Here is a 54,969-nt window from a genome sequence, read left to right as displayed (position 1 = left end):
ACCATCGACGCGCCGGCCGACTGGCCCGACAGCGTCACCTTGTCAGGATCGCCGCCGAAATTGGCGATGTTGGCGTGGACCCAGTCGAGCGCGGCGAGTGCATCCGAGATCGCGAGATTGTCGGCTTCGCTCAGGCCATGGCGATGCAGTTGCAGGAAGCCGAGCGGGCCGAGCCGGTAGTTGATAGTGACGATGACGGCCGGGCCGTGCGCGGCGAGGAAGGTGCCGTCATAATCGGCGCCGCCACCAGTGACGAAGGCGCCGCCATGGATGAAGAACAGCACCGGCAGCGGGCGATCAGCGCCGACAGGCGTCCAGATGTTGAGGCTGAGACAGGATTCTTCCGGCTGATCGAGATGCCCCGGCTGCGGTGCATAAGGGCCGTAATCCGTGCAGCGGCACGGCTCGGTCCACGCAAGAGGCGGCGTCGCCTTGGCAAAGCGCCGCGCCATCGCGAACGGCACGCCCTTGAAGGCACGGACGTGCCCCTGCTCGGCCCCGATGACGGGACCGAGCGTGGTCGGAACGGCGTAGGTCAGCATCGATCCTTGTCCCGTCTTGCACTCACGCGCGCCGCTTGCCGAGATCGGCGATGTCGACCTTGTGGGTTTCGCGCGCGGTCGATGCGGCCGCGGCCGAGGCGACGCAACAGCCCGCGACGAAGATCGCCACTGGGATCCAGCCGTTCGGACCCTCGCCGACGAGGCTTGCGCTTACCAGCGGCGTGAAGCCGGCGGCGAGGAAGCCAAGCTGGGTGCCGATCGCCGTGCCGGAATAGCGCACCCGCGCTTCGAACATCTCGGCGTAGAACGACGGCCAGATCGCGTTGGGCGCGGAGTAGATGATGTAGAGGCCGATCGCGGCGGCGAAGATCGCGGTCGTGCTGCCCGTCGTCACCAGCATGAAGTAAGGGAACAGCAGCACGGCGCAACCGAGCACGCCGCCGATGAACACCGGCTTGCGGCCGATCTTGTCGGCGAGCAAGGCCCAGAGCGGCTGCGCGAACAGCGCCACGACATTGCCGAGCACGCCGGCCCACAGCATGGTCGGACGCGCGACGCCGAACTTGCTGGTGGCATAGCCGAGCGCGAACACCGCCGTGAGCGTGCTGACGGTCGCGATCAGCGCGCAAACGATCACGCGCAGCACGTCCGGCCAGTAGTCGCGCAGCAGCGCGACGACGGGGAAGCGCGCCACCTGCGCCTTGTCCTTGATGTCCTCGAACACTGGCGTTTCCGGCATGGTCCGGCGCACCAGATAAGCCACCAGCAGCACCAGCGCCGAGAGCAGGAACGGAATGCGCCAGCCCCAGCTCAGCAATTGGTCTTCCGGCATGCCGGCGACGGGAATGAACACCAGCGTTGCCAGGATCGCGCCGGCCTGGGTGCCGCTCAACGTCCAACTCGTGAAGAAGGCGCGGTTGGAATTGGCGGAATGCTCCAGCGTCAGCGAGTTCGCCCCGCTCTGCTCGCCGGCGGCCGACAGGCCCTGCAACAGGCGCAGCAGCGTCAGGATGATGGGCGCGGCATTGCCGATGGTCTTGGCATCAGGCAATAGGCCGATCGCCAGCGTCGAGAAGCCCATCACCACCAGCGTGAACAGCAGCACCGTCTTGCGGCCGATGCGGTCGCCGAAATGGCCGAGGATAACGGCGCCGACGGGGCGCGCGATATAGCCGATGCCGAACGACAGCAGCGCGAGCAGCGTCGCGGTGCCGGGATCGACATTGGCGAAGAACACTTTTGGAAAGATCAGCGCCGCCGCTGTGCCGTAAATGAAGAAGTCGTAGTATTCGAGCATGCTGCCGACGAAGCTGACCAGCGCGGCGCGCTTCGGCAGCTTGTTCTGTGTTGTCTCCGCGCTGGACGGCGCGTGCAGCGATGCAGTTGAGGTCAGGCTCATCAATCGTCCTCCCGTATGCGATGGCGACCGCAGCTCGCGTCATGCCCATCCGGCTTTCCGCAGGCTTTTGCTTCTGGTTGCCGCAACCTTGGTTTCGCCACATAATGTACGAACTAGTACGTTTATGCAAGCATCCTGGATCGTCGGATTGGGCGAAATTTGCCTTCACCTTCAAGGTGATCCATAGAACCGGCGGGAGAAATTGTGATGCTCAAGCGCAAGCCGCCCCCATCCAAGCGCACCAACGACCCCGAACGCACCAAGCGCGACATCCTCGAAGTGGCGATGGCCGAATTCGCCTCGGAGGGCTATTCCGGCGCCCGCGTCGACGCGATCGCCGCGCGGACCCGCACGTCCAAGCGGATGATCTATTATTATTTCGGCGGCAAGGAGCAGCTCTACCTCGCGGTGCTGGAAGAGGCCTATCGCAGCATCCGCGCGCTGGAAGACCAGCTCGATATCGAAAGCTGCGACGCGCGCGAAGGCCTGCGCCGGCTGATCGAGGCGACCTTCGACCACGACGAGCGCAATCCGAACTTCATCCGCCTCGTCTCAATCGAGAACATCCACCACGGCAAGCATCTGAAGCAGAATCTTCAACTGCGTGAGCTCAACGCCAGCGTGATCGCGACGCTCGACAGCATCCTCAAGCGCGGCCGCAGCGAGGGCGCGTTCCGCGACGACGTCGACGCCATCGATCTGCATCTGGCCATCTCCTCCTACTGCTTCTTCCGCGTCGCCAACCGGCATACGTTCGGGGCGCTGTTCGATCGCGACCTGAGCGAGCCGAAGGTGCTGGCGAGGAGCAGAAGCCAGATCGTGGAGATGATCCTGGCGTGGCTGGGGGCGAAGTGACGCTTTCGCCGGCCTGGTCGTAGAAGACGTTTGCACACAGCTATCTCAACATCGTCATTGCGAGCGCAGCGAAGCGATCCAGACTCCTTCCGCGAGGCTCAAGTCTGGATTGCTTCGCTACGCTCGCAATGACGGAGCAAGAAGCAACAGCATACTCCCTCCCCTCACCCCGCCTTCTTCTGCCGCGTACTCGCCGCGAGCACCAGCAGGAACGACGCCGCCGTCATCAGCGTCGAGATCGCGGCGATGGTCGGGTCGATCTCGTCGCGGAGCGCTGTGAACATGCGTTTGGTCAGCGGCTGATACTGGCCGCCGGAAATGAACAGCGCGACGATGGTCTCGTCCATGGCCGAGATGAATGCGAAGATGCTCCCCGCAATCACGCTCGACTTGATCTGCGGCAGCGTCACCGCAAAGAAGCTGCGCAACCGGTTCATACCCAGGCTGCGCGCCACCATCTCCTGCGCGGGATCGAAGCTTTGCAAGCCCGCGAGCACCGAGATGACGACGTAAGGCAAGCCCAGCATCACGTTGGCCAGCACGAGGCCGGGCATGGTCGCGACCAGGCCGACCTTGGCATAGACGAAGAAGATGCCGACCGCGGTAATGATGATGGGCACCACCAGCGGCAGCAGCAGCGCCATGTGGATCAGCCGCATGATGCGCAGTTTCGACTGGCTGATGGCATAGGCAGCGGCGACACCGCACGGCGCTGCGATCACCACGGTGAACAGCGCCACCGTCAGCGTCACCCGCGTCGCCTGCATCCAGGCCGGATTGGAAAAATACTGCTGGTACCAGCGCGTGGAGAACGAGGGCGGCGGGAAGGTCAAAAAGCGCGCACTGGAAAACGAGATCGGCGCGATGATCAGCACGGGCAGGATCAGATAGAGCAGCACCAGCGCGCTGATCACATAGAGGGCAATTCGAGCGGGCGAGACGCGCGTCATTTCTGCCCCAACACGCGATCGAGCGAAATGAAGCGGCTGACGACGAAGAAGATCGCGAGCACACTGAGGAGCAGCACCACCGCGACCGCGCTCGCGGCACCGAACTGGTTGTAGAGCTCGACATTGCGGCTCACCAGCATCGACACCATCACGGTGCGGCCGCCACCCAGCAGCTCCGGCGTGATGTAGAAGCCGAGGCAAAGCACGAACACCATGGTGCAGCCCGCGAGCACGCCCGGCAGCGACAGCGGCAGGAACACGCGAAAGAATGTCAGCGACGGGCTCGCGCCCAGGCTGGCGCCGGCCTGCATCAAGTCACCCGGGATCTTCTGCATGGTGGCGTAGAGCGGCAGCACCATGAACGGCAGCAGGATGTGCACGGTCGCGACCACCGTGCCAAAGGTGTTGTGCACCAGCGCCAGCGGCTCGGAGATCACATCGAGATAGCGCAGGAATTGATTGATCACGCCGGTGCGTTGGAGCAGCGCCAGCCAGGCATAGGCGCGCACCAGCACTGATGTCCAGAACGGCAGCACCACCAGCGACAGGATCAGGATGCTCCAGCCCTTCGGCACGGAATTGGCGAGGTAGGCGACGGGATAGCCGAGCAGCAGCGCGATCACGGTGACCGCGAGGCTGATCTCGAAGGTCAGCGCGAAGCTGCGCCAATAGATGTCCTCGGTGAAGACGCGGCGATAGTTCTCCACTGTAAAGCCGTCATGGTAGATCGACTGCCAGGCCAGCCAGCCGACCGGCAGCACGATCAGAGCCAGGATCACCAGCAGCGCCGGCGACACCAATGCCAGCATCAGGCCGTGCTCGCGGCGCTGATGCTTTTGGGAGGGATCTGGCACTGAAGTCGCCAAGGCTGGCCTCACTCACTTCTGCATGAACGACGCCCAGCGCTTTTCGGCGGCTTCGCCCGCCGGCGAGGACCACCAGGCGTAGGACATCAGCGCCTGTTTCGACGCATTCGCCGGCTCGCTCGGCAATTGCGCTGCGCGCTCGGGGTTGATCACTCCTGTCTCGAACGCCTTGGGATTGCCTGGGCCGTAATCGATGTTGAGCGGCAGATTGGCCTGGTGCACGGGATCGACGGCCTCATTGAGGAACTTTACGGCCGTGTGGAGATTCGGTGCGCCCTTGAGGATGCACAGCGAGGTGCTCTGCAGGATGCCCTGGTTGTAGGTGAAGGCAACCTTGGCGCCTTCCTTGGCGACGGCGCTGACGCGGCCGTTCCAGGCCATCTCCATGTCGACTTCGCCGTCATTGAGCAGCTGCGCCGACTGCGCGCCCGAGGTCCACCACACCGTGATATGCGGCTTGATTTCCTCGAGCTTCCTGAAGGCGCGGTCGACGTCGAGCGGATAGAGCTTGTCAGGCGCGACGCCGTCGGCCATCAGCGCCGCCTCCAACGTCGCGAAGGGATGGTTGCGCAGCGCGCGGCGTCCGGGGAATTTCTTCACGTCCCAGAAATCGGCCCAGCTGTTCGGGGCGTCCTTCGGGAAGGTCTTCTGGCTGTAGGACAGCACGCTGGAATAAAATTCGTAGGAGACCGAATAGGGACTGCGATAGGCTTCCGGCATCGCCGCACCGTTTGGAATCTTCGAGAAGTCGAGCTTCTCCATCAGCCCCTGCTCGCCGCCGCGCAGGCAGTTGCCGGTCGGGGTGTCGACGACGTCCCAGATCGGCTTGCCGCTGCCGACCTGGGTCTTGATCGCCGGCCAGGCGTCGGGGATCGAATCCTGGTTGATGGTGATGCCGAGCTTCTTGGCGGAGGGATCCAGGATCGCCACCGTCTGCGCCTGCTGATAGGCGCCGCCCTGCGAGACGAAGGTGATCTGCTCGGCGGCATCAGCCGAGGTGGTCAATCCCATTGCGCCCACCAGCGCACAGCCCAATCCAAAATTCCGTTTCGTCATCATCCTCGCCTCCTTCAAAGTGATTTCACCGACCGATCGCATCGAGAAACTGGTACCAGCCGGCGATCATGCGCACGGCGGGCTCGCGCAGCGGATAGAACGGAATGGGTTTCATGCGGCTGACGTCGAGCAGTCCGACATCGGGCCTCTCGCCGCGCACGAAGGCGGCGAGATAGCGGCCCATCAGGCTCGACATGGCAACGCCGGCGCCGTTGTAGCCGAGCGAGACCAGGGTGCGGTCGTCGATCGGGCCGGTATGCGGCACCGAGTCCAGCGTCATCGCGACAAGGCCCGACCATTTGTATTCGAGCGGGACATCGGCCAGATCGGGGAAGATGCCGACCATCGCCTTGCGCAGCGCGTCGAACGCGGTTTGCGAATCCTGCTTGCCGAAGGCGCCGCGGCCGCCGAAGATCACGCGATTGTCGACCATCCGGAACCAGCGCATCATGCGCTTGGTCTCGGTGTAGGTGCGCCCCGTCGGCATCAGTTTGCCCGCGAGATTGCGCGGCAGTTTTTCCGTCGCAATGAGGGCGCTGCGGAACGGGATCAGCGTGCGCTGGAGTTGCGCGGTGGCGCCGGTGAGATCGGAATAGCTGTTGGTGGCGATGATCGCCTGCCTGGCGCGCACCGCACCTTGCGGCGTCTCTGCGACGACACCGTCGCCCTCGCGCCGGAGCTTTACGACCGGCGATTCCTGGAAGATCGGCACGCCGCGGCGCGCGACGCCGTCGGCGAGGCCGCGCAGATAATTCAGCGGATGGACGCCGCCCGAGCCGGGATTGAGCACGCCGCCGACGAAAATGTCGGAGCCGGTCTCCTCGCGCACGCCGCGCTTGTCGAGGATACGGACCTCGGCCGAGCCCATTTCGCGCGTCATCCAGTTGGCTTCGTCGATGGCAGCCTTCAGTGTCGTTTCGTTGTGCGCCGCCTTGACCTGGCCGGTGCGGCTCAGGTTCGCACCGGTGATGCCGAACTCGGAGACAAGCTCCTCGACCATGTCGGTGGATTCATGCGCGATCTCGTACATGCGCCTCGCCATGGCGCGGCCATAAGCGGCATCGATCTCGCGAAACGAGAGACGAAACTTTGCGGTGATCACGCCGCCATTGCGCCCGCTCGCGCCCCAGCCCGGCCTGTTGGCCTCGAGCACGACAGGCGCCAGCCCGCTCTTGGCGATGTGGTGCGCGGCGGACAGGCCGGTATAGCCTGCGCCAATGATCACCACATCCGCCTGTCGCTCGCCGGAGAGCACCGGAAAGGCGCGCGCCGGCTCCGCCGTGGCTTCCCACAGCGAGTTGGCCGATGGCAGTGCGCGCCAGTCCCGTGTCATGCCGGCACCCGTCCCTTAAGCCGGGCCGATGGCCGCGTCGGCCAGCGCCTTCAGGGTCGGGTAATGGAAGTCCGGCTTGGTCAGCGTCTCCACCGCCGGCGTGCCGCCGAAACCTGCGATGCCCTGGCGGCGTTCGATCCAGCACACCTTGTAGCCGAGTTTTCGCGCGATCCCGATGTCGTGATACTGGCTCTGCGCGACGTGCAGGATGTCGGACTGCTTGTAGCCGAAGGCGGATTGCCGGCCCTTGTTGTAGGCAAAGAACTCCGGATTCGGCTTTGCCACGCCGGTGTCGTCGGCGCAGACGGTGTCGTCGAAGGGATTGCCGAGCGCATGGGCGTAACAGGAGAGCGCGACGCGGTCGGCATTTGTCATCGCCACCAGGCGAAACCTCGTGCGCAGCCGCTTCAGCGCCTCGACGGAATCGGAGAACGGGCCCCAGCGCAGCACCGAGAGCTGGAACACGTCGCAGGATGCGTCGTCGGCAGGCAAACCGAGCTCGGTGGCGAGATGGCGATAGACGTGGAACATCACCTCGCTGGAGCGCTCGTAATGCTTGTCGCGGCCGCGCTTGTAGGGCTCGAAAATCTGTTCGTCGCTGAGCTCGGCCGCCTTCCTGCCTCCGATCCTGCGCACCGCTTCGAGCACGCCGGTTTCGAAATCGATCAAGGTGCCGACGACGTCGAAGGTGAGAACCTTGAAATTGCTGAACGCGGCTTGGGTCGACATGTGCTTCTTCTCTCAGGTTGCAACAGGGCTTCAGTCCACCCGGGGCACGACGATGGTGTCCTCGGGGTGGAGGGTGACGGTGAGGCTGCCGCCGAGCGGCGGGATACGCAGGTAAGCTTGATGATAGGAAGGCTGGCGCAGGCTGAGCGCGACGCCGCCTTCGAGCGCCAGGAAGATGCGCAGGCTCTCGCCCTGATAGACGATGTCGGTGACCGTGCCGGTCAGCCGGTTGCAGGCGGCATCCTGCGCGCCGTCGTCGATCAAGAGCTTCTCGCTGTGCACGGCGAGCATCAGCGCATCGCTGTCAGGAATGGCGCGGGCGCTGCGCAGCAGCGCGTTGCCGAGCGCGACACTGCAGGCATCGACGCGCCGCACCGGCAGCATCGTCGCCTCGCCGATGAAGCTGGCGACGAAGGCATCGGCCGGGTGGTCGTGCAGGCGCGCGGGCGCGTCGATCTGGATTAGTCTGCCATCCTTCATCACGGCGACGCGGTCGCTCATGGTCAGGGCCTCGCGCTGGTCATGGGTGACGTAGATGATGGTCGCGCCGATGCGCCTGTGCAGTGCGCGCAGCTCGATCTGCATGGTCTCGCGCAACTGCTTGTCGAGCGCCGAGAGCGGCTCGTCCATCAGGATCAGCCGCGGCTCGAAGATCATGGCGCGCGCCAGCGCCACGCGCTGGCGCTGCCCGCCGGAGAGCTGCGCGATGCCGCGCGCCTCGTAGCCGGCAAGGCCGACCATGCTGAGCGCTGCGCGCACCCTGTCAGGCCAGCTCGCCTTCGGCAGGCGGCGTGCGCGCAAGGGAAAGGCGACGTTCTCGCCGACGCTCATATGCGGGAACAGCGCGTAGTTCTGGAACACCACGCCGATGTCGCGCTTGTGCGGCGGCATGTAGGTGACGTCGCGGCCGCCGAACAGGATGGTGCCAGAGGTCGGCAGGATGAAGCCGCCCAAAATTCCGAGCAGCGTGGTCTTGCCGGAGCCGGAAGGACCGAGCAGCGAGACGAACTCGCCGGCGCCGACATTGAGGGACACATCGTCGAGGGCGCGAACGGCGCCATACGCCTTGCTCGCGGACCTGATCTCGACGCTTTCCGCTCGTTTGTCCAACGATCGACCTCGCGCAATCCCGCCATGACGTGCCTGACTGCACGCCATAAGCCTGCTTTATAGACAGGGATTTGCAGCATTCAGAGGCGCGGCGTGCACCGCACCAAATCTTCGCTCGCAGGCCCCTGTCTTTAGGCTGTCATGTCAATGACACCAGACTTGCGAAAATCCGGCAATTGCCAAATTCTCACGCGCCTCATAACATGGGGTTATGCCAGAGCTCCGCCGCATGCTGCCCTCCAGCAACGCCCTGTTCGTCTTCGACGCAGCGGCGCGCAATGGCAGCTTCACGGCCGCCGCCGCCGAATTGAACGTGACGCAGCCGGCGGTGAGCCGCATGCTCGGGCAATTCGAGGAGCATCTCGGCGTGCGGCTGTTCGACCGCAAAGCCGGCCGCGCGGTGCTCACCGAGGAAGGCGAGCTGCTCTATCGCCGCGTGCTCGAGGGCTTTCGCAGCATCGAGACCGGGCTCACCGAGATCGAGCGGCGCCGCAAGGGCACCGAGACGGTGACGCTGTCGGTCTCCTCCGCCTTCACCACGCATTGGCTGATGCCGCGCATCGACAAGCTGCAGAAGCAGTTTCCGCAGGTCGATCTGCGCTTCCAGCTCATCTCCGGCGCGCTGCGCGGGCCGGTGGAGAATGTCGATCTCGGCATGCGCTTTCGTGATCGCGAGGAGCCATCGTCCGGCGGCACGCTGGTGATGAAGGAAGTGATGCTGCCGATGTGCAGCCCGACCTATCTCGACGCGACCGATCCCGCCGAGGGCAACACCATCATTCGCCTCGCCGAGACGCCGGGCGACTGGGCCGCGGATTACGCCTCGCTGCTCACCGGCCGCCGCGGCGCCGCCAAGGGCTTGAGCTTCACCGACTATGCCGTCGTGGTGCAGGCCGCCCTGCTCGGCCAGGGCATCGCGCTCGGCTGGCTCACGGTTGCCTCGCATTGGCTTTTGACCGGCGCATTGGTGCCGGCGTCCGACCGGCTCACCACCACGCGCCGCATTTGCGAATTCCTGCCGCCGCGCAACCGGCCGATGCGCCCGATCGCCGCCGAGATCCGCGACTGGATCATCGCCCAGATGCACAGCGAGATCGCCGCGATCGACAAGCTCTATCCCAAGCTCGGCGCCATGGCGGCTTGCTATTGAGAGCAACCGGCTGATGATCCCCGCAGCTCGAGGCGCTGCTCGGCCAGCGCCGTGCAGAATTCGACGAGCTCCCGCGCCGGCTCCAGGATGTCCGTGTGCGGATATTCCTTCCAGCAGATCGGGAGGTCGGCATTGTCGACCATCGCGTTGCTGAGATGGGTGTGCGGATCGAGCGGGCCGCCGACCATCGTATCCGGTCCGACGAGGCTTCCGAGAGATGACTGGCATGCTGGCTGCCGCGGGCCAGCCTTTGACCCATAGCGATCCTCATGGGTTGCAAACGTCGATAATACAGGTGAATTCTACCTGCGACTTCGATATGTTGCAGTTGCTGCCAGGTTGAGGGGGAAGTCCAGCCATGGCGACGTCAAATGCCGCCGGCTATTCGAGCAGAGTGAACGAGTATGTCTCCGGGCGTCCCGATTATCCGGTGGCCTTGCTCTCTGACCTGCCGCAGTCCGACACGATCATCGAGCTTGGCGCTGGCACCGGGAAATTCACTGAGCTGTTGGCACTGGGCGGAAAGCACATTCTGGCGGTGGAACCGATCGCTGAGATGGCCGCGCGTATTGCGGTTGATCGTCTGGCGGCAGTTGAAGTCCTTATCGGTAGTGCCGAGAGCATTCCGGCGCCTGATAGAGTTGCGGGTCTGGTTTGTTGCGCTACCGCCTTTCATTGGTTCGACTATGAAAAGGCGACACGGGAGATTTTTAGAGTTCTGAAGCCGAACGGCGCTCTCGCTTTGATCTGGAATGTGCGGGACGAGCGCGTACCCTGGGTCGCGGCGTTTTCCAGGATCATGGATGGGTATGCGGGCGATACACCGCGGCAGTCTACCGGCAAATGGCGCGTGATCTTCGACGATGCCCGCTTCCGCCACCTGGTGAGTAAAAGCTATCCATTCAGTCAATCTATGCCGCCCAGCGGAATTCTGCACCGCGCCCTGTCGACCAGCTTCATCGCTGCCTTGTCGAGTGAGGAACAAGACCGCGTTCGCACCGCAGTTGATCGCATCATCCAAAATGATCCCGCGCTGATCGGGCACGATATTGTCGCGTTCCCTTACGTAACGGAGCTGCACCTGTTCGTAAAACAGGGCTGACCGGCAATACTCGGGTTCGTCGGTCGTATCCCATCACTTGCTGCGGTGCATGAAGTCTGGTTATGGCCCATAGCGTTTGGGGGGTAGGCCGGACACGACCGCGGTCACAGCCGGTCTATGCGAATGAACGCTAACGGAAGTCGATGGGTCGCCCAATTTGGCCATCCACGGTCGGTAGGTGTCGTGGCCAATCGCCGGATCGATGCCTCGCGGGTCAATATCCCGGTGCGAGGCGATGTAGTCGATCTCGCCGCGCGTGGTGCCGATGTCCATTAGCTCCACGTCACTTAGCTCGAGCAAAGTGGCGCGCAACTTTTGGCTTTCGCGGCGCTCCTGAAGCGCATCCCGATACTTCCAGATGAAGTTGGCGACATGCCGGATCGATCGGGATGTCTGGTCCAGCCACATTGTGCCGTGCGTCGTGTTCATTGCGGTGTCTCACGGGACCGTTTTTCCTTTACCGGTGCGAGGGTGCCGCGAGAACGGCGGGCACGCTTGATCGACCGCTTACATTTTCCTCACCGGCAGCTTATTCTTGCGATGTCCAGCGCGGCCAAAGCCCGGTTATCGGGGAGCTCTCGTCCAAGGAGTTTCGCGTCTTGCGCTATCTCTTCGAGGAGTACGCATTCGACACTGAGCGGCGCGAACTGCATCGCGGGGCAGACGTCGTCTCCGTGGCGCCACAGGTGTTCGATCTGCTCGAATACCTGATCCGCAATAGGGAGCGCGTCGTCACTAAAGAAAACCTCATCGATGCCATTTGGAACGGGCGCAGCGTTTCGGATGCGGCACTTACGACCCGGCTGAATGTCGCCCGAAGCGCAATCGGCGATTCCGGGGAGGAACAGCGCCTGATCAAGACGTTACCGCGCAAGGGATTCCGCTTCGTCGGACAGGTGCGGGAGGCACGAGAAGTTGCCGGCCCGGATTCGGGCGATGCGCCCGAGAGCGCTCTTGCGCTCCCCGACAAGCCCTCCATCGCGGTGTTGCCGTTCGATAACATGAGCGGCGATCCCGAGCAGGAATATTTTGCGGACGGGATGGTTGAGGAGATCATCACCGCGCTCTCGCGGTTCAAATCGTTGTTCGTGATCGCTCGTAATTCTAGCTTCACCTTCAAAGGCCGAGCCGTCGATATTAAGGAAGTCGGGCGAAGACTTGGCGTGCGCTACGTGCTAGAGGGGTCGGTGCGCAAGGCGTCAGGCAAAGTTCGCATCACTGGGCAGTTGGTTGATGCGGTGACAGGCGCGCACATTTGGGTGGACAGGTTCGAGCGCGACCTGACTGACATTTTCGGTCTTCAGGACGAAGTCACAGTTGCGGTCGTCTCAGCCATTCACCCGAAATTACTTCAAACAGAAATTGCGGAGGCGGCGCGGCGACGACCGAAGAACCTCACCGCGTACGATCTCTATCTTCGAGCCGCGCAACATTACTACCCGATGACTCGTGAAGGAGTGGCCGAGGCGATCAGTCTGGCTCGTCGGGCTTTGGAGCTAGATCCCCGGTTCGGCGCTGTCGCTGCTCTGGCAGGTCTCTGTCACATGAACAACGTCTTGTTCGGCTATGCTGACGATCCTAATTTCGAGCGCGAGGAAGCAATCCGGCTTTCTCGCTATGCATTGAGTGTCGACGATGATGACCCAGACACGTTAGCAATGGCTGCCGCAACCTCGGCATTCATGGTCGGCGATAGTGAACGTGAGATCGAAATCGCAGAGCGGGCGGTCAAGCTCAACCCAAATTCACATCAGGCATGGAATGGCCGAGGCTGGGTCTATACAATTGCAGTTCAGCCGGAGGAAGCGCTCCGCAGCTTTGAACGTGCTATCCGCTTGAGCCCGGTAGACCCGCTGCTATACCGGCCGTTTACTGGGATGGGTGTGGCCTTGATTGAGCTTCGGCGCTTTGACGAGGCAGTCGTCGCTGGAAAGAAGGCCCTTCGTCAGAACCCTTATTCGTCGGCTTACCGCTGTCTCGCCGCCGCTTTCGCCCATCTCGGACGCGACGCCGAGGCGCGTGAGTGGGCGGCGCATGTGCTTAAAGTCGATCCCGCCTTTACAATATCTGCGTGGATCGCCCGAGGCGGGCAATCACGCTGGAAGCTGTATACCGAGGGTCTTCGCAAAGCTGGGTTACCCGAATAAGCTCGGTGCGCGGGTCCCGACGAGGTGATCGAACTGAAACCCTTGTTGCTGCGGTGCATGAGTCCGGAAATGGCCCATCGCAACATATTGCGCGGCCGCCCGAACTTGTCGCTATAGGGGGCAAAGCGGTCGCGGGGAGAGGCGAAGAGTTCACCGATGCTCAATCGCCCGGATGGCGCCTCGCAGCTCGGCTAGACCACGCAGGCGGCCGATTGCGGTGTAGCCGGGATTGGTGCGCTTGGTGGCGGCGAGATCGTCCAGCATGCGATGGCCGTGATCGGGGCGGAATACGATGCGCTCGTCCGGCGAACGCCGTGCGTTCTCCTTCAGCAGCGCCTTCAGCACCGCAATCATGTCGACGTCGCCGTCGAGATGATCGGACTCATGGAACGACAGTCCATCCGACTCGCGCCTGGTCGCGCGCAGATGGGCAAAGGCGATGCGCGGGCCGAAGCGTTCGGCCATCGCGGGCAGATCATTCTCAGCGCGCACGCCGAGCGAGCCCGTGCACAGGCAGATGCCGTTGGCCTTGGACGGAACCGCATCGAACAGCGCCTGATAATCATCGGCGGTCGATGCAATGCGGGGCAGGCCGAACAGCGGCCGCGGCGGATCGTCCGGGTGCAGCGTCAGCGCGACGCCGAGCTGCTCGGCGACCGGCGCGACGCGCTCGAGGAATTCGACGAGGTGCTGCCGCAGCATCTTTGGCGTGATGTCGCGATAGGCATCCAGCTTGTCGCGAAATTGCGGAATGGTCAGCGGCTCGGTGGTCGAGCCCGGCAGCGCGCTCGCGATCGCCATGATGAGATAGTCGATGTCGGCCTGGCTCATCTTGTCGAACCGCGCTTTTGCGCGCGCCTGCTGCTCGGGCGAATATTCCTGCAGCGCCGCCGGACGCTGCAGGATGTGCAGCTCGAACGCCGCAAACCGGTCCTGATCGAAGCGCAGGGCGCGGGCGCCGTTCGGCAGCTCCCATTCGAGATCGGTGCGGCACCAGTCGACCACGGGCATGAAATTGTAACAGATGATCTTGATGCCGGAGGCGGCCACCGCCTCCAGGCTCGCGATCCAGGCGTCGATGGATTTGGTCGCCTTAGCCCCGAGCCGCTTGACGTCGTCAGGAATCGGAATCGATTCCACCACCGACCAGGTCAATGGCGAGCGGCCGGGCTGGCCGTTCTCGATGAAGTTCTTGCGCTCCTCGACCGCCTTGCGCGTCCAGGCCTCGCCAATCGGCACCTGATGCAACGCGGAGACGATATCGCTTGCGCCGGCTTGCCGGACATCGTCCAGCGACACGGGATCGTTGGGCCCGTACCAGCGCCATCCCTCGCGCATCATCGACATTCTCCTAAAGCCTTTTCGAGCGAAGTGGGTACCGGTTCGCGTCAAGAAAACGCGTCAAAACGAGATTCAGTTCGCTGTCAGCACGACCTTGACGCTCTGCGAGCGGTCGAGCGCCAACCGTAGCGCCTCGGGCGCGGTCGACAGCGGTCGCTCGGCGGTGACCAGCGCCAGCACGTCGACGCTGCCCGCACCGATCAGTTCCACCGCGGTCATGAACTCGAGCCCGAAGCGGAACGAGCCGCGCAGGTCGATCTCCTTGGCCATCACCGCATTCGACGGCGTCGGGATCTGGCCGCCCGGCAGATTGCCGATCTGCACCACCACGCCACCGCGCCTGACGATGCCGATGGCACTGGCAAGGCCCGCGGCGGTGCCCGAGACTTCGAAGGCAACGTCATACGGACGCGACGCCGCCTGTGCCTTCAGGCCCTCTTCGCCGCCGGAGACGTTCTCGACATGGGATGCACCGAGCCTGGTCGCGAAGGCCAGCGGCGCCGGCGCGATGTCCGCCACCGTGATATCGGCCATGCCGGCGCGGCGCGCGGCCAGCATGGTGAGAAGCCCGATCGGGCCGGCGCCAAAGATGATGCCGCGCTTGCCCTGGATGTTGCCGGCGCGCGCGACGGCATGCAGGCAGACCGCGAGCGGCTCGGCGAGCGCTGCGGCCTGATAGGAGACGTGGTCGGGGATCTTCACGCATTGCGCCGGGACGGCGTCGAAATAGTTGGCAAAGCCGCCCTGCATGTGCGGCGTCTTCGAGGCCGAACCCATGAAGTAGATATTTTCGCAGAGGTTCTGCCGGCCCTCGCGGCAGGCGACGCAATGGCCGCACCAGCGCGATGGATTGACGGCCACACGGTCGCCGACCTTCAGGTTCGCAGGCATACCTGCGATCTCCACAACCTCGCCCGAGATCTCGTGACCGAGCACCAGCGGCGACTTCACCACGAAATCGCCGGTCCGGGCATGGCGGAAGTAATGCATGTCCGAGCCGCAGATGCCGCCGGCGCCGAAGCGGATCCGCACCATGCCGTCGCCGAGCTTGTCCAGCGGATGCTCGATCATGCGCAAATCTTCGGGCCCAAACAGCGTTGCGGCGAGAGCGGTCGAGGTCATCGGTAAAATCCCATCGTGTCTGCAGCTTCGTTCACCCGCCCCAAACGAGACGAGCAGTCAATCTCATTGCCGCCGCGCACTGCTGCTCTTGGCCGGCACGCCCGAGGATCGTTTTGGCTTCGCCGGGTCGCTGCCGGATCGCGCCGTCCGCTTCCGCGCCGCCGGCGCGCCTGCTGATGTCTCGGCGCCAAAGCTCTGCGCAAAGCGCTCCTGCGAATGCGCGAGGTGATGGCGCATGGCCTCGCGCGCCGCCTTGGGCAGGCCGGCCGCAATGGCATCGCGTACCACCCGGTGCTCGCTCAGCGCCGCGAGCCAGGTGCCGGGGTTTTCGAAATAATGCGCAAGCTGCGCGAAATAGGGATTGAGGCGCTGGTCGAACAGCTCGCCCACCACGCGCACCAGCACGGCATTGCCGAGGCATCCGGCGATCGCGACATGGAAGGCGCGGTCATGGACCATCGAGGCTTCGCCGGAGTGCTCGACATCAGCCATCGCGACCAGCGTGGCGTCGATGCGGGCGATGTCGTCCCTGGTCGCCACGCGCGCGGCCTGCTCGGCGATGGCGCCTTCGAGGAATTCGCGGGCGCGCAGCAGCTCGAACGGCCCTTCAATGACGGCTGATGGCGCGGGCGCGGCGTCGGCGGGCTCGGTCACGTAGATGCCGGAGCCGACGCGAATGCGAACGCGTCCCTCCACTTCGAGGGCGATCAGGGCTTCGCGCACCGTCGGCCGCGAGATCTTGAGCTGCTCGGCGAGCTCGCGCTCGGTCGGCAAGCGGCTGCCGACCGCGTACTCGCCGCTGTCGATCAGGCTTCGCAATTGATCGGCGACCTGGCGATAAAGCCGTCTCGCCTCCACAGCTTCCAGCGGCACGCTGGCCTCCCCGAACGGGTCTTTCCGGGAAGGCTTGCTGCCCGGCGGCCTCGTCGATTTTGGATAATTGGCCTTACCAATTGACCTGATACGGCCGCCATGTCAAGCAGCGGCCAGACCCGGGGAGACGACCATGCGGCTTGGTCACGCCAATCTCGACCTGTTACCAGCGGCCATCCGCCGCCCGGCCTATGACCGTTCCCTGATCACGCCAGGCATCGTGCATCTTGGTCTCGGCGCGTTTCATCGCGCGCATCAGGCTGTCGCCATCGACGATTGCCTTGCCGCGGCTAGCAACTCATCGGCCAGGTCTTGGGGCATCGTCGGCGCGAGCCTGCGCAGCCCTGATACGCGCGATGCCCTCGCCCCGCAGGATCATCTCTACACGGTCGCCGTGCGCGCCGCCGAGGGCACCGAGCATCGTGTCATCGGCGCATTGCTGGACAGCGTCGTCGCGCGCGAGAAGCCGGCTGCGCTGGTCGAGCGGATGGCCGATCCCGCCATTCGCATCGTGTCGCTGACGGTGACCGAAAAGGGCTATTGCCACACGCCGCAGTCAGGCGATCTCGACGAGCGACACCCCGATGTCGTGCACGACCTCAACGATATCGACGCGCCGCGCTCGGCGCCGGGCTTCATCGTGGCGGCGCTGGCGCGGCGGCGGGCGCTGGGCATTGCGCCCTTCACCGTGCTGTGCTGCGACAATCTCGCCGCCAACGGCCACACCGTGCAGCGGATCGTGACGCAATTCGCCGCGCTCCGCTCAAAGGAGCTCGGCAAGTGGATCGCCGATTTTGCCACCTTCCCCTGCACCATGGTCGACCGCATCGTGCCTGAAACGACCCAGGCCGATCGTGATGCGGTCGCAGCAGTGCTCGGAATGCGTGACGCCTGGCCTGTGATGACCGAGCCCTTCACGCAATGGGTGGTCGAGGATCGCTTTGCCGCAGGAAGGCCCGATCTCGCCGCGGCAGGTGTCGAGCTTGTCAGCGACGTCAAGCCGTTCGAGCTGATGAAGCTGCGGCTGCTCAATGCCAGCCATTCAGCGCTCGCCTATCTCGGCTACCTCGCCGGGTACGAGACCATCGCCGACACCATGCAGGATCCGCATTTCGCGCGCCTCGCCGCACGGGTGATGGAAGAGGCCGCGGTGACGTTGACGATGCCTGCAGGCACCGATCTTACCGCCTATCGCGCCTCCCTGCTCCAGCGTTTTGCCAATCCGGCGTTGCATCATCGCACCTGGCAGATCGCGATGGACGGCTCGCAAAAGCTGCCGCAGCGCCTGCTCGGGACGATGCAGGATCGTCTCGCCAGGAACCTGCCGATCGCCCCCCATGCGCTCGCGGTGGCCGGCTGGATGCGCTACGTCACCGCGTCCGACGAGCAGGGCCGCGCCATCGACGTGCGCGATCCCTTCGCGGCCGAGCTGGCGGCGCTGGCGCGCGAGGCCGGTCCCGTCGCGGAACGGCTTGCGCCTGCATTGCTCCGCGTCACGAAAGTGTTCGGGCCGCTTGGCGCCGAGCCGCGGCTGCGCGAGGCGGTGACCGCAGCGCTGGGGCGCCTCTACACGGAAGGCGCGCAGCGCGCGGTGGAGATGCTCGTTTCGGCATGACCAGAAACTGGGCAGCGATGCTGCACTGCGTTCAAAGTCGGACTGAAGTCGCGCTTGATTTTTGCCTTCCATTGCCCCACCCGAGAGAGATGGCAAAGGACAGCAAGGTCATCGCCGCGAACGCGGCTTTTTACACCGCTTTTGCGACGGGCGATTTTGACGGCATGAAGCGGATGTGGGCGGACGACGACGCCATCTCCTGCATTCATCCCGGCTGGCCCGCGATCGTTGGCCATGCCACTGTCATCGGCAGCTGGCGCGACATCCTGCAAAACCCTGAGAGGCCGCAGATCGTCTGCGCCGAACCGCAGGCGATCGTCGACGGCGACAGCGCCCGCGTGCTCTGCATCGAGATCGTCGACGGAACCGCGCTGGCTGCCGCCAACCATTTTCGCCGCGTCGGCGACGACTGGCGCATGGTGCATCACCAGTCGAGCCCGATCGCGCAGATTGTCGAGCAGGCTGAGGACGATAGGGCGAGCCACCGGGTGCACTGAGGGCAACCCTCACGCCGGCGTGATGTACTGTGCATGGGGTTGTTTTCAGTTTCTTGACGTGATGGCGAGTTCCGACTGCACGGGAGACGCATGCGGCTCTTTATCCTTGGCCTCGGCTATAGCGCCCGGCATTTCGTCCGCAGGTTCGGCGGCAGCTTCTCGCATGTCGCCGGCACCGTGCGCGATCCCGCCACGCGGGACGATCTCGCCGGCGTCGAGCTGCATGGCTTTTCCGGCGGCCGCCCGGCTGATGCGACCGTCAATCGCATCCGCGATGCCGATGTTCTCCTGATCTCGATCCCACCTGACAGCAGCGGCGATCCCGCGCTCGCAGCGCTCGGCGATGTGCTGGCAACAGGCCGCCGCAAGGTCGTCTATCTCTCCACCATCGGCGTCTATGGCGATCATGCCGGGGGATGGGTCGACGAGAGCACGCCGCCGCAGTCTTCCCTCGATCGCGCCCGGCTGCGCGTCGCGGCGGAGCAGGCCTGGACCGAGACGACGCAAGGCGATGTTGCGATCCTGCGCCTTGCCGGCATCTACGGTCCCGGCCGCAACGCGCTGGTGACGCTGCGTGGCGGCACCGCCCGCCGCATCATCAAGCCCGGCCAGGTATTCAACCGCATCCATGTCGACGACATCGCGAGCGCCATCATGGCCGCGATCACCCACGCCAGCGGCGGCACCTGGAACGTCTGCGACGACGAGCCCGCACCGCCGCAAGACGTGGTCACCTATGCCGCACAGCTGATGGGCATCGCGCCGCCGGCCGAAGAAGCGTTTGCGACGGCCGAGATGTCGGCGATGGCGCGCAGCTTCTATGCCAGCAGCGCCCGCGTCTCCAATGCGAAACTGAAGCGCGAGCTCGGCGTCACGCTGGCCTATCCGACCTATCGGCACGGTCTCGATGCGCTGTGGCCGGCATCTCCTCGGAGCCGACCTTGATCTTGCGAGCTGCGGCCGGATCATCACCGGCTGGAGGCCGAGACGATCTGCCAGCCAGCCGCCAACCAGCGCGCCCGCGAACTGAATGCCTCCTGACGGCACTCGCGAATTTCCCGGTACGATTTCCGTGCCCGATTTAACCGTGTAGCCGCATTGCGTCGCAACATCCATTAACCGAAAAATCGGGTTCGCCCGCCCCTTGCCCGGGATCGTTGCCGCAGCAACACATGATGTTGCCCGAACACAGCGGGCCCGCACCATTTGACTGAAATTTTCGGATCAGTTGAGCTTTGCAGTTTACTCGAACTTTCTTTGTGACGCTCTAGTTCCACTCCCGAATGTTCCATCTCCAGAACGGAGAAGCGTCTTCCAAGCGCGGCATGTTCCTTTGGTCTCGCGCGAAGCAACGCTAGACGGCTTCATTCCGAACCCGCAGCGATTGCGCCCCCGAACGCTCGATTGAACAAAGCTTGATCCTATCTGGCATCGAAATGAATTTGGCTCGCGAAGCAATCGAATTGTTGGGACAGGTGGCGCGGATCCTGTGGTTCGAAGGCACCAAGCATGGCATGCGGGATCGCGAGTGGATGGCGCTGCGCTTCCTCTTCCGTGCGAATCGGTTCTCACGGACGCCGTCGGCGCTGGCAAGCTATGTCGGCACGACGCGCGGCACCGCCTCCTTCATCATCGGCGAGCTCGAACGCCTCGGTTATGTGGAGCGAACCCGCTCCTCCAAGGACAAGCGCTCGGTCATGCTTAGCGTGACGCAGCAAGGCAAGAAGTTTCTGGCCCGCGATCCGGTCAACGGCCTGGTCGATGCCTTCGCCGTTCTCGACGATGACAGCAAGCTTCGCTTCCGCGACACGTTGCGTCACGTGCTCGATCAGGCGGATGCCGCCGAACAGCGGCACCACACCGACATCTGCAAGCGATGCATCTTCCTGCGGGAGGATCGCACAGCTTCCGAGAACAAGTCGACGGTCGAGTTCACCTGCCGGCTGTTTCGTGCGCCGATCGCGGAGGCCGAGATCGAGCTGCTATGCACCAGCTTCGAGCATCACCGACAATAGAAGCCTCCGCCGCTCACTTGCGTGCTGAATAGATGACACCGCCGCCGCTGGTTTCCACGACGAGACGGCCGTTCTCGTTCCTGATCTCCTCGATCCGACCGAGATTCGGCACCTGCTGCCCGAGCACGGCCTCGACGACACCGTTCGGGCCCTGCAGGATCGCGATGCCCTCATAGGCCTGGCGAACCGACCAGCCCTTGACCACTTTGCGCGGCGCCGAGCTGCGCTCGACCGGAGCCACCGAGCCCGTGGTCTCCGGCGCGGCCACCGACGCGATCACCGGCATCGCCGGCGACGGCTGCGCGGCGACTTGCACCGGCGCCTGGATTTGGGCCTGGGCGAGCCTGTCGAGCTTCGCCGTCGAAGACGAACTGACTCGCTCGATACGATCCAGATTTTCGGCAAACCGGCCGAAACGATCGCTGGTTGCCTTGCTTGATTGATCGACCGCGGTGCGCAGGCCATCGAGATTCTCTGATACGCCGGACAATTGCTTGCGGAGCTGGGCGACCGTTTCGCGCAGATTCCTGATCTCCGCATTGGCCGTGGCATTGGTCTGGCCCGGCTGCGTGGTGAGATAGGCAATAACGCCGGTGCACGCGCAGACCACCAGGATGGCGGCAATCGCCAGTGTCGCGAGCGGAACGACCCAAGCCGGGCGCGGCGGCGGCGGCTTGGCTACGATCATCGCCGGCTTGATGACGGCAGGCGCAGGCTTTGGTATCGCCATCTTGTCGAGGCGCGCCTTGGCACGAATGCGCTTCAATCCTTCGAGCGCCTCTTTCGCTGCGGCTTCGTCGTTCGACAATGATGCAGGCTTCGCGCCTGCCGCGGGCTTGGCCGTGCGCGTGTTATTATTGGGCTTGGTATCGCGTGTGTCCGGAGCAAGCTTCGCAGCTGCGGTCAAATCCGCAGCTTCAGCGGGACGCGTTTTTCCATCGGACAACATTTGAAATGCTCCGTTCGTTTTGATCTGTCGAACGAAGCTAGATGGCGAAGCTTGCCTGAAACGTGCGCGTCAGAACTTTTTCGTCGCGCATGAAGCACAGGCGAGCCTGGCGCATCATGCGTGACTCAAAAGTGCGACTCGAAAGACACACACTCGCCAAGATTTTGCCAAGCTGGAGTCTCGCCGCCATACATGAGTCGAATTGTCGCACGTGAGTCCCCGGCCAGAGGAGTCAATCCCGGGTTGAAAATCCCCGGTATGACGGCTCAGTGACACGACTCAAAATGGCTTTGTTTGTACGGGCATAGGAACTTTATAACCGCTAAGGTGCAAAACTGGTTCGAATTTCAAATCAACTGATGCGTTCGGACATACAAAGAGACAACTGGAAACAAACCAACAGCATCAAGCACACGTAGCAAACGCTTTGTTCCGCACGCTTGATCGGAAATCGGCAATTGTTACGGTCTGTCTTAAGTGATTCTCGCCCGTTGGCGAGGAGATCGACAGAGTTCAGTGGCGTTCGGACGCGATGAGCAACGTAACGCAGCTGTACTACGTCGCTATCTCAATCCGCCCCGCAAGGTGATCTGTAGACACCCGCCGGGCTTCACGCAGTAAGCGTTCAGTATCGAGTCGAAGTAGCAGGCCCACACATGTGGGCACTGAATGCGTAGGGCTGCCCGCGAATGTCGAGACCACAATAACGGTTCGCGGGAGGGAATATCGTCAAACAGCATGGCCGCCGAACCGGGGCATCACAACAAACCTCCCGGCTACAGCAAGTGCGAAACAGGGGCGAAAGACTGATGTATATTATCGTTGATGATCGCGAGAGCGTCACGAACAGCTACGTAGGAGGGCTCGTTCGCGAAGGCGTATCGTCGATCGGCTTCTCCTCCGGAGAATTCTGGGACTGGCTGCAATCCGCGAGTGAATCGGACCTTGCAGCCGTCGATGCCTTCCTTCTGGGGGACTGCGATGCCCGCGGAAGCCTGCCGCGGGCGATGCGCAAGCGGTCTGCGGCTCCGATCATCGCCATGAGCGGCCAAAAGATGCTCAAGAATACGCTGGAGCTGTTCGAATCCGGTGTGGACGACGTCGTCCACGTACCGATCCATCTGCGTGAGATCCTCGCCCGAACGGCCGCGATCGCTCGCCGCCGGGTCGGAGAGTTGCCAAGGCCCTGCGAGACCAGGATCCAGGTCTTCTTCAACGGACGTGACCCCGAAATCGCGGGCCACGCCCTGACGCTGCCCCGCCGCGAGCTGCGCATCCTCGAATATATGGTCAGCAACCACGGCAAATGGATCACCAAGACGCAGATCTTCAACGCGGTCTACGGCATCTTTGAATCCACCTTCGACGAGAGCGTGATCGAAAGTCACGTCAGCAAGCTACGCAAGAAGCTCCGCGACCGCCTCGGTTTCGACGCGATCGTGGCCCGCCGCTATGTCGGATACCGGCTCAACATCCCGGCCAATGAGACGATCGACGAGCCGATGCAGGAGCTCGACGAGGTCGGCATCCTCCTGAACCGGGCTCATGCCGCGCCTGCGGCCTACCCGGCCGGCAACTGACGCGGCAAGCCGGCTCGCAAACGACCCCCGGCCCCTGCGGGAAGCTCCCGCAGGGGCCGGTTGTTTTTCACAGCCGGGATATCGTCAGGCCTGCGCGGTTTCGCGGACAGGCGCGCTACGGCTTCTGCTGGAATTCTTCCTTGGAGACGTAGTTGAAGTCCTCGACCAGGACGTCCTGGACGATGTCGGCCTGCATCCGCTCGTTGACGCGCTGCTTGATCGCCGAGGTGAGGACGGAGAGATCGTAACGGGCAAGCTTCCTGAAATCGAGCTTGTCGTCAGCGTAGATCCTGCGGAAGGCCTCGTCGACGACGAATGCCTCCGGCGGAACGGTCAGCTGGTGCATGGTCTTCGCCTCAACTGTGTAGACGAAGCGCGCGACGATGTAGCCCTGCACAGCGCCGCCCTCGACCATGGGCACGCTCAGCGCCCGCGTCTTCTGGTATTGCAGCCCTTCAAGATATTCGTCCTTCGCGGGCAGCAGGCTGCCATTTTCCTTCCAATAGGCAACCCCATAGCTCGTCCCCGCGGTGAGGATGCATACCCAGAGCCCGGCCAGCACCAGCTTGATCATTTTCTGTCCTGCGCTGCGCGACCGGTGTACGTGCCGTCCGATTCGGCTTCCTTGATCGCCCTGAGGATGATGCTCGCGACTTCACGCACGGCGTCGTAGTGCATTTCGAGGAGAGAGCGGTTTCGCTCGAGCTTCTCGCGCAGCCGCTGAATTTCCTCGGTGATCTCGGTTTCGCTGCCGAGATGCATCCGCGCCCGCATCAGGCGGACGAATTCGAGCATGCTCCGGCTCTTGCGGGCGCTGAAGTCGTCGAAGTCGACCTTCTGTCCGGTGGCGAGCGCGACAGTCTCCTCCTCGACAATGGTTTCGAGCCGGCGAATTGCGATCAGCAATCCGCGGACCTCTTCGGACCGCACCACCTCCAACCTCGCCGCTTCAGGGTCGTCGGGCGTCATGTCGCTGGCGACACGAGGCAGGAGCGCAGGCAACAGAACGTCGCTCGGCGCAGCCTCCGTCAGGGCCTCGATGTCGAGGACGTGTTGCTCAATGACCGGCTGCTCCATCACCTGGGCCGTCGCGCCTTGTTCTACCTGCATAGCAAATCCACCCCTCAACTTTCGTCACCCAGGTCCAATATCCATCAGTCCGACTTGCCCGCGGCCTCCGGGCCTGCCGGATGCGCGGCCGCGAGCTGCTTGGCAATTCCGATCCCCTTGCCCTTCGCGAGCTGGGCGCCGAGCTGCTCGGCCAGCATCGATTTCCAGATGCCGCCCGCGGTGCCCTTGCCGAATACTTCGTCAGACTCCTTCGGCAGCATCGTCTCGACGAAGGTCTGGAGAATGAACGCTTCGAACTTGCGATAGACCTCGTCCGGGCCAGGCTTCTTGATCACCTGCACCGGCGGCCCGTTCACCAACCCCGATTGCGCCTCCGTCACACTTGCGGCGGATTGATCGGCCGCCTTGCTGGCCGTCGCATCCATCGTCGCAGCAAAATCGACGCCCGACGATCTCAGCGACTCCAGCTTCGCCGTCGCCATCCGCTGCGTCACCGGATCGGCGGCGTCGAGGACATCAAGAACGAGGTCGGATGTCGGTGTTACGATCATGTCTTGGCCCGGGTGGTTGGCCGCGGCGTCAGATCGCGCGCGGCGGCGTGTATTCCCATCATGTCTTCGAGCGAGCGCTTCTCTGCGGCGCGCAGCTTGTCGGCGAGCGCCGCCCTGGCGACCTCCTCGAGCTGCTTCACACGCCGGGTCTCCGAGCGGACCTTGTCGAGCTGCATCGCGGCGCGTTCCTGCACGGCGCGAGCGCCGACGCTGGTCCTGTTGAGGCGCCGCGCAATCGAATCGCTGGACGATCCGGCCGGCGTTTTGCCTTCGTTCAGCGTTCCCACCAGCCAGGCCTGCTCATCCTGCATGGTCTGCTCCTGTTGCCGCAATTGTGAGAGCTGCCATTCGGACAGCCGGAGCTGAAGCTTGATCAGCGAGACGATTCGACCGAGCTTGTCCGCGCGCGAGGTCATGACCCATCATCCCGCCAGCCATGACGACAGGCCCAGCATGAATTGCGCCAGCAGCTCGTCGCTGGTGAGATAGAGCAGCAGGAAACCACCGAACAGGACGAATGGCACCGAGACGAAATAGACCGGTATCGCCGGGGTCAGCTTGTTGATGAGACCCACCGAGAAATTGACGATGACGGAATAGACGATGAAGGGGCTGGTGATCCGCAGCGTCAGCACGAACGCGTCGGCGAGACGGCTCACCAGCTGGTTCAGCGCCATCTCGCCGGTCAGCTTCTCGCCGGGATGCCAGACGTCGTAGGAGTTCATCAACCCGCGCAACACCTGCCAGTGCTGATCAGTCAGGAAGAACAGCGTGGTGACGGCGGCCATGATCAGCGGCACCACGGGCGGCGCCGGATCGGTGTCGCCGACGGGCGTGCCCGGGATGCTGCTGAGCCCGATCGCGCTCGCCATCACGGTGAGCATGGTCTGGAGCGCGAGGAAGAACACACGCCCGCCGAGACCGATGACGCCGCCGACCAGAAGCTCTGTGCCGATCAGCAGCGCCAGCGAAGGCGGCGAGGCGCCGTCGACGAGCGGCTTCAGGATGGCGACAAGAATCGGCGCCAGCGCGAAGGTCGTGACCAGGGCGACGAACAGGCGGATTTGCGGCGGAACGTTCACGCTGGAGTAGCCGGGCACCAGCATCAGGCAGGCGCCGATGCGGCAGAACACGATGAACGTGACGAGCACGTGGTCAGTGAGGCCGATGATCACGAAATGGCTCCGAGCGCCCGGATCTCGGCGCTGCGAGCGACCTCGACATGCGACAGGATCGGCAGGGTCGGGAACACCCGCTCCAAAATCATGCGCACATAGGGTCGGGCCTCCGGCGTCACCGCCAGCACCACACTGGTGCCGTCCTCGGTGAACTTCCGGACCGCGGCGCTGGCTTCGGTCGCGAACTGCTCGATCAGCCGAGGATCGGCGTCGAACTCGACGACGTCACCCTTGGCGTCGCGCTTCAGGCTCTGATGGAACGCGAGATCCCAGCGATTGCCGAGGCGAAGGACGTTGAGCACGCCGTTGTCGGAGAGGTCGCCGCAGATCTGCTGGGCCAGCCGCATCCGCACGTGCTCGGCAACCTGCTCGGAGCGCCGGACATGCGGCGCGATCTCGGCGATCGCCTCGAGGATCAGATGCAGATTCCGGATCGACACCCGCTCACCCAGCAGGATCTTCAGGACCGCCAGCAGGCCGGAATAGGAGATCTGCGACGGGCAGAGATCGTCGACAAGGCGCTTGTATTCGGGTTCGAGTCGGTCGAGCAGTGCGCGCATGTCCTTGTAGGACAGCAGCTGCGACAGATTTGCCCTCAGCACTTCGCTGAGATGCGTGAGCAGCACCGACAAATTGTCGACCGGCTTGCAGCCCTGCCGCTTGACCTCCTCGGTGAAGGCTTCCGTCACCCACAGCGCCTTCATGCCGAAGGCGGGCTCGATCACCTCGTCACCGGGCACGTCGGGCTTGCCGTCCTTGTCCACCAGCACCATCACCTCGCCGATGCGGAGTTCGCCATGGGCGACGCGCGTGTCGTGGATCCGGATCTGGTATCCCTTGGGGTCGATCGCCAGATTGTCCGACAGCTTGATCTCGGGGATGACGAAGCCGTACTGCTTGGCGAATTTCTTGCGGATCTTGGCGACGCGGTGGGCAAGCTCGTTGCGCGAGCCGAGCAGGTGAACCGACAGATGGCTGCCGAGCGACAGCTCGACCTCGGCGGTCTTGAGCGATTCCTTGACCGATTCCTTGGCGTCGTTCTGGGCGCGCTCTTCGGCCTTGCGCGCATCCTCCTTCTGCTTCGCGGCCGCCTGCCGCTTCGGCAGCGAGTAGCCGACGAAGGCCATGACGCCGCCCAGAAGCACGAACGGTGCCATCGGCAGCCCCGGCATCAAGGCAAGCACGAACATCATTAAGGAGGCGGCAGACACCGCGCGTGGATAGCCGCCGAGCTGCCGCAGCACCGCCTGCTCCGCCGAGCCTCTGGTGCCGCCCTTGGACACCAGCAGACCCGCCGACAGCGACACGATCAGTGCCGGCATCTGCGTGACCAGACCGTCGCCGACGGAGAGTTTTGTGTAGACGTCGGCGGCGCGAGACAGGGTCAGACCGTGATGAGTGACACCGATGATGATGCCGCCGAAAATGTTGATCGCCGTGATGATCAGGCCGGCGATGGCATCGCCGCGCACGAATTTCGAGGCACCGTCCATCGCGCCGAAGAAGGAGCTCTCCTCTTCGAGCTCGCGGCGCCGGCGTTGGGCTTCCTTGTCATCGATCAGGCCTGCAGAGAGGTCCGCGTCGATGGCCATCTGCTTGCCGGGGATGGCGTCCAGGGTGAAGCGCGCGCCGACTTCGGCGATACGCGTTGCGCCCTTGGTGATCACGACGAAATTCACCGTGACCAGGATCGCGAAAATGATCAATCCGATGACGAAGTCGCCGCCCATGACGAACTTCGAGAAGCCGGCGACGACGTGGCCGGCAGCGGTCTCTCCCTCTCCGCCGCGCGACAGGATCAGGCGGGTGGTTGCGACGTTGAGTGCGAGCCGCAGGATCGTCGCGATGAGGAGCACGGTCGGGAAGGTGGAAAAATCGAGCGGCCGCTGGATCCACAACGCGACCATCAGGATCAGCGCCGCCAGGGCGATCGAAAAAGCGAGGCCGAGGTCGATCAGGATGGGAGGGATCGGCAGGAACAGGATCGTGAGCATGGTCACGATACCGCCAGCGAAGACGGCGTCCGCGCCGAAGCGTCGCGGATTCGGCAGGCTAGCAGCTAACGTATCGGCCATAGGTCACCGGGCAGCAGGGTCCGCCCTGCAATCTGCCCCGCAAAGCTTACGCGAGGGTGGTGGCCGGCGGATCAGAAGCCGTGCTCGATCCGCGCATAGACCATCTCGGTGAAGGTGGAGAGATGGGCGCCGATGAAGGAGCCGGAGATGGCCACGACCACCAGGATGACGATGATCTTCGGAACGAAGGTCAGCGTCGCCTCCTGGATCTGGGTCAGGGCCTGGATCAGCGCAATGACGATGCCGACCAGCATCGCCGCGCCGACGGCGGGTCCGCAGGCAACGAGGATGGTCCAGATCGCCGCCTGGACGAGGTCGAGGGCGTCCCGCTCGTTCATGGTTAGTTGCTGATCGTCAGACCGGGGCCGACCGCCACCTTGGTGCCGTCCTGGAGGGTCGCGACGGAGCCGTTGCTGTTGATCGAGATCGAAGCGACTTTGCCGGTGAACGTCGCTCCGGTCGAGTCGGTGAAGCTGACATTCTTTCCGATCAGCCCGTCCGCCTGCGACAGCGACTGGGAGGACAGCAGCGCATCCAGCTTCGTGTTGGTTTGCATGGCCTGCTCGACCGTCGACAGCTGGGCAAACTGACTCATGTATTGTGACGTATCCGTCGGATTGGTCGGATCCTGGTTCTTCATCTCGGCGATGAGGAGCTGGAGGAAGGTGTTGTAGTCGACTCCGCTGCTTGACGGCGTCGAGCTGGACGAGGTCGAGCTGGTCGAATTGGTGCTCGTGGTATCGGTCGCGCTGGGAACGTTCATGGGCCTCTCCGCTGTCAGGCAGCCTTGAATGGAGATTTGGTGGTGGTGCCGGCCAGGATCGCCTCCTCGAGAGGGAACAGCGCCCGGATCCGCTTGAGCGCCTCGAAGTAGCGGGTTCCGCCGACCATCTCGTCGATCGCGGCGAGCCCGTCCAGCATCTCGCGGTTCTCACAAACGGCCAGCAGGGCCGCGTGGTGCTGCCCATAGAGGGAGGCGGCGGCGCCGACATCCGTCGGGTTCATCAGCATGAGCTGAACGATGAAATAAAGCTGGCGCATCGCCGTGGTGGCGTCGGCAGCCTGCATCACCTGCCCTTCCAGCAGGAACATCACATCATTGACGAGCTCGAGCGAGACCTTGCGGTCCACGCGCAACACCGCGCCGTTGATGTAGACCCGTTCGCCCGCTCGCAAGGAGATCTTCATTAAAGCGCGTCTCGTATCAGGCGGTTGATTTCGACGAGCTGCGCCACGTCGTTCGATCTTTCCTCGCGAAGGCGATCGGCTTCCTTGACGACCCACAGGCCGATCGAGATGATGTCGGCGCGCAGCTGCTCGGGCAGGCCGTTCTCGGGATGTGCCAGATCCTCGATGAAGATGGTCCACAGCCGCCGGACATAGAGCAGGCTCTGAACCTGATCCTCAATGCTGAAACACTCCCGCTGGAGCCGCTCCAGCCGGTCGATGCCGAGGCTGAGCGCCTGGCGCTCGCGCCCTCGCGCCTCATGGCCGCTGTCTTCAACGACCGTCTCATAGGCTTCAAAAGTCATCCGTAATACTCTGCGCAGGAAACTGAAAGCGTAAGCGGCTCGTGCTCAGAGATAGTTGATGAGACTGATCTTCTGGAGCTGCGAGGTCAGTGCGAGCGCCGTCTGGATCTGGGTCTGCAGCGTGTTGACGCGTACCGACGCTTCGGTCGGATCGACCTTCTCTATGCCGACGATCTGATTGTTCAGAATGTCCTTCTGAGTCTTCAGCTTGTCGGTCGCGTTGGTGATCCGCTGCTGGACCGTGCCCATGTCGCCGCCCAGCGTTGCGAGGTCGGTGATGGCGCTGCCGACGAGGCCGATGGCCTTGTCCACCACCACCTGGAACGTCGACTGGTCGAGGTTCGCGTTCCCGAGATCGGCCATCATCGTATAAGCCTCGGCGAGCTTGCGAAAACCGGTCTGGTTGGCGCTGACGGATGTATCGGCGATCTCCGTCGTCGAGATGCGGCTTTGCATGACCTGGTCGGTGGCCGTTGACCAGTTGGTGTTCCAGGCAGGACTTGCGAACTCGGCGTCGAAGGGACCGTTGAGGAATGTCTGCATCTGGGCCGGCGTAATGGTGTTCACGCTGGCCGAGGATTGCGTGAAGCCGAAGGCCGCAAGGAAATCGGCATCGACCTTGTTCTTGCTGGCCGAGCCGGCCTGGTAAGGCGTGATCGGCTGGGTCTGCGTGTTGATGCCCGAGAACAGGAACGAGCCATTGTAGGAGACGTTCAGTGCGCCGATCAGGTCCTGGAGATTGGAGGACGCCGGCGGCAGGATGATCCGCCCGCCACCATCGGTGCTGCGGGCCGCAATCAGGTCCTTGAGGAAATCAGTAGCGGTCGACCCGAGCTGGGTGATGCGGTCCTGGGTCACGTCCAGGCGTCCCCCGACCAAGCCGTTGGTATCGACGAGCTGGTCGGCGAAGCTGAGGTCCGCCCGCAAGGTGACGTCGCCCCCCGTCGTCGCCCCGAGCTGCAGGCCGACATCGGCGAAGCGGCCGGTGGTCGCTTCCGTCGACGCTTTGCTCAGCGCCGCCTGGTTGTTCGTGATCGAATACCGCAGGGACGAGTGTAGCACGAGGGTGGAAATGTAGTTGGCGCTCATCATCACGGATTCCCCACGGCGGCTAGCAAGGCTTGCAACATCTGGTCAACGGTCGAAATGATCTTGGAGGACGCCGAATAGGTGCGCTCGACCTGGAGCATCAACGACATCTCGTCGTCCATGTTGACGCCGTTGACGTTCGACAGCGCCGTCGTGCTGCGGTCCAGCAGCGTGTTCTGATATTGAGAGCTGTCGTTGGCGGCCTTGCGCTGGTTCTCGATCCAGCTGGTCGACGACGATGCGTAGTCGATCAGGCTGCCGTTCGGCTTGCCCTGCGTTGTCGCATCGAACGGCTGCGAGGCATCCATGTTGCCGATGAGCTGCTGCAGCCGGGCCGAAAAGCCGCCGTTGCCCGCAATGTTGTAGTTATAGGCCGGGTTCCCGCTGATGGCACCGTCGCGCAGCAAATTCGGGTTGCCACCCAAGGCGGGATCGACCGACGCCGCGACCGAGATCGTGCCGGCGAGGCCCACCGAGACGGTGGCGCTCGCGGGCATCGTCGGCGCGCCAGGGTACGTGAAGAGACCGGGAACGTTGGGCAGCGCAGCGGCCGTTTGGTCACTTTCCTTGAAAGCATTGATCAGGCCGCGGGCGATTTCGTCGAGCTGGCTCTGATAGGTGACCGTGTCGCTGTCGCGCAGTCGGGCGAGTCCGGCAAGCTTGCCGGACTTGATCGGCATCACCGAATTGGCGCCGGTCACCGGCACGCCGTCGATGAAGACCGCGTTACCCGTGATGCTCGCCGAATACGATGTGGTGGGAGCGAAAGTTACCGCCCGCGCCGTTTTGTCGAACAGCACCGCACCGCTGTCGGCGTAGAGGGCTGCATCGCCGTTGGTGCGGATCGTCATCGTGACGCCGACCTCCTGCGACAATTGCGAGACGATGCTGTCGCGCTGGTCGAGATAGTCAGTCACGTCGTCTCCGGCGATTGTACCCTTCACGATCGCCGTATTTACCGTCTGGAACTGGGAGAGCAGCTGGTTGATGTTCTGGACCGACGTTTTCATGTCGGCGTCCGCACCCTCGCGCACCGACTGCACGGTCTCGGTCGCCTGGTTGAGCGCGGTCGCCATGTCTTTGGCGGAGGTGACGGCGGCCTGAGCCAGCGTGGTGTTATCGGGCGCGTTGGCATATTGCTGCAGCGCCTGCTTCAGCGCGTTGAGCTGCGCCGTCGGCGACTGGTCGAGCTGCGGATCGTCCACCGTGGCAGCGGCGATCTTCTGGAGACCGGCATAGATCGCGCTCTGCGTTGCGGCTGCCGAGGTCGCGGTCAGGACGTTGCTGTACAGGCCCGAAGAGGCGGCGCGCTGGATCGCCGCGACATAAACGCCGGCGCCGGGAAGATTATCCAGCTCGGTGATCTTGCGCGAATAGCCGGTCGAACCGGCACCGGCGATATTGCGCGAGATCGTCGAGGACTGGATGCCCGACGCCATGAGCGAGTTGCGGGCCGAATCGAGGGCTGAGGTAAGGGACATGGCGTGCTCTTGAACGTTCTCTTGCCCGGAATCGGCGTTGACCTACTCAGCGCTTCAGGTTGACGACGACGTCAAGCAGATCTGCGCCGGTCTGGAATGATTTCGAGTTCGCGGTGAAGCCGCGCTGCGCCGAGATCATGTCGGTCAGCTCGCTCGCAAGATCGACGTTGGAGTCTTCGAGAGCGCCGGATTGGATGGTTCCGAGGCCACCCTGCCCGGCCAGACCGACCTGCACGTTTCCGGAATCAAGGTTCGGCGAATAGACATTGCCGACCTCCGGCGTCATGTGATCCGGGCTCGGCACGGTTGCGAGCGCAACCTGGAAGCTTGGCAACTGGGTGCCGTTCTTGAGCACAGCGCTCACCACGCCCTTGCTGTCGATGTTGACTTTCTCGACGGAGGACGGCGCGTTGCCATCAACGGTCGCCTTGAAGTCGAAGCTGGAGGCAACCTGGGTCATGGCCGAGAGGTCCATGGTGAAGGCCGAACCGCCGGGGACGGTGAACGCGAGCGTCTTGGGGCTCGCTGCGGCAAGCGCGCCCTTTCCGGCCGCCGTGACGTTGAAGGTGAAACTGGTCGCAGCCGAGGGACCACCCGTCAGCAAGGCTGCGCCGTTGTAGACTTCGATGTCCCAGGTGTTCGCAGCGGTTTTCGCGGCATAGACGTCGAGCGTCACGGCGTTGCCGATGTTGTCGTAGGTCACCATCGACGTCTTCGACGTGTAGTTGCCCGGACCAGCGGCAGCCGCCGGAGCAGCGACAATCGCCGCGCTCGGATCCAGATTGGCCGCCACGGTCGCCTTGGTCGAGGGCGAGGCCTGCAACGCCATCTGGTTGACGTTGATGACCTGGAGGCCACCGAAGCCATTGGCGGCCACGTTGGGGACGGCGCCGTTCTGGATGTTGTAGCCCATCAACTGGAAGCCGGCGGTGTTGACGAGGTTGCCGGTGCTGTCGGGCACGAATGAGCCGGCACGCGTGAGGAAGTTGTTGCCGTTCGCATCCTGCACGACGAAGAAGCCGTTGCCCTGGACCGCGAGGTCCGTCGTCGAGGTCGTGAACTGGAGATTGCCGGGATCGGTGATGGCGTAGCGGACCGTGGTCTCGACCGCGCCGGAGTCGTAGTTGCCGGAGCCGCTCTTCAGGATCAGCGAGGAGAATTCCGTCGAAGCCCGCTTGTAGCCGACCGTGTTGACGTTCGCGATGTTGTCCGAGACCGTCGACAGCTTGTTGGACTGCGCGTTCATCCCGGAAACGCCGGTGCGCATAACACCATACAGGCTCATGTAGTGGGCTCCTTTGGCAGATTGGAATTACAATGCGGGGTCTTGCTTGCGCGGGGCTGATGGTTGGTGGCGATGCACAACTTGATGTCGTGCCTCGCCATCTCAGGTCGTCGTTTCATGTCGTCTTGGGCTGACAGAACGAGCGCGCCTTGTCGGTCCACGCGCCGAAGCCGCTGGAGACGAGATGCGCAACGATGTGGCAGACGTAGCGCTTCTGCGCCGGTTGATTGTTGGGACCGGCATTGTAGCGGGCGACCGCCATGGTCCAGCTTCCCTCGCGCTGCTTCAGCTCTTTCAGGAAACGCGCGGCGTAGTCGACATTCTCCGCCGGATCGAACATCGCCCGCACCGACGCGAATTTGTCTCCGTGAAAATAGTGATTGATCTGCATGCAGCCGAGATCGATCAGCTTGATGCCCCTGGCCCGCATCGCCTCGAAATTCGCGATCGCATCGTCCATGTCCTTGGCGAACACGGTCTGCCCTTCGGCGCCCAATGCATAAGGATAGAGCGCGCCGCGGCGGCCGGTCTCGGTGAGACCGACCGCATAGAGGATGCCGAGCGGAATTCCGTGCTGCTGCGAGGCGCGCGCCATCTCGCGCTCGCAAGGGCGCGCAGTGTCAGTCGCCGCCGCGGCGGCGCCGACATTACAAATAAACAGGGCCGCGACGAGTATGTGGCGCCACGTCCTGATCATGGCGTGCCTCCTGGTTGGGCTGCTGGTCTTGGCGGGCTTGCCTGGCGCCGCCGTCGGACTGGCCGGACGTGCCTGCACCGTCGAACGCGCCTTGCGACTGCGATGATTGCTGTTGCTGGCCGGAGAGATGCGGCTGCGACTGGCCAGATCCCGACTGGAACCCGTCGAGCGAACCGTGCTGCACCGGCGCGACGTCGGCGACATATCCTGCCGACTGCATCAGGTCGCGGATCTGATCGCGCTGCTGATCCAGCATCGTGCTGGTGTCCTTGCGTTCGGCGGCGAGCTGAACCGAGACCTCGTTGCCGACGAGACGCAGACGCATGGTGACATTGCCGAGATCAGGCGGCTCGAGATTGACGGTGAGGATCTTGAGCGGCTGATCCGGGGCATTGTTCTGCGTGCCCAAGAGATCCGTCGCGGCGGACGCGGCCGGCGCGGGTGAACTCTTGAGCTCGGACACCACGGCGTTCGCCACCTGTTGGGTCGCGCTGAACGGCCCCACGGGAGGCAGATGAGTCTCCTGCTGGACGACCGTGACCTTGGTCGTCTCAGGCAAGGCGTCGCGGCCCGCGGACTTTGCGGCGCGCTCGACATTCGCCGCGACGGCTTCGAAGCCCGGTGTTGCCGGCATGGCATCCGTCGGAGCGGCACTTCCCTGCGGCATCGCTGCAGCCTGTGCACCTGCGGCCGCCTGCCCATGCGCGAGGGACGTGTCGCCGCCGGAACGCGCCACAAACGAAGGCGCGGCGGTGGATCCGGCGACGTCTGCCGCCGCCCTTGCGTCGCCGATGCCCTGCTTTGCCACTGACGGACGCTCGTCCCGGGCCGACGTCTCCTTCTTGTCGCCGGACGGCTGTGGTGTCTGCATTGCCGCCGCCTGCGCGGCAGCGAGCTCCTGCCCCAGCATCGCGGGGAGGCCCAATCTGGGCGAGACATCAGCCTTCGCTACCGGATCGACCTGCTCCTGCTTGTTCGACGATCTGGTCTCCTCGGTGCGTTCGTGCACCGGTTCATCCTTCGACGTGCCAGGCTCGCTCAACTGTCTCACGCGCGGGCGCGCCGGGGCAACTTTGGTGGTCGCATCGGTGGCCGTATCGGTTTCCTGATCGTCCAAAGCCCGCTTGGCCATGTTTGAGACGGTGTGGAGCAGATCGTGAAACGAGGAATCGTCGGCGGTTTTAGTGCCCGGTGTTGCCACACCTTTCGTCGACCGGGTCACCCCGCGCGCAAGGCTTTCGGCGAGACCGGCGAAGAGCTGCCCGGAGGTTCCAGTGAGCTTGGTCATGGGCGATGATCCCTGGTGAGAAGCTCCAGTTCGCCGAGCTGCGACTTTGCGCGTGCGAGCGTCGCGTTGGACGAGGCAAGATCGATCCGTGCCGGCGTGGGCGGTGGCTTGTCGGCCGTCATGACGGACGCCGGTCCCGTGACCGGCTTGCGAATGTCGAGCGCGAGCTGGAGGGTTGCGTTGAGGAGCAGGACATCGCGCTCTGCCAGCTTCGACCGGTCGAGCGCCCTCAGCTCGGCGAAACCGCCGTCATATTCGTCGGTCAGCGCGCGGGATGCGCCGCGATAGAAATGTGCGCGTTCCCGATCGGGCGCGGCATCGGCGCTGAGCGTCAGCGCCCGCTCGGCCGCAAGGCTGACGACTGTAAGCTTGCCGCGGATCAACGCACCGCGCGCAATCACCAGATACAGCTTTAGGCGGCTGGCGCGGTCGACATGTTCCAGCAGCGCCGCGACCCGTGCAAAGCGACGATCGTCCAGCGCAAGATTCGATTGTGTCAGGCCCGTGGAGAAACGCTGCCAGAAATCGCCGGCATAGACCGAATTGCGGTAGTGGCGAATATAGGCCAGCGTCAGGAACTCGAACTTGTCGAAGTCCTCGGCCTGCCCGACCAGAAGGACCTCGCGCCGCAGTGCCGCCTCCTCGACCAGCGTGCCGGGCAGCAGCAGGCGTGCGTCGTCCAGACGCTCGATCGCGAGCGAGGCCTCTGACCGGGCGAACAGCGCGCCCTGGACCAGCGCCACCTGCCCGCCCATGCCGGACGAAATCGTGCGCGGCTTGACGTCCTTGAGCAGCTCCCTCGCCTCGTCCTGCCGTCCCTCGACATAAGCGAGCGCGCCGTCGAACAGCGCCTTGTCGACACTGATCTTGTCGCGCGGCAGCTTGCGAACGATCTGCGGCGCGCCGCCGGACAGCAGGTAGATCACGACCGCCTGCCCGTTCTGCGGGTTGCTCCACACGTTCGGATCGGCGGCAAGAAATTTTTCGCCGATCTGCCGGATCAGCGCGATGTGGCTGCCATGCGCCGCGGTATCGCCACGGGCGATGCCGTCTTGTACCGCCTGCAGCGCGCGGACGAGTTCATAAGGCTCGCCGGACGGAGGCGCCGGATCGGAAAGGGCCCTGGTCGCGGCCAGCGACAACAGCACCAACAGAACGGTGCGGAGCAGCGGTCTGGTCAAGGACGCTTCTCCCGGATCAGGATCTCGATCCGTCGATTTTGCGCGGCCGCAGGATCGTTTGGAAGCTTCGGACGACGGTCGGCATAGCCTTCGACATGCTCGATCCGCTGGGCATCGATACCGGAGCGGACCAGCATGTAATAAGCCATCTGTGCGCGCGCGGTGGACAGCCGCCAATTGTCGTAATTGTCAGATTTGTAGGGCCTGTTGTCGGTGTGACCGCGTACGATGATCATCCCGCGACGTTTTGCGATGAGCGGGCCGATCTTGTCGATGACGCGAATGAGCTCGGGCCGCGGCTCCGCCGAGCCGACGGCGAACATGCCAAAGCTCGCATCGTCGGTGAGGCTGACCAGCAGGCCTTCCTCGACCTGGCGCACCTCGGCCACCGGGCCGGCGCCGGCCTTGATGTCCGACAGCGCGTCGGCGATCGCGGACTGGAGCTGCTTCACGGTCGGCTGCTGGGCCTGGGTGGCGTCGCGCGGCTCCGATTCCTTCGGGACATCGGTCGGGCGCGCCTGCGGCGTCGCGTTGGCATGAAGGTTCGCTTGCGGGCTCGGCTGCATGGCGGCCTCGCGCGCAGACGGTGATGGCGCCGGACCCGGCGGCAGCAGCGGCGATATGCTCGTGGACGACGCCTGAGCGTCGGGGGCCATAATGCCGCCGGCATCATCGGTCCTGCCGCGACGCGGCTCGCCCTGATTTGTGCTGGCCGGATTGTCGCGTGCCGAAGCACTCGCCTTCGGCTCGCCTTCCATGATCCTGTCAGCTTCCTTCGAAGCCTCGGGCGCGAGCTTCCAGTAGCCGGGATCGAACGGATCGCGATAGGCATCGCCGCCCTTGAGGCCGTCCTCCTCCGCGGACGTCAAAGCCCCGGCGCGCCGCTGGCCCGAGGCCTGGTTCGCGCTGGTCGCGATCTCGGCGAGAGTCGCATAGGGATCGCGGAACAGAACCTTCTCTTCGTAGAAGGGGGGCTTCTCTTCCGTCGGCGAATCACCGCGGCGCTCCTCGTTCGGCCCGGCCGGCTTGCGCCGGCCGTCCTGCCCCTCGAACGGCGTCGACTCCTTCTTTGAGAGATCCTTGAGCCCCTTGGGCGCGGGCGCGTTCTCGGCGAGCTTGATCGGATTGAAGTAGCTTGCGACAATCTGCTTCTGATCCTGATTCAGCGCGTTGAGCAGCCACATCACCAGAAAGAACGCCATCATCGCGGTCATGAAGTCCGCGTAGGCGATCTTCCAGACGCCGCCGTGCGCCTTCTCGTCCTCGAAGGCGCTCCGCCTGCGGATGATGACCAGCTCGTGCTTGACCTCCTCCATGGTGCAACTACCGGCGCGCCTCGTTCAGCCGGTCGACCCAGGTCGAGATCCGCGTCTCGATCGTGGTCTGATCGGCAAGGACGCGGACCTCGACGGTGTCGGCCGACTGGTATTCGACACCGGTGCGGCCGGCCAGATTGAGTTGTGCCCTGACGAGGTCGATGAGCTCGCTGGGGCCGGTGACGCGGAACACCGACACGGGCGAGTTCGAGGTCAACGCCGCGATCTGCTCGACCAGGGATCCGATCGCCTTGTCGCGGACCGCTTCAGCGAGGAACGGCAGCAATATCCGAGCCACCGTGCTTGCGATGTTGCTCTCGATCTCGCGGCAGGCCGCGTCGAAGCCGTTGACGATCGCGACGGCCTGCTGGTCGGACCATTTGGCCCGCTCCTCTCCCAGCCGGATCGCACTGCGGACCCGCTCTTCGGCGAGCTTGGCTTCACCCTCCGCAACACCGGCAGCATGGCCGCGCCGATAGGCGTCTTCGAGAAGGTTCAGCGGTGCTGCTTCCGGCGCAGACGCCGGCGGCGGCGATTGAAGTTGCGGCTGCGATTGTGCCTGGCGTTCCCCGCGCTGCGGTTGAGGCTGCGGCTCGCGCCGAACCTCCTTCTGCTTCGTCAGCACGTCCTGGACCTTGGGCAGCGGAGCCGGAGGTGACTTGGCCCGGCCGTTGGCGTCGAATTGCGTCAGGAGTTTTCCGATTGCCGCGTTCATGCCGCCTCCTCGCGTCGCATCCAGTCCTTAAGGATTGCTGCCGCCTGCATCTGATCGAGGCGGACGATCTGCTCGAGCCGCTTCTGCGGCGTACGCTGCATCTTGCCTTCGAGGTCCTCGACGAGATTGAGCTCGGGGTCGTGGCTCTCAGCCAAAGCGAGCGCCGTGGCAGCTTCGAGTTCAGCGGCTTCGGCCGCCTCGCTCTGTTCCTGCGCTGCACGATGGGTCAGGATGCCGTTGACCGCCGGCCGGAGCCCGAACCAGACCAGCATCGAAGCGACGGCCAGGATGGTCACCGCATTGATCACGCTGCCGAGTTGCTTGTTCATCATCTCGACAAAGCTGATCGGCGGCACCGGCGCCAGATCGCGCGAGCCCTCCACGAAGTCGACCGCCGTCACCTGGATCTGGTCGCCGCGGGTCTTGTCCAGTCCGCCGGCGGTTGCCGCCAGCTGGCTGATCTCGCCGAGCTTGCTGTCGACGATGGCCTGGTTGGTCTTGTCGCCGAGGTCGGCGACCAGCCGAGCCCGGTTGACCAGCACGGCGATGAAGAGCTTCTTGACCGAGTAGCCGTCACTGACCGTCGTCGTGGTCTTGGACGAGACCTCGAAATTGGTGACGTCCTCGCGGCGGGTCTTGTCTTCGCTGGAATTCTTGGTGCCGCCGGCATTGACCTGCTGGTCCGGCAGGTTTTGCTGGACCGTCGTCGGCGTCGAGCGATCGGCGTTCGATGACTTCTCGTTTTCGCGAACGTTGCGTACGGAACGCTCGGCGCGTGTCTCCGGATCGTAGACCGTCTCGTTGATCTGGCGCTTGTCGGTCGAGAGCTGGGGCGCGACGCTGACCTCGAAATTGTCCAGCCCCAGATAGGGCGTCAGCGCCTTGCGTATGTTCTCCTGCACCATTCCGCCGACGGTCTTCTGAAGGCTCGCCATCTTGGTCGGCGCGGCGCTGGCCTCGTCTTCCTCCGCCAGCAGCATCGAGCCGTCGGCATCGAGCACCGTGACCTTGTCGCGCGTCATGCCGGGAATGGCGGCCGCGACGAGGTGGCGGATCGACTGCGCCGTCCGCGCCTCGATCGCACCGTCGGTGCGCAGCACCACCGACGCGGAAGGCGGCTGCTGCGTCGCGCGGAACGAGCCGCGTACCGGCATCACGATGTGCACCCGTGCCGCCTTGACGCCCTTCATCAGCTGCACGGTGCGCGCAATCTCGCCCTCGAGTGCACGCAGCTTTGTCACCTCCTGCATGAATGAAGTCAGCCCGAGCGAACCGATCTTGTCGAACAGCTCGTAACCGGAATTGGCGCTGGTCGGCAGCCCCTTCTCGGCGAGCAGCATTCGCGCTTGCGCGGTCTGGCTCGGTCGCACCGAGACGGCATCACCGGCCGCGCTGATATCGAAGGTGATGTTCTGCTCGCGCAGCGCAGCCCCGATGCGTGTCACGTCTTCGCGCGTGAGGCCGGTATAAAGCGTTTCGTATTCCGGACGGCTCAGATAATAGGCGCCGCCGACCACGGTGACGAGGACGGCGAAGCCGATCAATCCCAAGGCCATCAGACGTCGCGGCCCAAGTTCCAGCAGATTGTTGAGCAGCTGCTGTAGCTGCGCGCGACTGAGCATGTGACCTCGTACCAATGCGGATGGCAAGGACACTCCGCTGCCAACCTTGTCTGAGGGTTGCGCGAGCATGCGAATAAGTCGCTTCGCAGGCGAGGCGTTGCAATTTTGCAGGAAGTTCAGACGTCGCAACCGGCTCAACGGCAACGAGCGAGCGCCCGCGCGAACGACACGTCGCTTTGACGTCTGGCGTCAGGAAATCAATTGCGGGCACGTCATGTGCCGTCACGTCCGCCGGTCGAGGCGGGACCGTGCTCCCAAGGGAGCACGGTCGCTTTCGAAGCCGAGGCTTACTTGAACAGCGAGAGGATGCTCTGGCTATTCTGGTTGGCGATCGACAGCGCCTGGACGCCGAGCTGCTGCTGGGTCTGGAGCGCCTGCAGGCGGGTGGATTCCGCGTTCATGTCGGCGTCAACAAGCTGGCCGACACCGCGGGTCACCGAGTCCATCAGGGTCTTGACGAAGTCGGTGTTGGTCGCGAGGCGGTTCTTGACGGCGCCGAGGTCGGCGGCAGCCGAGGCTACCGAGTTGATCGCGGCCGTGACCTGCGTGATGTAACCGTCGAGCGTGGCCTGGTCGGCTGCCGAGTCGGTCAGCGTTGAGATGCTGATCGTGTCGACCGATGCGCCGGCACTCACCTTGTCCAGGATGCCGCTGGTGGACGAGGTGTAGAGCGAGTAGTTCGAGATCGTCAGCGTGATGGAGCCGATGGTCGGCGTGCCACCGACGCGCGAAAACGAGGACACCAGGTCGAACGTCGCGGGCGTCGCCGTCGTCGTGCTCAGCCAGTTCACGCCGTTGAAGGTCGCCGCCGCGGCGGTGCCCTTCATCTGCTGCTGGATCTGGGTGATGTCGGCCTGGATCTTGGTGCGGTCGATACCGGCGGTCTTGGCCTCCACCAGCAGCGACTGCAGCTTGGTCAGGCCGCCGGTGCTGTCGCCGACAACGGCGGTCAGCGCGGTGTATTCGGTGTCGACGGTCGCAGCCGACAGACCGAGCGAGTCGGAGACGGCGGAGAGCGCGGCGTTGTCGGCGCGCATCGAGGTCGCGATCGACCAGTAGGCGGCGTTATCCGACGCGGTGGCGACGCGCTGGCCGGTCGAGATCCGGTTTTCGGTGGTCTGCAGATTGGAGCTGACGTTGCGCAGCGTCTGCAGCGCGGTCATTGCTGCGGAGTTGGTGAGAAGGCTAGAACTCATGTTTGACGTCCCCTGAAAACGACTTGAAATTGTTGGGACATACCGGGCTTGCACCGGTACGACCGGGCGGCATCATGCCTTTGGGCTGCAAAAAAGCGCGCTCAACCTGCCGTAACGGCGGCGATAGCACGCGAAGTTTGCGCGAAGCTTGTGGCGCCGTAACTGCACTGGGGAGGAGCGGCAGTTCGAGGGCGAAGTCGAGATCTTTCCGGCACGCCAACAACGCACCCAAATGAAAAGAGCCGCGCTTCGCCAGAAGCGCGGCTCCCTCAGGTCGTGTTCAGGGTTAGCGGAACAGCGAGAGGATGCTCTGGCTGTTCTGGTTGGCGATCGAGAGCGCCTGGACGCCGAGCTGCTGCTGGGTCTGAAGCGCCTGAAGGCGGGTGGATTCCGCATTCATGTCGGCGTCGACGAGCTGACCGACACCGCGATTCACCGAGTCCATCAGGGTCTTGACGAAGTCGGTATTGGTTGCGATGCGGTTCTTGACGGCGCCGAGGTCGGCAGCGGCCGAGGCTACCGAGTTGATCGCGGTGGTGACCTGCGAGATGTAGCCATCGAGCGTGGTCTGGTCCGCGGCCGAATCGGTCAGCGTTGAGATGCTGATCGTGTCGACCGATGCACCGCCGCTCACCTTGTCGAGGATGCCGCTGGTGGACGAGGTGTAGAGCGAATAGTTGGAGATCGTCAGCGTGATGGAGCCGATGGTAGGCGTGCCACCGACGCGCGAAAACGACGACACCAGGTCGAAGGTCGCGGGCGTCGCCGTCGTCGTGCTCAGCCAGTTCACGCCGTTGAAGGTCGCCGCATTGGCGGTGCCCTTCATCTGCTGCTGGATCTGGGTGATGTCGGCCTGGATCTTGGTGCGATCGATACCGGCGGTCTTGGCTTCGACCAGCAGCGCCTGCAGCTTGGTCAGGCCGCCGGTGCTGTCGCCGACAACCGCGGTCAGAGCGGTATATTCGGTGTCGACGGTCGCAGCCGACAGACCGAGCGAGTCGGAGACCGCGGAGAGCGCGGCGTTGTCGGCGCGCATCGAGGTTGCGATCGACCAGTAGGCTGCGTTGTCCGACGCGGTGGCGACGCGCTGGCCGGTCGAGATGCGGTTTTCCGTGGTCTGCAGGCTGGAGCTGACGTTGCGCAGCGTCTGCAGCGCGGTCATGGCGGCGGAGTTGGTGAGAAGGCTAGAACCCATTTTGATGTCCCTTTGAAGATCGAGTTGTTTTGGGGACATACCGGACTTGCACCGGTACGACAGGGCGGCGTCATGCCTTTGGGCTGCGCAAGAGCGTTGAGGGCCCAACCTGTCGTACGGCGACCGTAACGCTCGAAGCTTGTGCGAGGCTTGTGGCTCTGTGTCTTCGCCGCAACAGCGAAGCCAAAGTTTCGGCGTGCGCTTGACGTTGCTTCAAACGAAAGGGCCGCGCTTCGCGAGAAGCGCGGCCCCTCAGATTGTCGTCGGACCTAGCGGAACAGCGAGAGGATGCTCTGGCTGCTGCTGTTGGCGATCGAGAGCGCCTGGACGCCGAGCTGCTGCTGGACCTGGAGGGCCGACAGACGGGTGGACTCCTGGTTCATGTCGGCATCGACGAGCTGGCCGATACCGCGGCTCACCGAGTCCATCAGCGACTTCACGAAGTCGGTGTTGGTCGAGATACGGTTCTTCACGGCACCGAGATTCGCCGCGGCCGAAGCCACGGAGTTGATCGCACCAGTGACCTGCGCGATGTAGCCATCGAGCGTGGTCTGGTCAGCCGCCGAGTCCGTCAGCGTGCTGATGTCGATCGTGTTGACCGACGAACCGCCGCTCACCTTGTCCAGGATGCCGCTGGTCGACGAGGTATAGAGCGAGTAGTTGGCGACGGTCAGGGCGATGGAGCCGGTGGTCGGCGTGCCGCCAACGCGCGAATAGGACGACACCAGGTTGACCGTCGTCGGCGTTGCCGTCGTCGTGCTCAGCCAATTCACGCCGTTGAAGGTCGCCGCAGCCGCGGTCGCCTGCATCTGCTGCTGGATCTGGGTGACGTCAGCCTGAATCTTGGTGCGGTCGATACCAGCCGTCTTGGCTTCCACCAGCAGCGACTGCAGCTTGGTCAGGCCGCCGTTGCTGTCACCGACAACAGAGGTCAGAGCAGTATATTCAGTATCGACCGTCGCGGCCGACAGACCGAGCGAATCTGAGACCGCGGAGAGCGCAGCGTTGTCGGCGCGCATCGAGGTCGCGATCGACCAGTAGGCGGCGTTGTCGGAGGCGGTCGAGACGCGCTGGCCGGTGGAAATGCGGGTCTGCGTGTTGGCGAGTTGGGAGCTCACAGACCGCAGGGTCTGGAGTGCGGTCATGGCGGTCGAGTTCGTAAGCAGGCTTGACATTGCGAATGTCCCTTTATGTACGCGTTACATTTTCACGAGGGGACATACCGGGCTTCCACCGGTACGGAGGGGCGGCATCATGCCTTTGGACTGATGTGGATAGGGTCCAACCCGCCGTGCCGCAGTGCTAGCACGCCGAATCTTGCTTCCGGATTAAAGCTGGATTGAATTCATCAGCAAAATCATATGGTTAATATTACTCTTTACTAACCTTAACGATTCTCGTGGGCCGGTGATCGCCCTCACGAGAAGGATCGTACCAGTCCGGAAGCAAGCAGATTCCAGCCGTCGATCAGCACGAAGAACAGCACCTTGAACGGCAGCGCGAGGATCGACGGCGGCATCATCATCATGCCCATCGACATGGTCAGCGTCGCCACGATCATGTCGATGACGAGGAACGGCAGGATGATGAGGAAACCGATCTCGAACGAACGCCGGAGCTCGGAGATCATGAAGGCCGGGATGATGACGCGCATGTCGATGCGCTTGTCGTCGAACTTCTTGCGAAAGCTTTCTGCTGCGAGCGACTCGAACGTCTGCAGATCCTTGTCCCGGACGTGTGCCAGCATGAACTCGCGGAACGGATCGCTGATCTTCAGATAGGCGTCCTCCTCCGAGATCTCGTTCTTCATCAGCGGCTGCACGCCGGTCTCCCAGGCCCGATCGAAAGTCGGTGCCATGACGTAGAAGGTCATGAACAGTGCGAGGCTGATCAGCACGAGATTCGGAGGCGTCGTCTGAAGACCGAGCCCGGCGCGCAGGAACGACAGCGCGACGGCGAAGCGGGTAAAGCTCGTGACCATGATGAGCAGTCCCGGTGCGACGGACAGCACCGTCAGCAGCGCCATGAGCTGGATGATGCGGCCACTGGTCGAGCCGTTGCCTGGCGGCAGCAGCGAGTTGAGGTCCGGAATCTGGGCGAATGCCACTTCGGGCAGCACGACCAGCAGCAATGCGAGCAGCAGGATTCTCAATTTCACTGGATCACCAACGTCTCAATGATCAATTCGCGGACCTTGCCGGACGAGCGGATGCTGGCGCGTTCGGACAGATCGTCGCGCAGATGCTGAAGCCCTCGCGTGCCTTCGAACTGCGTGACCGAGGCCGAGCGGAGATAGGTGACGATGTCCTCGCTGATATGGGCAGCGAGGATGCCGGCGTCCTCGTCACTCATGCTGTCGGTCACCATGGAGGCCTCGACCCGGGCCCAGTTGTTGGCTGGGGCCGCAAGATTGGTCACGATCGGTGACAGCTTTCTCAGCCGCGCGCTTCCCGAATAGCTCGACGCGACCGGCGGCGGGGTAGCGCCCTTCTTTGCATCGGCGACGCGCTCGGCGGCGGCGAACAGATGCAGGCCAGCAAGCGCGCCGGCGCCTATCGCGATCAGGGTCAGCACGACGACGGCCGCGATCAGGCGCATGACGCCCCCCGCTCCCACGACGCGCGAGCCTCAGAACGGTGCCACTGCATCATAGATCCGGTGTCCCCAACCAGGCTGCTGCACGTCAGACAGATTTCCGCGACCACCATAGGACACGCGCGCCTCGGCGATCTTCTCGTAGGAGATCGTGTTGGTTCGCGAAATATCCCGTGGACGCACGATGCCGCCGACATTGAGCACGCGCATCTCCGTGTTGATGCCGAACTCCTGCGAGCCGCTGATCATCATGTTTCCGTTCGGCAGCACGTCGGTGACGACGGCCGCGATGGAAAGCTTGATGTCTTCGGAGCGGTCGATCTGCCCGTTGCCTTTGATCTGCGTATTGGTGTTGAGATTGGCGTTGGCCTGGCCTTTGTCCTTCCATCCTGCGACGTCCATCAGCCAGTTCAACCCGAACTGGATCTGCGAATCGCGAGAGCGATCGGTCTTATTGTCGAGCTTGGCCTTGTCCTGCATCGAGATGATCACCGTCACGACGTCGCCGACGCGGCGCGCACGGGGATCGCGGTAGAGATCGGTACCGTCGTCCCAGGTCGAGCGATAGCTGACGGGCTGGTGCACGCGGGGCGTCACCGGAATAGGCTCGGCCGGCGTCCTCAGGCCGCTGCCCACGGGCGACAGCTTCGGGCCGGTCAGGATTTCTGCCGGATCATGGGAGCACCCGGCGAGAAGCAACAGCGACAGGATGAGGCATGGCGTCTTCATTTACTTGGTCTTCCCGTCATCCACACGACGCATTCCACCGAGCAGGTCAGCGAGATGCGCTGCGCGCCCGGTCTCCATCTCGTTAAAAATCGCGCTCGAGCTCCTCGGGCTCAACTTTGCAAGAACCGCTGCGGCTGTTTCGTCCGCCATGCCCGCGATCTGGGTCGCGGCCGCGTCCGGCTTCATGCGCGAGTAGATCTCGACGACGCTGGCTTCGGCCTTCTTCAGGAAGTCGTCGCGGAGCGCCATCCACTTCTCATACTCGGCCCGCTTGGCCTCGACTTCGGCGATCCGCTCGCGCAGCAGGTTCTCGGCCTTCTCCAGCTCTTTCAGCTGCCAGGCGAGCCTGGCGTCGACGGCTGGATCGGCGACGTTGCTACAGTACAGCGCGACTTCGTTGTCCGCGGGCGCAGCGGTTTGTGCCGGCACCGGCTTCGGCGGCGCCATGCCGCCGCCTGACTTCGCCGGACGCGCCGGAACGGGAGCCGGTGCTGCAGCGGCCGCTTCGGGCACCGCACCGGTGGTGGCGGGCCCTGCATCCTCGGCCGCCCAGGCCGTGGCCCGCGAATTATCGCCTGGAACAGACGCTGCCTGTGCATGCGACCTCTGCGGCCCGGGCGCGCGAGCGCGTGCGAACGAGAGCAGATTGAGCGGCTTCGACGGCTTCGGTTCGTCCAGCCCGAGCACAGGCGAAGCGTGCGCGAGCACGAACACCGTGGCCAGAAGGAGGTACGCTTTGTGATCAAGCTTCAGCATCGGCCCGCGTGCGATTCCCGGTCAGGACCTGAGCATTGAGCGACCAAGCTTGCACGACGCTTGCGCATCATTGCACGATGACTTCAGCCTGCAGCGCGCCGGCGGTCTTGATCGCCTGGAGGATCGCGATGATGCCGGATGGTTTCAGTCCGATCTGGTTCAATCCGCGCACCAGGCGCTGCAGATCGACGCCGCTCAGGATCGCTACCTGCGATCCGGCCTCATTGGCCTCGACGATGGTCTGGGGCACGACGACGGTCTGGCCTTGCGAGAACGGCGCCGGCTGCGACACCACGGGCAGCTCGGTGACGCGAACTGTCAGGTTGCCATGCGTGACAGCGACGGTTGATATCCGCACGTCGCGTCCGATCACCACCGTGCCGGTGCGCTCATTGATCACGACGCGCGCGGGGGTGTCGGGCTCGACGGTCAGCTCGCCGATCTCGGCGAGAAAGCGGACCGGGCCGACATAGCGCGGCTTCGACAGCACGATCGTCCGGTAGTCGCGCTCAAAGGCAATCTGGGCACGATAGCGGCCGCCGGCATAGCGGTTGACGGCGTCGAGGATCCGCGTCGCCGTGACGAAATCGGGGTTCTTCAGCTCCAGCACCAGGAACTCCATCTCGTGGAGGCTTCCCTGCACCTCGCGCTCCACCAGCGCGCCGTTCGGAATGCGGCCTGCGGTCGGCGTGCCCTGGCTGACGTTCTGGGCCTGGCCCCCGACGCTATAACCAGCAACTGTGACGGCACCTTGCGCCACTGCGTAGACCGCGCCGTCCGCCGCGCGCAGCGACGTCATCACCAGCGTGCCGCCGAGCAGCGAGGTCGCATCGCCAAGCGACGACACGGTGACGTCCATCCGTTCGCCCGGCCCGATCGAGGGCAGCAGGTCCGCGGTCACCATCACGGCGGCGACGTTCCGCGTGCGCAGCGTCGTCGGCCGCGACTGATTGTTCGTGCTGCTCGTCTCGTTGCGGACGTTGATGCCCATGTTCTCGAGCATCGACTGCAGCGACTGTTCCGTGAAAGGAGCGTTGCGCAGGGTGTCGCCGGTACCGTTGAGGCCGATCACCAGGCCATAGCCGATGATCTGGTTCTCGCGCAGGCCCTTGATGTCAGCGATGTCCTTGATGCGGACGGCCGCATGGGCGCTGGCGGCGCAGAGGATCAGCAGAAGCGCGATCAGGACTCTGGTCATGACCCGTCCGCGACCTTGACGGTGCCGTCCGGCTGGACGATGGCCCTGATGATCACGCCAGTGTCGGTGTTTCGCACGGTGATGAGCGAACCCGGCGCACCGGATTGCATCGCCGATCCGTACGTCACGATCGACAAGCCGGAGTCTTCGACAACCACCTTCACCGTCGCGCCGCGGGCGATGGTCCAGGGGTCCTCCACCGAATTGGTCGGGATCGGCTGACCCGGCAACAGCGCCCGCCGCGCCATCCGGCCGACGAGGGCCTGACGCCCTTCGACGAACATAGCGACGCCGAGAGCATTCTGGTCAAAGCTGCGTTCGGTGATCATGTCTTCCCTGATCAGCTCGCCGGCGCGGATCGACATCGCGGGCACGGGAAGCCGCTTCTCGTCCGCGGCGGCGTACCCCGCGAAGTCGAGAACCAGCAGCGCGGCGGCCAACCCGCGCACGATCAGGCCCACCCAGTTCAACATGGACACACCGAAACTAGCGACTGAGACCCTTCGATACCGTCGAGGCCATGTCATCCGACGCCTGGATCACCTTGGCGTTCATCTCGTAGGCGCGCTGCGCCGAGATCAACTCGGTGATTTCCTTGACTGGATCGACATTCGAAGCTTCGAGATATTGCTGGTTGATCTTGCCGTAGCCTGCATCGCCGGGCAGGCCAACCACCGGGGCGCCCGACGCCGTGGTTTCGCGATAGAGATTGCTGCCGAGCGGCTCGAGGCCTGCCTCGTTGGCGAAATTAGCAAGGTTGAGCTGGCCGATCTGGCGCGGATTGACCTCCGTATCCAGCTTGGCGAAGACCTGGCCGGTCTGGTTCACGGTGACCTGCACCGTCCCCTGCGGCACCGTGATGTTGGGATCCAACAGGTAGCCGTCCATCGTCACCAGCTGACCGGTCGCGTTGGTGTTGAACGATCCCGCGCGGGTGTATTGCACCTCGTTGTTCGGGCCCAGCACCTGGAACCAGCCCCGGCCGTTGATCGCGAGATCGTAAGGATTACCGGTCTGCGTCAGCGCGCCCTGGATGTGCAGCTTGCGGATCGCCGCCGACTTGACGCCGAGACCCAGATTTGCGCCCTCCGGAATCGGCGAGGAGCCGTTGACATTTGCGACCCCCTGCATGCGGTCCATCTGGTAAAACAGATCGGTGAACTCCGCACGCGCGCGCTTGAACGACGTGGTGTTGATGTTGGCGATGTTGTTCGCGATGACTTCGATGTTGGTCTGCTGGGCATTCATGCCCGTCGCGGCGATGGCGAGCGATTTCACTTAGGTCACTCCTTCAGATCAAATCGACATTCGAACGACTTCCTGGTAGGCCTGCACGACCTTGTCGCGAACCGCGACCGCGGTCTGCAAGGCCTGCTCGGCCGACATCAGCGCCTCAACGACCTTTCGCGTCGATTCCTTGCCCTGCATCGCCGAGATCGACGCCGCTTCGCCCGTCTTCAACGTTCCGATCACGTCCGTGGTCACCTGCTTCATCACGGAATCGAAGCCGACATCGTCGGCGGACTGGACCGGGGACGCCCCCGTAGGCGCAATGGCTTGTGTCTCGGTCGCGCGAGACGCCGCCTGCGCTGCGGTGATCACGGTGGATGAAATCGCTTCCAGCATTGTCAGCTCCTCAGCAGGTCGATGGTCATGCCGAGCATCGACCTCACCTGCTTCACGACCTGGAGATTGGCCTCATAGGAGCGGTTGACCTCCCGCATGTCCGCCATCTCGATCATCATGTTGACGTTGGGCATCTTGACGTAGCCGGCCTTGTCGGCAGCGGGATGTCCCGGGTCGTACTCGACGCGATAAGGCGTGGTGTCGAGCCCGATTTCCTTGACCTTCGCCAGCTGCGTGCCGGAGGCCCGATCGAGCGCGGCATCGAAGGTGATGGTCTTGCGCTGATAGGGATCGGCCCCCGCGGTGTGCCCGGTCGAGGTGGCGTTGGCGAGGTTTTCCGAGACGACCCGCATGCGCGTCGATTGCGCCTCGAGCCCGGAGCTCGCAACCGTCAATGATGCCGATAGAGCGTCAAGCATGTCAGTTCACCTCAGGTCTTCGCGCTGGTCATGACCATGCGGTTGAACGAGCGCACAATCGCCGAATTCATCGAATAGTCGCGATTGACGTCGCTGCCCTTGATCATCTCCTGCTCAAGGCTCACGGAGTTGCCGGAGTGGACGACGTCCCAGCTGTCCTTCTTGGCGGTAGCCCGCGTGTCGGTTTCCGCCGGCGACAATTGCATGTGGCCGGGTGACGTGGTGGCCAGTCTCACCGGCACCGCGTCGAGCACCTTATTGAACGGCTCGACATCGCGCGCCTTGAATCCCGGCGTATTGGCATTGGCGACATTGGTGGCAATGGTCGACTGACGAAGCTCGAGCCAGCGTGCCTGCGACGATGCGAGTTCGAAGAGATAAAGCGGTCCCACGACGGCCCCATTATGGTTCATTGGCGAGAACCCTAGGGCGTTAAGCTTTCGTCAAGCTGTTGCGCGGAGCACCATTCCGGCGATTCTACTGAACCTTCGCGGGCCGCGCGGCCTGCTTTGACTGCAGGAAATAGATGATCTCGGCGACGGGACGGAAGAATTCGGCCGGTATCACCTGATCGACCTGCACCGCTTCGTAAAGCGCACGGGCGAGCGCCTTGTTCTCGATCACCGGGATCTTGCTCTGCTCGGCGACCTCGCGGATCTTCAGCGCGATCACGTCCATGCCCTTGGCGACCACGAGCGGCGCCGGGTTTTCGTCGCGATTGTAGCGCAGCGCGATCGCGAAATGCGTCGGGTTCGCAATCACCAGCGTTGCGCGCGGCACGGAAGCGATCATGCGCTGGCGCGAGCGGTCGCGCGCGAGCGAACGCAGGCGCGCCTTGATCAGCGGATCGCCCTCCGCCTGCTTGTGCTCGTCCTTGATCTCCTGCCTGGTCATGCGCAGCTCGCGCCGCCAGTGGAAGCGCGCCCAGGCAAGATCGATCGCGACCAGCACGATCGTCGCGATGCAGATCGCCGACACGATCCGCATCGCGATGGTGAGGATCATCTCGGGCAGCGCGACCGGATCGGTATACATCGCTTCGAACGCCCTCGCCTCCGACGAGCGCAATACGAAGCAGACGACTGCCGTCACCGAGACGAGCTTGAACATCGACTTGGCGAACTCGACGAGCCCTTGAGTTCCGAAGATGCGGTTCCAGCCGCTCGCGGGCGAAATACGGGAGAAGTCGGGCTGAATGCGCTCCAGCACCAGGCGCGGCGCGTTCTGCAGCAGCGACGCTGCGAGCCCGAACACCGCCAGGATCACGACCAGCGGCACCAGCAACCGCAGGGCCTCCAGGCCGACCACGGTGAGCAGGTTCTGCGCGTCTGCACCGGTATGAAGCGGGAAGCCGTCGGGATCGTCGAGAAAGCCCTTCAAGGTCGGCGTCAGCTGCTGCACGCCCTGACCGATCAGGAACGCCTGAATCACCATCAGCGCCGTCATGGACGCGAACATGGACGCCTCCCGAGAGACCGGAATCTTGCCCTGTTCGAGCGCATCGCGGACTTTCTTCTCGGTCGGCTCTTCTGTTTTGCTCTCCTGATCGGATTCTGCCATGCCCGTTCAGCGGTCAGCGGAAGACCAGCTCATCCTCCTGATCGGGGTTGAGCTCGATTTCACCCTTTTCAGCGAGGTCGAGTGCAAGATCAGTGATCACGCGGCGCGCCTCCAGCACGTCGCGCTGGTTCGACGGCTCGCCGATGGCGAGCTCGGCTTCGACGACGCGGCGAACGCGCGAGGCGACCGCGGACAGGATCAACTCGCGGAAATGCTTGTCGGTGCCCTTCAGCGCCACGACGATGCGGTCGGTCGGCACCTGATCGAAGATCATGGTGCGCGCCTTCGGCGCCAGGTTGATGACGTCGTCGAAGGTGAACAGCAGCTCCTTCAGCACTTCGGCCGATTTCGGCCGCTTTTCCGACAGGCTCTTCAGCATGTCCTCGATATGACCGCGCTCCATCTTGTTGATGATGTCGGCGACACGGGCGTAAGTGTCCGCGCCGAGATTGCGGGCGAAATTGAGCGTCAGGTCTTCGTGCAGCGTCTTCTCGAGCACCTTCATCGCATCGTCGACGATCGGCTTGAGGCTGAGCACTCGCCGCATCAATTCGTTGCGCAGGCTCGACGGCAGCTGGCTCATCACCTTGGCGGCGCAGGACGGCTTGACCTTGGACAGGATCAGCGCCGCGGTCTGCGGATGTTCCTTGGAAAGGTAGGTCGCCAGCGAATTTTCCGACACCGACGAGACGCGATCCCACACCGACCGGCTGGAATTTCCGAGCAGGTCTGACATGATTGCGGTGACCTGGTCGGCGGGAAGCACGTCGCCCAGCACGGCTTCGAGGCCGCCGAGAGTGCCGAGGATGTTGGCGCCCATCGAGAATTGCTGGGCAAATTCCTCAACGATTGCCTCGAGTTCCTGCGCCGTGATCGGCCTCAGCTCGGCCGCGGCCTTGGTGACGACGCGAATGTCCTGCGGTTCGAACTGCGCGAGCACGCTGGCCGCGGCCTGGCGGCCCATGGCCAGCAGCAGCGCCGCGACCTTTTCCGTTCCGCCCAGCGTGGCAACGCCGCGCTGCTTGATGGGAGCGACCGGTGCCGCCATGGTCAGGAATCACCCTGCCCCAGCGGTCCGACAATCTCGGTCAGCGAGACACCGAAGCGGGAATTGTCCTCCTCGACGACGACCACTTCGCCGCGGGCAACGACGCGGCCGTTGACCACGACGTCGACGGGCTCGCCGACGCGGTGATCCAGCGGAACGACGGCACCACGGCCGAGCTTCATCAAATTCGCCACCGGGATGGTCGCCGATCCCAGCACCACCTGCATGGTGACGGGAATGCGCATGATGGCATCCACATTGGCGAACTTGCCGGTCTCCTCGGCGGTGCGGGCGGCAATCTCCGCCAGCCGGTCGAGCGGAGAGGTCACGGCATCGTCGGATGCGGTTGCAGATTCGTAGTCGAAGGATTGCGCCATCTGGTATCGCCTCTTGGTAGTTCCGCTCCCGGAGCGTCGCGACGTTCCGATCTATCTCTTCGGCCGCTTCCGGCCCTAAAGCGCGATGAGATTGGGTTGAATCGTCATCGCGCTTTAGCTCTTTGTTTGAGCATGATCTTTTCGGAAAACCGCTTCACACTTTTCCGGATCATGCTCTAGTGCGTATTGGCCTCGGGACCATTCACGGTCACGGCGCCCTGCAGCCCGTTGCGTGCATCGAGTGCGGCGATCGCCTCATGGGCCTGATCGATCTTTGCGGTCAGCACATTGGCAAGCCGGCCCAGATTTGCCGTGGAATCATGCGCCGCGGTAATCACGGTGTCGAAGGCGCCGGCGGTCTCGTGGACAATGGTCGAGAACTCGCCCTGGTAGCTGCGCAGCTTCGCGAGCTCGCGGTGCATCCGGGTCACCCGCATGCTCGTGAAGGCCAGCGCGATCAGCAGCACCGCATCAACGAGATAGGATATCATCGACGAACTCCCGCTTCTGATCGACGGGATCTGCCACCTGCATGGCGTAGTAGCCATCGAGCTGGCCGATCTGACACCAGAACAGCACCTGGTTGTTGCTCTCGAGCCGCGCCAGCGTACGCGGCGTGGCCTCAAGCTCCAGGACCTGCCCCACCTTGAATTTGACGACGTCCTCGAGGGTGATCATCTTCTCGTCGAGCACCGCGCTCAGGGTTACCTCGGTGCGGTGAACCTCGCTCTCCATCTGCTCGCGCCAGCGCGGATCGGCCGCGCCGCCTTCGCTGACGACGACATGGGCAAGCTTCTGCCTGAGCGGGTTGAGCGCGGAGTGCGGAATGATCAGGAACATCTGACCGCCGCGATAAAGCGCCTGCACCATCATGTTCGCACAGATCGACATGTTGCTGGCGCGCCCGATCGCCAGCGACGCCATCGCCGTCTCGACCCGCTCGACGCGGAAGGTGACGTTGGAGGTGCCGGCGAAAGCCGCCTGCAGCGCCTTGGCGAACCGGTCGAACAGCGCCTGGACCAGGCGGATCTCGATGTTCGAGAAAGTGCGTTCGACATCGAGCGGCGGCTCGGCACCGTCGGAGCCGAACATCGCCTCGACCATCGTGAACACGAAGTCACGGTCGAGCATGATAATGACGCGGGAGTCCCACTGCTCGGCGTAGAGCACGGCGGCGACCGCATTGCCCTCGTAGTCCTTGATGATGTCGCCGACACGGTCATTGGTGATGCCGTTGACCGAGAAATAGCAGGGCGTGCCGGCCATCGGCTGCAGGCTGTCCGTGCACGATGCCGCCATGCGATCGAAGATCACATTGAGCATCGGCATGCGCTCGATCGAGATGCCGGCGGCGTCCAGCAGATAGTTCGGCAGCTGCTTGCGCTGATCGACCTCGACGTCTTCCATCGTCATGCGCGTGCAGCCTTGGGTTCAGCGTCGGCCACGACGGCCTTGGCACCTGCGATCGTCTCGTTCTCGACGACGTCGATCGACGGCCGTTCGGAGCTCGCGATCATCTTGCGGCCGTGCTCGACGGCGATCTGCGGCATGGCGCCGTTCATGAACGCCAGCAGGGTTTGCTTGACGATGATGTAGGGCCGGCACTTCTTCTCGCGCGTCATCTTGATCTTCAGCGCGAAGGGCGAAATGATGCCGTAGGACAGGAAGATGCCGGCGAAGGTGCCGACCAGCGCCGCGCCGATGAAGCCGCCGAGCAGCTTCGGCGACTGGTCCAGCGCGCCCATGGCTTTGATGACGCCGAGCACCGCGGCGACGATGCCGAGCGCGGGCAGCGCTTCGGACACCACCACCAGCGCATGATAGGGCGTCAGCTTGCTCTTCACGATGGTGTGGATCTCCTCGTCCATCAGCGCCTCGATCTCATGGGTACGGGCATTGCCCATGATGATGAGGCGCACATAGTCGCAGATGAACTGGAGCAAAGACGGGTCGCCGAGCACGCTCGGGAACGCCTTGAAGATCTCGGAGGACGAGGG

General features: G+C 63.7%; 60 protein-coding genes and 1 pseudogene (2 of these 61 running past the window's edge). 9 read left to right on the top strand and 52 right to left on the bottom strand.

Annotated elements, in window-relative coordinates; genetic code table 11:
- Positions 1–542, bottom strand: partial view of a carboxylesterase/lipase family protein gene (locus tag ACNJX9_RS10475; protein ID WP_439408690.1) — the start only. It extends 919 nt beyond the left edge of the window; 542 of the gene's 1,461 nt are visible here — the first part of the coding sequence; it begins with the start codon at positions 540–542; its stop codon lies beyond the left edge, outside the window.
- Positions 543–564: 22 nt separating this feature from the next.
- Positions 565–1,902 carry an MFS transporter gene (locus ACNJX9_RS10470; RefSeq protein ID WP_220006511.1) on the bottom strand — a complete coding sequence of 446 codons (1,338 nt, stop codon included), beginning with the start codon at positions 1,900–1,902 and terminating at the stop codon, positions 565–567.
- A gap of 207 nt (positions 1,903–2,109) precedes the next feature.
- Here ACNJX9_RS10470 and ACNJX9_RS10465 point away from each other — a divergent pair, with 207 nt between their 5' ends.
- Positions 2,110–2,757 carry a TetR/AcrR family transcriptional regulator gene (locus ACNJX9_RS10465; protein ID WP_057742945.1) on the top strand — a complete coding sequence of 216 codons (648 nt, stop codon included), beginning with the start codon at positions 2,110–2,112 and terminating at the stop codon, positions 2,755–2,757.
- 164 nt (positions 2,758–2,921) lie between these two features.
- On the opposite strand, the gene ACNJX9_RS10460 is transcribed toward ACNJX9_RS10465, so the two are convergent.
- From ACNJX9_RS10460 to ACNJX9_RS10435, 6 genes are all read right to left on the bottom strand, one after another.
- Positions 2,922–3,707, bottom strand: a complete 786-nt coding sequence (locus tag ACNJX9_RS10460) for an ABC transporter permease (protein ID WP_439408689.1) — start codon at positions 3,705–3,707, stop codon at positions 2,922–2,924.
- A complete protein-coding gene (locus ACNJX9_RS10455) occupies positions 3,704–4,516 on the bottom strand; it encodes an ABC transporter permease (RefSeq protein ID WP_057742940.1) in 813 nt (270 codons plus the stop codon). Before ACNJX9_RS10455 ends, ACNJX9_RS10460 begins: the two co-directional genes overlap by 4 nt.
- 69 nt (positions 4,517–4,585) lie before the next feature.
- Complete coding sequence (locus tag ACNJX9_RS10450) at positions 4,586–5,632, bottom strand: ABC transporter substrate-binding protein (protein ID WP_439408688.1); 1,047 nt, start codon at positions 5,630–5,632, stop codon at positions 4,586–4,588.
- A 22-nt stretch (positions 5,633–5,654) separates the two neighbouring features.
- Positions 5,655–6,962 (bottom strand): NAD(P)/FAD-dependent oxidoreductase, encoded by a 1,308-nt coding sequence (locus ACNJX9_RS10445; protein WP_439408687.1) that lies wholly within the window; start codon positions 6,960–6,962, stop codon positions 5,655–5,657.
- Between the two features lie 15 nt (positions 6,963–6,977).
- A complete protein-coding gene (locus ACNJX9_RS10440; protein ID WP_439408686.1) occupies positions 6,978–7,691 on the bottom strand; it encodes an HAD family hydrolase in 714 nt (237 codons plus the stop codon).
- A gap of 30 nt (positions 7,692–7,721) precedes the next feature.
- On the bottom strand, positions 7,722–8,801 hold the full coding sequence (locus ACNJX9_RS10435) for an ABC transporter ATP-binding protein (RefSeq protein ID WP_439408685.1): 1,080 nt from the start codon (positions 8,799–8,801) through the stop codon (positions 7,722–7,724).
- Positions 8,802–9,012: 211 nt separating this feature from the next.
- On the opposite strand from ACNJX9_RS10435, the gene ACNJX9_RS10430 reads away from it, so the two are divergent.
- Positions 9,013–9,951, top strand: a complete 939-nt coding sequence (locus ACNJX9_RS10430) for a LysR family transcriptional regulator (RefSeq protein WP_271602366.1) — start codon at positions 9,013–9,015, stop codon at positions 9,949–9,951.
- Here the strand turns inward: ACNJX9_RS10430 and ACNJX9_RS10425 are convergent.
- Positions 9,945–10,148: pseudogene (locus tag ACNJX9_RS10425) on the bottom strand (M81 family metallopeptidase); the annotation flags it as partial. The gene ACNJX9_RS10430 and the pseudogene ACNJX9_RS10425 sit on opposite strands and share 7 nt — an antisense overlap.
- Before the next feature lie 161 nt (positions 10,149–10,309).
- On the opposite strand from ACNJX9_RS10425, the gene ACNJX9_RS10420 reads away from it, so the two are divergent.
- A complete protein-coding gene (locus tag ACNJX9_RS10420; RefSeq protein ID WP_439408684.1) occupies positions 10,310–11,053 on the top strand; it encodes a class I SAM-dependent methyltransferase in 744 nt (247 codons plus the stop codon).
- A 60-nt stretch (positions 11,054–11,113) separates the two neighbouring features.
- On the opposite strand, the gene ACNJX9_RS10415 is transcribed toward ACNJX9_RS10420, so the two are convergent.
- Positions 11,114–11,482 carry a DUF1127 domain-containing protein gene (locus ACNJX9_RS10415; protein WP_439408683.1) on the bottom strand — a complete coding sequence of 123 codons (369 nt, stop codon included), beginning with the start codon at positions 11,480–11,482 and terminating at the stop codon, positions 11,114–11,116.
- Between the two features lie 170 nt (positions 11,483–11,652).
- Here ACNJX9_RS10415 and ACNJX9_RS10410 point away from each other — a divergent pair, with 170 nt between their 5' ends.
- Positions 11,653–13,200 carry a winged helix-turn-helix domain-containing protein gene (locus tag ACNJX9_RS10410; RefSeq protein ID WP_439408682.1) on the top strand — a complete coding sequence of 516 codons (1,548 nt, stop codon included), beginning with the start codon at positions 11,653–11,655 and terminating at the stop codon, positions 13,198–13,200.
- Positions 13,201–13,350: 150 nt separating this feature from the next.
- Here the strand turns inward: ACNJX9_RS10410 and uxuA are convergent, their stop codons facing one another.
- The 3 genes from uxuA to ACNJX9_RS10395 form a co-directional block, all read right to left on the bottom strand.
- Complete coding sequence (gene uxuA, locus ACNJX9_RS10405; protein ID WP_439410040.1) at positions 13,351–14,538, bottom strand: mannonate dehydratase; 1,188 nt, start codon at positions 14,536–14,538, stop codon at positions 13,351–13,353.
- Between the two features lie 75 nt (positions 14,539–14,613).
- Positions 14,614–15,663 (bottom strand): L-idonate 5-dehydrogenase, encoded by a 1,050-nt coding sequence (locus ACNJX9_RS10400; protein WP_057742924.1) that lies wholly within the window; start codon positions 15,661–15,663, stop codon positions 14,614–14,616.
- Between the two features lie 63 nt (positions 15,664–15,726).
- On the bottom strand, positions 15,727–16,536 hold the full coding sequence (locus ACNJX9_RS10395) for a FadR/GntR family transcriptional regulator (protein WP_439408681.1): 810 nt from the start codon (positions 16,534–16,536) through the stop codon (positions 15,727–15,729).
- A gap of 133 nt (positions 16,537–16,669) precedes the next feature.
- Between ACNJX9_RS10395 and ACNJX9_RS10390 the strand changes: the two genes are divergently transcribed.
- The 4 genes from ACNJX9_RS10390 to ACNJX9_RS10375 all read left to right on the top strand — a co-directional run bounded on the left by ACNJX9_RS10390 (position 16,670) and on the right by ACNJX9_RS10375 (position 20,663).
- Entirely contained in the window at positions 16,670–18,151 is a 1,482-nt protein-coding gene (locus ACNJX9_RS10390; RefSeq protein WP_439408680.1) for a mannitol dehydrogenase family protein, read from the top strand.
- Positions 18,152–18,240: 89 nt separating this feature from the next.
- Entirely contained in the window at positions 18,241–18,648 is a 408-nt protein-coding gene (locus tag ACNJX9_RS10385) for a nuclear transport factor 2 family protein (protein WP_439408679.1), read from the top strand.
- Positions 18,649–18,738: 90 nt separating this feature from the next.
- Positions 18,739–19,593, top strand: a complete 855-nt coding sequence (locus tag ACNJX9_RS10380) for an SDR family oxidoreductase (protein ID WP_439408678.1) — start codon at positions 18,739–18,741, stop codon at positions 19,591–19,593.
- A gap of 491 nt (positions 19,594–20,084) precedes the next feature.
- The gene (locus tag ACNJX9_RS10375; RefSeq protein ID WP_439408677.1) at positions 20,085–20,663 is read left to right on the top strand and encodes a MarR family winged helix-turn-helix transcriptional regulator; all 579 of its coding nucleotides are present in this window, start codon (positions 20,085–20,087) and stop codon (positions 20,661–20,663) included.
- Positions 20,664–20,676: 13 nt separating this feature from the next.
- Here ACNJX9_RS10375 and ACNJX9_RS10370 read toward each other — a convergent pair whose 3' ends face one another.
- Complete coding sequence (locus tag ACNJX9_RS10370; RefSeq protein WP_057742915.1) at positions 20,677–21,612, bottom strand: hypothetical protein; 936 nt, start codon at positions 21,610–21,612, stop codon at positions 20,677–20,679.
- A gap of 809 nt (positions 21,613–22,421) precedes the next feature.
- Here ACNJX9_RS10370 and ACNJX9_RS10365 point away from each other — a divergent pair.
- Complete coding sequence (locus ACNJX9_RS10365; RefSeq protein WP_439408676.1) at positions 22,422–23,192, top strand: response regulator transcription factor; 771 nt, start codon at positions 22,422–22,424, stop codon at positions 23,190–23,192.
- Positions 23,193–23,307: 115 nt separating this feature from the next.
- Here the strand turns inward: ACNJX9_RS10365 and ACNJX9_RS10360 are convergent, their stop codons facing one another.
- The 38 genes from ACNJX9_RS10360 to motA all read right to left on the bottom strand — a co-directional run.
- A complete protein-coding gene (locus ACNJX9_RS10360; RefSeq protein ID WP_439408675.1) occupies positions 23,308–23,766 on the bottom strand; it encodes a hypothetical protein in 459 nt (152 codons plus the stop codon).
- Positions 23,763–24,302, bottom strand: a complete 540-nt coding sequence (locus ACNJX9_RS10355) for a flagellar biosynthesis protein FlgN (RefSeq protein WP_439408674.1) — start codon at positions 24,300–24,302, stop codon at positions 23,763–23,765. Before ACNJX9_RS10355 ends, ACNJX9_RS10360 begins: the two co-directional genes overlap by 4 nt.
- Positions 24,303–24,346: 44 nt before the next feature.
- Positions 24,347–24,814, bottom strand: coding sequence for a rod-binding protein (locus ACNJX9_RS10350; RefSeq protein WP_057742906.1), 468 nt, complete (start codon positions 24,812–24,814; stop codon positions 24,347–24,349).
- Positions 24,811–25,230: a hypothetical protein gene (locus ACNJX9_RS10345; protein WP_057742903.1), complete on the bottom strand. Its 420-nt coding sequence runs from the start codon at positions 25,228–25,230 to the stop codon at positions 24,811–24,813. The genes ACNJX9_RS10350 and ACNJX9_RS10345 overlap by 4 nt, the downstream gene beginning before the upstream one ends.
- A gap of 6 nt (positions 25,231–25,236) precedes the next feature.
- Positions 25,237–25,989 carry a flagellar biosynthesis protein FliR gene (gene fliR, locus ACNJX9_RS10340; RefSeq protein ID WP_057742901.1) on the bottom strand — a complete coding sequence of 251 codons (753 nt, stop codon included), beginning with the start codon at positions 25,987–25,989 and terminating at the stop codon, positions 25,237–25,239.
- Positions 25,986–28,067 carry a flagellar biosynthesis protein FlhA gene (gene flhA / locus ACNJX9_RS10335; protein WP_439408673.1) on the bottom strand — a complete coding sequence of 694 codons (2,082 nt, stop codon included), beginning with the start codon at positions 28,065–28,067 and terminating at the stop codon, positions 25,986–25,988. The genes fliR and flhA overlap by 4 nt, the downstream gene beginning before the upstream one ends.
- Before the next feature lie 71 nt (positions 28,068–28,138).
- The gene (gene fliQ, locus ACNJX9_RS10330) at positions 28,139–28,405 is read right to left on the bottom strand and encodes a flagellar biosynthesis protein FliQ (RefSeq protein ID WP_057742896.1); all 267 of its coding nucleotides are present in this window, start codon (positions 28,403–28,405) and stop codon (positions 28,139–28,141) included.
- 2 nt (positions 28,406–28,407) lie between these two features.
- Positions 28,408–28,830, bottom strand: coding sequence for a flagellar hook assembly protein FlgD (gene flgD / locus ACNJX9_RS10325; protein ID WP_057742893.1), 423 nt, complete (start codon positions 28,828–28,830; stop codon positions 28,408–28,410).
- Between the two features lie 14 nt (positions 28,831–28,844).
- Complete coding sequence (gene flbT, locus ACNJX9_RS10320) at positions 28,845–29,255, bottom strand: flagellar biosynthesis repressor FlbT (RefSeq protein WP_057742891.1); 411 nt, start codon at positions 29,253–29,255, stop codon at positions 28,845–28,847.
- Entirely contained in the window at positions 29,255–29,599 is a 345-nt protein-coding gene (gene flaF / locus ACNJX9_RS10315; protein WP_057742890.1) for a flagellar biosynthesis regulator FlaF, read from the bottom strand. Before flaF ends, flbT begins: the two co-directional genes overlap by 1 nt.
- Positions 29,600–29,644: 45 nt before the next feature.
- On the bottom strand, positions 29,645–30,691 hold the full coding sequence (locus tag ACNJX9_RS10310; RefSeq protein WP_439408672.1) for a flagellar hook-associated family protein: 1,047 nt from the start codon (positions 30,689–30,691) through the stop codon (positions 29,645–29,647).
- Positions 30,691–32,169 (bottom strand): flagellar hook-associated protein FlgK, encoded by a 1,479-nt coding sequence (gene flgK, locus ACNJX9_RS10305; RefSeq protein WP_439408671.1) that lies wholly within the window; start codon positions 32,167–32,169, stop codon positions 30,691–30,693. Before flgK ends, ACNJX9_RS10310 begins: the two co-directional genes overlap by 1 nt.
- A 46-nt stretch (positions 32,170–32,215) precedes the next feature.
- Positions 32,216–33,454 (bottom strand): flagellar hook protein FlgE, encoded by a 1,239-nt coding sequence (locus tag ACNJX9_RS10300; protein WP_057742884.1) that lies wholly within the window; start codon positions 33,452–33,454, stop codon positions 32,216–32,218.
- A 115-nt stretch (positions 33,455–33,569) separates the two neighbouring features.
- A complete protein-coding gene (locus ACNJX9_RS10295) occupies positions 33,570–34,151 on the bottom strand; it encodes a transglycosylase SLT domain-containing protein (protein ID WP_439408670.1) in 582 nt (193 codons plus the stop codon).
- Complete coding sequence (gene fliK, locus ACNJX9_RS10290) at positions 34,102–35,439, bottom strand: flagellar hook-length control protein FliK (protein WP_439408669.1); 1,338 nt, start codon at positions 35,437–35,439, stop codon at positions 34,102–34,104. The genes ACNJX9_RS10295 and fliK overlap by 50 nt, the downstream gene beginning before the upstream one ends.
- Positions 35,436–36,620, bottom strand: coding sequence for a chemotaxis protein (locus ACNJX9_RS10285; RefSeq protein ID WP_439408668.1), 1,185 nt, complete (start codon positions 36,618–36,620; stop codon positions 35,436–35,438). Before ACNJX9_RS10285 ends, fliK begins: the two co-directional genes overlap by 4 nt.
- On the bottom strand, positions 36,617–37,936 hold the full coding sequence (locus tag ACNJX9_RS10280; RefSeq protein ID WP_439408667.1) for a MotB family protein: 1,320 nt from the start codon (positions 37,934–37,936) through the stop codon (positions 36,617–36,619). The genes ACNJX9_RS10285 and ACNJX9_RS10280 overlap by 4 nt, the downstream gene beginning before the upstream one ends.
- A 7-nt stretch (positions 37,937–37,943) precedes the next feature.
- The gene (locus ACNJX9_RS10275) at positions 37,944–38,651 is read right to left on the bottom strand and encodes a hypothetical protein (RefSeq protein ID WP_439408666.1); all 708 of its coding nucleotides are present in this window, start codon (positions 38,649–38,651) and stop codon (positions 37,944–37,946) included.
- Positions 38,648–40,273, bottom strand: a complete 1,626-nt coding sequence (gene fliF, locus ACNJX9_RS10270; protein ID WP_439408665.1) for a flagellar basal-body MS-ring/collar protein FliF — start codon at positions 40,271–40,273, stop codon at positions 38,648–38,650. The genes ACNJX9_RS10275 and fliF overlap by 4 nt, the downstream gene beginning before the upstream one ends.
- A 287-nt stretch (positions 40,274–40,560) precedes the next feature.
- Entirely contained in the window at positions 40,561–41,469 is a 909-nt protein-coding gene (locus ACNJX9_RS10265; RefSeq protein WP_057742869.1) for a flagellin N-terminal helical domain-containing protein, read from the bottom strand.
- Positions 41,470–41,755: 286 nt separating this feature from the next.
- Positions 41,756–42,664 (bottom strand): flagellin N-terminal helical domain-containing protein, encoded by a 909-nt coding sequence (locus ACNJX9_RS10260; RefSeq protein ID WP_220004852.1) that lies wholly within the window; start codon positions 42,662–42,664, stop codon positions 41,756–41,758.
- 269 nt (positions 42,665–42,933) lie between these two features.
- A complete protein-coding gene (locus ACNJX9_RS10255) occupies positions 42,934–43,839 on the bottom strand; it encodes a flagellin N-terminal helical domain-containing protein (protein WP_057742864.1) in 906 nt (301 codons plus the stop codon).
- Positions 43,840–44,081: 242 nt separating this feature from the next.
- On the bottom strand, positions 44,082–44,822 hold the full coding sequence (gene fliP, locus ACNJX9_RS10250) for a flagellar type III secretion system pore protein FliP (RefSeq protein WP_439408664.1): 741 nt from the start codon (positions 44,820–44,822) through the stop codon (positions 44,082–44,084).
- A complete protein-coding gene (locus ACNJX9_RS10245) occupies positions 44,819–45,262 on the bottom strand; it encodes a flagellar basal body-associated FliL family protein (protein WP_439408663.1) in 444 nt (147 codons plus the stop codon). The genes fliP and ACNJX9_RS10245 overlap by 4 nt, the downstream gene beginning before the upstream one ends.
- 30 nt (positions 45,263–45,292) lie before the next feature.
- Entirely contained in the window at positions 45,293–45,988 is a 696-nt protein-coding gene (gene flgH, locus ACNJX9_RS10240) for a flagellar basal body L-ring protein FlgH (RefSeq protein WP_057742856.1), read from the bottom strand.
- The gene (locus ACNJX9_RS10235; RefSeq protein WP_439408662.1) at positions 45,989–46,744 is read right to left on the bottom strand and encodes a MotE family protein; all 756 of its coding nucleotides are present in this window, start codon (positions 46,742–46,744) and stop codon (positions 45,989–45,991) included.
- A 67-nt stretch (positions 46,745–46,811) separates the two neighbouring features.
- A complete protein-coding gene (gene flgI / locus ACNJX9_RS10230; RefSeq protein ID WP_439408661.1) occupies positions 46,812–47,942 on the bottom strand; it encodes a flagellar basal body P-ring protein FlgI in 1,131 nt (376 codons plus the stop codon).
- Positions 47,939–48,415 (bottom strand): flagellar basal body P-ring formation chaperone FlgA, encoded by a 477-nt coding sequence (gene flgA / locus ACNJX9_RS10225; RefSeq protein ID WP_439408660.1) that lies wholly within the window; start codon positions 48,413–48,415, stop codon positions 47,939–47,941. The genes flgI and flgA overlap by 4 nt, the downstream gene beginning before the upstream one ends.
- Before the next feature lie 13 nt (positions 48,416–48,428).
- Positions 48,429–49,220: a flagellar basal-body rod protein FlgG gene (gene flgG / locus ACNJX9_RS10220; RefSeq protein ID WP_057742849.1), complete on the bottom strand. Its 792-nt coding sequence runs from the start codon at positions 49,218–49,220 to the stop codon at positions 48,429–48,431.
- An 18-nt stretch (positions 49,221–49,238) separates the two neighbouring features.
- Positions 49,239–49,568 carry a flagellar hook-basal body complex protein FliE gene (locus ACNJX9_RS10215; protein ID WP_439408659.1) on the bottom strand — a complete coding sequence of 110 codons (330 nt, stop codon included), beginning with the start codon at positions 49,566–49,568 and terminating at the stop codon, positions 49,239–49,241.
- A 2-nt stretch (positions 49,569–49,570) separates the two neighbouring features.
- The gene (flgC, locus tag ACNJX9_RS10210; RefSeq protein ID WP_057742843.1) at positions 49,571–49,987 is read right to left on the bottom strand and encodes a flagellar basal body rod protein FlgC; all 417 of its coding nucleotides are present in this window, start codon (positions 49,985–49,987) and stop codon (positions 49,571–49,573) included.
- A gap of 11 nt (positions 49,988–49,998) precedes the next feature.
- The gene (flgB, locus tag ACNJX9_RS10205; protein WP_057742839.1) at positions 49,999–50,400 is read right to left on the bottom strand and encodes a flagellar basal body rod protein FlgB; all 402 of its coding nucleotides are present in this window, start codon (positions 50,398–50,400) and stop codon (positions 49,999–50,001) included.
- Between the two features lie 64 nt (positions 50,401–50,464).
- Positions 50,465–51,547, bottom strand: coding sequence for a flagellar biosynthesis protein FlhB (gene flhB, locus ACNJX9_RS10200; RefSeq protein ID WP_439408658.1), 1,083 nt, complete (start codon positions 51,545–51,547; stop codon positions 50,465–50,467).
- Positions 51,548–51,560: 13 nt separating this feature from the next.
- Complete coding sequence (locus ACNJX9_RS10195) at positions 51,561–52,595, bottom strand: flagellar motor switch protein FliG (protein ID WP_220004864.1); 1,035 nt, start codon at positions 52,593–52,595, stop codon at positions 51,561–51,563.
- A gap of 2 nt (positions 52,596–52,597) precedes the next feature.
- Positions 52,598–52,972 (bottom strand): flagellar motor switch protein FliN, encoded by a 375-nt coding sequence (gene fliN / locus ACNJX9_RS10190; RefSeq protein ID WP_439408657.1) that lies wholly within the window; start codon positions 52,970–52,972, stop codon positions 52,598–52,600.
- A gap of 176 nt (positions 52,973–53,148) precedes the next feature.
- Positions 53,149–53,463: a hypothetical protein gene (locus ACNJX9_RS10185; RefSeq protein ID WP_057742828.1), complete on the bottom strand. Its 315-nt coding sequence runs from the start codon at positions 53,461–53,463 to the stop codon at positions 53,149–53,151.
- Positions 53,444–54,385: a flagellar motor switch protein FliM gene (locus ACNJX9_RS10180; protein WP_057742825.1), complete on the bottom strand. Its 942-nt coding sequence runs from the start codon at positions 54,383–54,385 to the stop codon at positions 53,444–53,446. The genes ACNJX9_RS10185 and ACNJX9_RS10180 overlap by 20 nt, the downstream gene beginning before the upstream one ends.
- Positions 54,382–54,969: the 3' portion of a flagellar motor stator protein MotA gene (gene motA / locus ACNJX9_RS10175; protein WP_439408656.1), read on the bottom strand. 309 nt of this gene lie beyond the right edge of the window; only the last 588 of its 897 coding nucleotides appear in the window; its start codon lies off the right edge, out of view — the gene reads right to left on this strand; it ends in the stop codon at positions 54,382–54,384. Before motA ends, ACNJX9_RS10180 begins: the two co-directional genes overlap by 4 nt.

Source organism: Bradyrhizobium sp. BLXBL-03, from assembly GCF_051853015.1.
In the GTDB taxonomy this organism is placed as follows: domain Bacteria; phylum Pseudomonadota; class Alphaproteobacteria; order Rhizobiales; family Xanthobacteraceae; genus Bradyrhizobium; species Bradyrhizobium manausense.
This window is presented reverse-complemented; position numbering and strand designations above follow the sequence as displayed.

Bases quoted from the DNA above. Each gene is read 5' to 3' on its own strand.
- flgA (WP_439408660.1), bottom strand. From the start codon at position 48,415: ATGTTGAACTGGGTGGGCCTGATCGTGCGCGGGTTGGCCGCCGCGCTG.
- ACNJX9_RS10275 (WP_439408666.1), bottom strand. From the start codon at position 38,651: ATGAACGCGGCAATCGGAAAACTCCTGACGCAATTCGACGCCAACGGC.
- ACNJX9_RS10310 (WP_439408672.1), bottom strand. From the start codon at position 30,691: ATGATGAGCGCCAACTACATTTCCACCCTCGTGCTACACTCGTCCCTG.
- ACNJX9_RS10265 (WP_057742869.1), bottom strand. From the start codon at position 41,469: ATGAGTTCTAGCCTTCTCACCAACTCCGCAGCAATGACCGCGCTGCAG.
- ACNJX9_RS10350 (WP_057742906.1), bottom strand. From the start codon at position 24,814: ATGATCGTAACACCGACATCCGACCTCGTTCTTGATGTCCTCGACGCC.
- uxuA (WP_439410040.1), bottom strand. From the start codon at position 14,538: ATGCGCGAGGGATGGCGCTGGTACGGGCCCAACGATCCCGTGTCGCTG.
- ACNJX9_RS10380 (WP_439408678.1), top strand. From the start codon at position 18,739: ATGCGGCTCTTTATCCTTGGCCTCGGCTATAGCGCCCGGCATTTCGTC.
- flhA (WP_439408673.1), bottom strand. From the start codon at position 28,067: ATGGCCGATACGTTAGCTGCTAGCCTGCCGAATCCGCGACGCTTCGGC.
- flhB (WP_439408658.1), bottom strand. From the start codon at position 51,547: ATGGCAGAATCCGATCAGGAGAGCAAAACAGAAGAGCCGACCGAGAAG.
- ACNJX9_RS10430 (WP_271602366.1), top strand. From the start codon at position 9,013: ATGCCAGAGCTCCGCCGCATGCTGCCCTCCAGCAACGCCCTGTTCGTC.
- ACNJX9_RS10360 (WP_439408675.1), bottom strand. From the start codon at position 23,766: ATGATCAAGCTGGTGCTGGCCGGGCTCTGGGTATGCATCCTCACCGCG.
- ACNJX9_RS10445 (WP_439408687.1), bottom strand. From the start codon at position 6,962: ATGACACGGGACTGGCGCGCACTGCCATCGGCCAACTCGCTGTGGGAA.
- ACNJX9_RS10195 (WP_220004864.1), bottom strand. From the start codon at position 52,595: ATGGCGGCACCGGTCGCTCCCATCAAGCAGCGCGGCGTTGCCACGCTG.
- flgB (WP_057742839.1), bottom strand. From the start codon at position 50,400: ATGAACCATAATGGGGCCGTCGTGGGACCGCTTTATCTCTTCGAACTC.
- ACNJX9_RS10185 (WP_057742828.1), bottom strand. From the start codon at position 53,463: ATGATATCCTATCTCGTTGATGCGGTGCTGCTGATCGCGCTGGCCTTC.
- flgI (WP_439408661.1), bottom strand. From the start codon at position 47,942: ATGACCAGAGTCCTGATCGCGCTTCTGCTGATCCTCTGCGCCGCCAGC.
- ACNJX9_RS10420 (WP_439408684.1), top strand. From the start codon at position 10,310: ATGGCGACGTCAAATGCCGCCGGCTATTCGAGCAGAGTGAACGAGTAT.
- ACNJX9_RS10415 (WP_439408683.1), bottom strand. From the start codon at position 11,482: ATGAACACGACGCACGGCACAATGTGGCTGGACCAGACATCCCGATCG.
- ACNJX9_RS10460 (WP_439408689.1), bottom strand. From the start codon at position 3,707: ATGACGCGCGTCTCGCCCGCTCGAATTGCCCTCTATGTGATCAGCGCG.
- ACNJX9_RS10465 (WP_057742945.1), top strand. From the start codon at position 2,110: ATGCTCAAGCGCAAGCCGCCCCCATCCAAGCGCACCAACGACCCCGAA.
- fliN (WP_439408657.1), bottom strand. From the start codon at position 52,972: ATGGCGCAATCCTTCGACTACGAATCTGCAACCGCATCCGACGATGCC.
- flgK (WP_439408671.1), bottom strand. From the start codon at position 32,169: ATGTCCCTTACCTCAGCCCTCGATTCGGCCCGCAACTCGCTCATGGCG.
- flgD (WP_057742893.1), bottom strand. From the start codon at position 28,830: ATGAACGTTCCCAGCGCGACCGATACCACGAGCACCAATTCGACCAGC.
- flgH (WP_057742856.1), bottom strand. From the start codon at position 45,988: ATGAAGACGCCATGCCTCATCCTGTCGCTGTTGCTTCTCGCCGGGTGC.
- fliK (WP_439408669.1), bottom strand. From the start codon at position 35,439: ATGACCAAGCTCACTGGAACCTCCGGGCAGCTCTTCGCCGGTCTCGCC.
- ACNJX9_RS10450 (WP_439408688.1), bottom strand. From the start codon at position 5,632: ATGATGACGAAACGGAATTTTGGATTGGGCTGTGCGCTGGTGGGCGCA.
- ACNJX9_RS10295 (WP_439408670.1), bottom strand. From the start codon at position 34,151: ATGATCAGGACGTGGCGCCACATACTCGTCGCGGCCCTGTTTATTTGT.
- fliQ (WP_057742896.1), bottom strand. From the start codon at position 28,405: ATGAACGAGCGGGACGCCCTCGACCTCGTCCAGGCGGCGATCTGGACC.
- ACNJX9_RS10255 (WP_057742864.1), bottom strand. From the start codon at position 43,839: ATGTCAAGCCTGCTTACGAACTCGACCGCCATGACCGCACTCCAGACC.
- ACNJX9_RS10470 (WP_220006511.1), bottom strand. From the start codon at position 1,902: ATGAGCCTGACCTCAACTGCATCGCTGCACGCGCCGTCCAGCGCGGAG.
- fliF (WP_439408665.1), bottom strand. From the start codon at position 40,273: ATGCTCAGTCGCGCGCAGCTACAGCAGCTGCTCAACAATCTGCTGGAA.
- ACNJX9_RS10235 (WP_439408662.1), bottom strand. From the start codon at position 46,744: ATGCTGAAGCTTGATCACAAAGCGTACCTCCTTCTGGCCACGGTGTTC.
- flgC (WP_057742843.1), bottom strand. From the start codon at position 49,987: ATGCTTGACGCTCTATCGGCATCATTGACGGTTGCGAGCTCCGGGCTC.
- ACNJX9_RS10440 (WP_439408686.1), bottom strand. From the start codon at position 7,691: ATGTCGACCCAAGCCGCGTTCAGCAATTTCAAGGTTCTCACCTTCGAC.
- ACNJX9_RS10390 (WP_439408680.1), top strand. From the start codon at position 16,670: ATGCGGCTTGGTCACGCCAATCTCGACCTGTTACCAGCGGCCATCCGC.
- ACNJX9_RS10180 (WP_057742825.1), bottom strand. From the start codon at position 54,385: ATGACGATGGAAGACGTCGAGGTCGATCAGCGCAAGCAGCTGCCGAAC.
- ACNJX9_RS10385 (WP_439408679.1), top strand. From the start codon at position 18,241: ATGGCAAAGGACAGCAAGGTCATCGCCGCGAACGCGGCTTTTTACACC.
- ACNJX9_RS10245 (WP_439408663.1), bottom strand. From the start codon at position 45,262: ATGCGCCTGATCGCGGCCGTCGTCGTGCTGACCCTGATCGCGATAGGC.
- ACNJX9_RS10375 (WP_439408677.1), top strand. From the start codon at position 20,085: ATGAATTTGGCTCGCGAAGCAATCGAATTGTTGGGACAGGTGGCGCGG.
- flbT (WP_057742891.1), bottom strand. From the start codon at position 29,255: ATGAAGATCTCCTTGCGAGCGGGCGAACGGGTCTACATCAACGGCGCG.
- ACNJX9_RS10345 (WP_057742903.1), bottom strand. From the start codon at position 25,230: ATGACCTCGCGCGCGGACAAGCTCGGTCGAATCGTCTCGCTGATCAAG.
- ACNJX9_RS10355 (WP_439408674.1), bottom strand. From the start codon at position 24,302: ATGCAGGTAGAACAAGGCGCGACGGCCCAGGTGATGGAGCAGCCGGTC.
- ACNJX9_RS10260 (WP_220004852.1), bottom strand. From the start codon at position 42,664: ATGGGTTCTAGCCTTCTCACCAACTCCGCCGCCATGACCGCGCTGCAG.
- ACNJX9_RS10215 (WP_439408659.1), bottom strand. From the start codon at position 49,568: ATGCTGGAAGCGATTTCATCCACCGTGATCACCGCAGCGCAGGCGGCG.
- ACNJX9_RS10400 (WP_057742924.1), bottom strand. From the start codon at position 15,663: ATGACCTCGACCGCTCTCGCCGCAACGCTGTTTGGGCCCGAAGATTTG.
- ACNJX9_RS10300 (WP_057742884.1), bottom strand. From the start codon at position 33,454: ATGAGCCTGTATGGTGTTATGCGCACCGGCGTTTCCGGGATGAACGCG.
- ACNJX9_RS10280 (WP_439408667.1), bottom strand. From the start codon at position 37,936: ATGGAGGAGGTCAAGCACGAGCTGGTCATCATCCGCAGGCGGAGCGCC.
- ACNJX9_RS10365 (WP_439408676.1), top strand. From the start codon at position 22,422: ATGTATATTATCGTTGATGATCGCGAGAGCGTCACGAACAGCTACGTA.
- ACNJX9_RS10370 (WP_057742915.1), bottom strand. From the start codon at position 21,612: ATGTTGTCCGATGGAAAAACGCGTCCCGCTGAAGCTGCGGATTTGACC.
- ACNJX9_RS10455 (WP_057742940.1), bottom strand. From the start codon at position 4,516: ATGCTGGCATTGGTGTCGCCGGCGCTGCTGGTGATCCTGGCTCTGATC.
- flaF (WP_057742890.1), bottom strand. From the start codon at position 29,599: ATGACTTTTGAAGCCTATGAGACGGTCGTTGAAGACAGCGGCCATGAG.